Consider the following 45,323-nt stretch of genomic DNA (forward strand, 5'->3'; position numbering starts at 1 on the left):
CCTACCGCATCGCCTCAGACGAGGTCGCGGCCAGCGACCGCGCTCTCGACCGCGCGGTCCGAAAGTTCTCCGAGCACATCGACAACGGGCGCCGCTCCGAGGACTTCAAGGCTCAGTACGCCGCTATCGGCGACGCCGCGCAAAAGGACGCCTCTGAGAAGCTCACAGCCCTCCGCGCGGCGCTCACAACCCGCGATGAAGTCAACCGGTGGATGGGCCGCCAGGTCAAGGACCCAACGGCGAACGGCGTGAGCTACACCCTCCGCGAGATCGCGAGCTACGTGGAGGCAACCCCAACGGGCAGGAGCCACTTCAAGGAGAAGGCGCTCGGCCTTCTCGCCGAGGAGATTCTCCTCCCGCGCGACCGAACGGAGCGCCTCCGCATCATCAATGCTCTCGACGCTCGCGATGACCTCACTGATGCTGAGAAGGTCACGGAGTACCGTGCCCGCGCTCATCGAGGCCTCCAGTGACTTCCGCCGACATCGATGTACTCGTGGAGCGACTCGACGCGGACGCGAACGCCGCCGCCCGCGACCCACTCTCAGAGCAAGAGCGCTCCGAGTATGACCGCCTCGTCCGGCGCGGTGTCATGCCTCACGCGGCGCTCGCGGTCCTCAGGGGCCGCGCGACCGACCGGGCCATCCGGGACGCCGAGCCCGTGGCGGATGCCGTCGTCCGCTCCATCCTCCGGATGCCCCCGCGCGCCAACCTTCCCGAGGCCGACGCCATCGTCAAGGCAACCCGGTAAAAGCCGCTGAGCTCCTGCCCTTTCTCGGGAGCCCAGAGGTCGCGGCGAGATGGGAACTACGCGCGGCGACCATCCAGCGCTGGCAAGCCACCAGCGGAACGGTCCGTCTCCTCCTCCGCAGTGTCCGGCGTTAAGTCAAGGAGGCGGGCCCCACCTCATTTCTCCGAAGGAAGCTCATCATGACCGTTGTCTCCCCCGCCCTCGACCTCCGCGCCGCCTACGAGCACGCCGAAGCGTCGCGCATCGCCGTCGCCGCCGAGCTCGTGACCGTGCGCACTATGCTCCGGCGTGAGCGCGCGCGCCGCGCCCATCCCATCCTGACCGCTGGCCTTCTCGACCTCGTCATCGGCGAGAGCGACGATGACTACGCGACCCGCGCCGCCTCCCTCGCGGATGCGATCCTCAGCGCCCAGGCCTAGGCGGAGTGCTCCACAAGATCGGATGCGACGCACGCCAACGACGCGCCCCTCGTCCTCTGTCTGCGTACCGCCGAGCGAGCTCGGCCTCGTACGCCCGCGCGAACGCAACGGACCGAGCCTCCTGACGCAAGTTGCGCGCCATACTGAGCGCCCCATAGGAAAGAACCGCCATGACCAACAGATAGAACAGCCCCCAGCCAATGCCGTCTGTTATCTCGGGGTCGATTCCGAACCACTCACCCCAAAACGGATCACCTACCTCTTGCACTGAGGCGAGCAGCGACCGGAGCGCCACCATGGCAGCGATGAAGACACCGACCGCCGCCAGATGTGAGCCAGTGATCGCCGAAGATCGGGCGTGCAACTCGGCCAATGCGGCGACCTGCTCATCCTGCGGGGCGTTCGCGAACCGAGCGATTCGGTCAACGGTGACACGTCCGCCCTCGTACACGTGCGGCGTCTGAGGGGCGCGACTCTTGAACAACACGCTTACTGGCGCTTCTGCGTCGCTCGCTCCGCCGCCTCGCGCTTGCTTTCGGGAATGAGAGCGTAAAGCTCCTCCCACTCCCGAGGCCGCGTGACAAGCTCGTGCACCACCTCGTTGATGGCCGCGAACAGCGCACGGACTACACCCGTCTCCTCCTCGACGAGATAGAGCGTCACCAGTTCATCGTCGTCCCCATGCAGAGCATCATTGCCGACTATTCGGAGCGCGGTGAGCATTTTCCATAGCTCAGGGCTGACTTTGGAATGAAGAGCTCCGAGGCGCTCCTGGAGGTTTTTCCTCCCCGGCGCCCCGTCGAGCTCCTTGAGAAGCGCCTCCATCGACGCCCGCGCGAGAGCGGCGGCAGCGCGTCGCGACGTCGGGAGCACGGCCGCCGCCTCGTCGTAAAGCTCTCGTGCCTTCTCCGGCATCTCCGGGTGCGGTGGCTTGATTCCTGCCGTGATTCTTGGGTACACCCGCTCATCCTCCCGCCAGACCGTTAGCCGCTTGCACGACGCGCAGATCGATCCCCACCACTGGGCTGAGTCGCTGAAAATCTCCCACGCGTGCGGCGTGTGCTGGCTCGGAGCCTGAATGCCCCACGAGGTCAGATCGTAAACGTCGGCGTCGTCAGTGAGCGCCAACGGTACGAGGTTGCCGTTCTCGTCATCCGTGCCGATCTTGAGCGTTGCCTTGGTCTGGTGCGCCATGACACCGCAGTACGCACAGATGAATGAGTCCTGGAAGCGCTCTAAATTCTCCACACCCCGAGCCTATCTGGGGGTTACTGCGCCCCTGGCAGGCTTTCCCCGCCTGTGAGGCGAGACCGTCGGCGCGGGCGATCCTCACTCCTTCAAAAGCTCGTTGGCCCTTCGCCGCACCCACTCAACGTCGATGTCGTAGGCGGGGTCATCCGAGTCCGTCTCGGGCACGAGCTCGACGTCATCGGCGGTGTCTTGCCCTGCCTCACGCAGCTGTTGCGCGACCCCCTGAGCCATCTGCTCGTGCATGTCGCGCGCCGCATCGTCGCCAGCATCGCCGAGGAAGGCGTCTAAGTCGTCTGAGAGTCCCATGCGCTGAACATAGTGCGCGTCGTCGAACGTCAGCAATAAACGAGGACGCAAGCCCTCTCAGCGGGCACTCTCTAGTCGTCGCCGATGTCCACCAAGAGGCGTGCGTGCTGAGCCCCACGCGCGATCTGGTAGACCTCGCCCGCAAGCTGGCGCACCTGATCGGCGAGCGCGGCAACTGCTCCGGCGAGTTCCTCTTGGCCCATGCTCGGGGCGTTCGCCGCGAGCGTTCCAGCTTCATCGATGACCTCGATGATCGTGCTCAAGGTCACGGTCCCGCGTATGTTCTCGAGTTCTGCGCTGGTCACTCCCGATGCTTGAGTCGGGTCAACGATCATCAGTGGTTGTTCGCTCATGCGGATGAGTATGTCAGACCCCCTGGGGGGGGGTGACTCCCCCTACCCCCACCGACGAAAGCCCGGAGCGGCATAGCGTCTGCCATCGTATGCGCATAGCTCGCTGTTTTCCTCTGCCTGCTCACATGGTGCGAAAGGCCCCCATGTTTCAGAAGAAGAATCGAGCACGCCGCGTTATACAGGCTGCGATTCAGCACGACCGCCGCCAGCGCCCGGGCGAGTCGGCCTCTCCGTCCCTTCCGAAGTCCGCGCGCCGAATGCCGGGAGCTCTGCGGGTGCCCGGCAAGCGCAAGACGGTCTGGCACCCCTGACTCGTGGCGACGCTCACGGGCGTCTAGCCAGCCTTCCTCATTGCCGCGCCGTGGCCGGTGCGCCAGTGAGCTCCGTCGGCGTTCTCCTTTCCACCCACGAGAGTGCACTCAGGGAGTAAGAACCGCGGTGGGGTGAGCATCCGGCGATCCTTGGGGGGTCCGCGCGATGAGCGCTCAGCGGACTGTGTACCCGCGTGAGCGCCGGGCGCACGCCAACCCTGCCGCTCCGCTTCAGTGTCCTTGGACGAGCGGCAGACACCGCCCTCGTCGCCTCTGCCGGCGCGGGCGGCCCGATCACCTATGCGACGCTCACCTCCGACGAGCGAGGCGCGACCACAGCCCTCGACCCTCGACGACCTGAGCCGGCGTATCCCCGGCGAGCTCCGGCTCCATCGCGTACACCGCGAGCCACGCGCCTGCGATGCTCGCTCGGCGAGTGCGCCACCAGGCCCACATGAGAGTCAGGATCGTCGCGCACGCCAAGATCACAAGACTGCCCGGCACCAGTTCCGCCGTATCCGCCAGGAGGCGCGTGGCTTGGGTCGCGAGCTCCAGGGCATCCGCAGACTGGTTCCCCGCGCCCATCTCTCGAAATGATTCCGAGAGCGCTATAGCATCCTCGCGCCCGGCGGCTACTGACTGCGCCGCGAGCGAGAGGTACGAGGTATACGCCGCAACCACGCCGACGAGAGACGCCACGACGAGCGCCGCCACGGTAGCCGCGAACGTCCCTGAGAAGGCCACGCGCCGCCGCGTGAGTTCGGCGATGGCGCTGAGTTGTTCCGACTCGGGAGCCCGGCGATACCTCATCACACGATTTGAAACATCAATGACGTCGGCGTGGACATGCGGGACTGTGCGGGCCATGTTGCTCAACGTAGCGACGGTATCGGCGGGCGCGCATTCGACGCTCCGCGTCCGCCGTTGCCGCAGACCCTGGGGGGCTCTCCCCCTACCCCCACCGACGACGTCCCGGAGAGGCATAGCGTCTCCCTGTCCGCGCGAGTTCCAGGGTTGCCCGCCTGGAGCTTCCTGAGAGTCCGAGCTGTCACGCCTCCACAGCCGGCGGGAACATCTTTCTGAGTTCGCGAGCACGGCGCGGCGATGGCTCCCAGTTGGGCGGCGTGAGCAAGTTCGCATACGCCGTAAGCATGTCTCCGTTGACGTCGGAGTTAGGCGGCACAAGTTCGTGCCGTGCTCTGTCGCCCGGCGACCCCAGTGTCCCGTACGCAGGGCCTCTGCGAGATCCGTAGTCCCAGGGCCAAGTCACGTTGGCCCACTCTGCCAAGAGCTCCACTCGCGGAAGATCCCACGGTTGCCACATCGATCCCGGGTCCACGATCCGCATTCCGTCCTTACTCGCTTCTCGCGGCAGACCCGCCTCCATGATCCCGTGCAGTGGCGAGCGCCATCCGGCGTACAACTCGACCGCGCACCAAAAGGCCACGTCGCTCTCAGCGGGCTCGAAAAGGTTCAGTGCTTGGGCCGTCAGATCGTCGTACTGCTTCTTCACCTCACGCAGTGGGCGATCGGAGTTTGCGATCCATGCCTCGTCGAAGAGGCGCTCGCCCATCGCGCTGAACATCACGGCGTGGGCCCTGTTCACGAGCGAGATGATTTCGCGGCGGCGGGCTCGTCTCTGTCGTACGACGGCGACGAAGGCGAGCACAACGCCGCTGACGGCCCATACCGCGAGTCCAGAAAAAAGCCCGGCAACAAATCCTGCATCATCCACCCCCCGATCCTAGGAGTCTCCTTGACCTTCGTTGCGAACCACGCCTATCTTTACCAGCGACCCGTCGCGGTCCCTCTCGGTGAGGTTTTTGTCAGCCCGACGACCACTGTTCTCGTCGCTCGCGACACGCACGGACGTGAGGTCGGCTACCTCATCGAGGACGGCGTAGGCGCTCAGCACACTCGCGGGATCGACCGATGATCGCCGCCGACCACGCGCTCCGCGACATGGCTACCGCCCACGCGCTCCGCGACATGGCTACCGCCCACGCCGCCAGCGTCCTCCGCCTCGTCGACCTCCTCCGAGCGAGCGAGCTCGTCTGCTCAGTGGGCGAAGTCCCCCGGCGCACGTATGACGACCCCGCTCGGCGTTAGCGACCCTACGGGCGCGCTTGCAACTGCCCCCCGCGCCTAGCTGTGCGAGCTCAGGTCCTCCCCTCGCTGCTGTCATCGACGCCGCCACAGCTTCTCTCGACCGAGCCGCGACGGCCCGCTCCGAGGCTCTCGACTACCACCAGGCCCCGGTCGCCAGTCTCCGGCGAGAAGTTGCCGCGTGACGGACTCGCGCTAAACCCTAGGATGACCGCATGGGTCTACTCAACTCGATTCGCGAGGTACTGGGCATCGCGTCCGTGAGTCCAGGTGAGGCCCCCGCACAGCGTCGCCCCGTCGTGACCTACCGCTCGGAGCTTGTCGCTGCTCCGCCAGAGGGATACGAGAGCGTCTACCTCCCCACGGAACGGCAAGCGGAGCTACTCGTTCCCCGCGCCGATGGCCTACCTCCGCTACACCTCGTGCGCCATGTTGGAGCACTATGGCTAGCCGAGGACACGACAGGCAAGCTCATCAACGTCGACAACCGTTATCTACGTCGACTCGGTATCTTCGGGGTCAAGGTTCGCGGCACGCACTACTACACCGGCAGGGCGAAACTCGGGCCCGCCGCACTCGTGCGCGAGCCTGATAACCCCCACGACCCCAACGCCGTGGCGATTCACGTCGGCGGAGAGATGCTTGGTCACTACAACAAGGGCACGGCCCGGAGCCTGGCGAAACGCCTTGACGCGGGCGAGCCCTTGCAAGCTGTGGTCATTTCGACCGACCCCGCGAAGGTCATCTCAGCACCTTCCGACATACTCCGACACCTCTACCGCACCGTCTGAGCCCCATGGCCCCCACCTGGATTCGTCCGAGGTGGGGGCCTCTTGCTGTTTTGGAACGGCCCAAGAGCTCCCGACGTCTGAGCGTCGAGATAGCATCTGGCCATGCCTAACCAGGACCCCAAGACCGTCCACGTCTGGATGCCCGATGGCCGCTCGCTCTGCGATCGACGTGCGGAGTCCGGGCCCCGCTCGACCTTCCCGACGGTGGACGAACATGAAGCGAATGAGAGGGCGACGGCGAACGCCCCGGCGTGCGGCGCTTGTCTGCTCCTAGTCTCATACCTGCGGACTCAGGCGACGGCCATACTAGAAGAGCAACCATCGGTCTGGCCCTCGTCCGTCGGGGCTGCATGGGCCTCGCTGGATGGCACGAGATGGGCTCAACGCTTCGACCCCGTCGAGCACAGCAAGACTCCAGGGCTTGACGATTACAGCCGCTTCGACGCGCTGCGCCTCGCCATCGACCCGGAGAAGGTACGACGCACCCTCGCGGCTAACGAAACGGTGCGAGCTCAACACGCCGCACACGTTCGCGCTCACTGGGAAGGCTGAACGTTGGGCATCCCGGGCCGAGGGACGGTCTCCCGCGCCGGATACCGCGAGTACATCAACTCGCGGGCCTGGGCCGAGGTGCGCGCACGCTACTGGGCATCCGCTCTCCCCAAGGAGTGCTACGTCTGCGATGCTCCTCGCAGACCGGGGATGCATCTGCACCACCGCACATACAAGAACCTGGGCGCGGAGCGCCTCATGGACCTTGTCCCTGTCTGCCCGCCCTGCCATGATCTCGTCCATCATGCTCATCGAACCAACCCCGCCGCCGCCCGAAACGGCTTATGGGGAGCGACCAAGTACATTCGCGCACAGATCCAACAGCGGAAACTCCGAGACCGCTGATCCGCGGCGGACTGCATAATTTCTTGCGCCGTTAGTCAGACCAAATACGGCCCCGACCGGCGGCGCTCAAGACGCGTCGAACCTGCGCCCTTGAGCACTCATTGTGCCCACCCTCCGCCAGGTTGTCGCCACTTCGCCCGGCCATCTACTTACTGTTGGCTGTGGCTTCAGCACTCAGGCCAGTGATCGCCCAAGTGGTGATGCTCAACACGCGGCAGACGCTGCGGTGGAGTTCCCAGTGCGTGGCAGCGCTGAGCTATGCGCACCGCACCGCACCGCACCGCACCGAATCAACCACGAGGTATCTTCAGTCGTTTCGCCGCGCGCCTTGGCTGAATATGGCCTGTTGAGCCACATATCGCAGCAGCGCGGTGTCACCCGCAAGCTTCGTGGCTTCTTCGCTAGTCGGGAGCAGAAGCTCCTCACCCTGCGGGCCGCCGTCCTGCTTCGTGTGCACGATGCGGCACCGAATGACATAGATGCGCTCAGCAACCTGCTCACGAATATCTTCATTGTCCGCGCGCAACGGTACGGTCCCTTTCACTCCACCGCCCTTCGATACGAGGCTCTTGTCGCCAGACGCTTCGATACGCGTGATGGCCTCTCGCAGGCCCTCACGTGTGGTCGCGGCTCTCAACGTCGCCTTGAGCTGTTCGCGCTCCCCCACACCGGCGCGGACAGCAGGAGCGGCGAGCTGGATCAAGCGCGAGAGGTCGTTGTCGCTCGACGGGTTGAATCGGGGGTTCATCAGCTCGGTTCGCAAGGCAGCGGAGGTTTCAGCATGAGCAAAGGCAGGGAAGAAAAACTCGATCGACTGGTAGTAAGCAAGAAACTCAAGCAGCGGAAGCCCGTACGCGGAGCGGCCGTATTGGTATAGGGCGAGCGCTTCAGACGCGTACTCGCTACGCGGAAACTCAGGCTTCTTTGTCGACCTGCTCTGAGCGGCGCGCCCGCGGCTCGCTCGCTTTCTGCGGAGTGTCATCGACACCCCATACAGGACATCAATGTCGAAGAAGAAGGACCCGGAAAGTCGTTCCAGCAGTTGGATCGTCGTGTCGTGCCGATCAACTGTGTATCCCTCGATGCGGAGGACCTTCGATCTGCTGTTCATTCGACCGATCAGCAAGCGCCCCAACTCCGAGGCCGAGGTCAACAGCAGCCGATGACCATCCCGCGCGACTTCGAGCGTGGCATCTTTGACGAAGCTCCGACGGTCATCGGGCTCCTCATCGTATACGAGCGTGGCGCCAGGGATTCGCGTGAGTTGCGGGCTACGGGACAGACCGCCGGGAGCGCTTTGAATGACGAGTGCCTCAATAGACTGCGACGCCTCATCTGCCCACGCGAGGTAGTCCCCAATGAAAAACACCTTGTCGAGGGCATGTCGACTCAAGACGGGTGCATCGTCCTCGTAGAACAACAGCCGCCGTTTTGACGGCCCGTTGCGGAACTCGATCTCGATCCAGCGATCGATACCGTCCTCAGAGTCTTCACCTTCCGAAACCACCGTGGCAGCAAGACCGCATTCCTCGGCATGCGATCGCAATTCTTCCAGCGCATCGACGGTCGGCCCTTTCGGAGGTTTTCCCATGGTCGAAGACTAGCGAAGCGACAACACTTTGACGGGACAGTCATCCGCTGCACCGCCCGCGTGCCGATCCGGCCCAGGACCAGCTGGGGAGCCACGGGCCCCTCTGACTAGCAGTTGCTCGCAAAGTCGCCCTAGCGGTTTCGACATCTTCAGCCACCAGAAGCGCGACCGAGTAGCGCTGCCCCACATACATAATGCGCTTCTGCGATATTCAAGCCGGACGTATCGAGCCACCGGCGTGGCCATGGGTCGAAGAGCGGGCACGAGGAGTTGCGAGGTCAGCCGGGAGAATATTGGGATAGGTCTAGACAGATGTACTCAGCCACCGAAAACCGCTCCTTCTGTTGGCGTCGAAGATCGACACTCCAGCCTACCGGCCTCAGCAGCCCGCACCTTCGAAGCGACCTGAGAGAGCAGGCGGTCAGGGAACAGGTGGTCTCACAGAGCGGAGCGAGCCGTCACCAGTCGATCGCCCTGGTCTCCCCGACGAGGCAACGCCCCTCCGCCAACTGGGGCAGTACGACAGTCACCGGCTGTCCCGTCGACGGACCGACCTGCCCGACCAGGCACTCGTCGTCTCCCCACCGCACAGAGAATTGAATGCTCTCGGCGGGGTTGCCGACCGTTGACACGTCCTGCGTCACCTGCATCGCGGAACGGTCGAATCCCGCCGCGACCAGGGCGTCGATGTACGCGCGCCCAGCGACTTTCTGATCCGACGACCACACCTTCGCCGTGACCGCTGCGAACAGCGGAAGGTTGTCGTCCGCAGTTCCGTCCGGAACGTAGGTAGGTGCCGACGCTGTCGCAGAGGGAGACGGCGACGGAGCGCTCTCCGTCGGATCCGGCGAGGGCGGCTCGGTGGGACCGCAGGCAGAGAGCAGGAGAACGAGCGATGCGCCGGCGGCCGCGGCCACAGCCGCGCGCGTCACGGAGGAGACCGAACGTCGAAGCACGCGTCGAGTCTACGGGCGCGCCCCCGATCCGTCGCGACCGCCGCCGCCGCCATGGCCTTGCGGCCGGTCTTCAGGACACCGAAGTCGGCAGACCGTGCGCGTCTGCGAACGGTTCGGAGGACGAGTCGGAGGGGTCGATATGTGCCCACGGAGTCTCGATCTCAGGGACGTCGTCAGAGTGCCCCGAGTCGAGTGCGGAAGGGTCCGGATCGGCTGCGGAAGGGGAGGACCGTTCCGTCCGCCGCGGCGGCTCCGCGCCGGCCGCACGAGGAGTGCGTCGATACGCCGTGGTGCCCCATCGCAGGTCGTGGCCGATCGCATCCGCGTCGATGTCGACGCTGGTCCCCTGCTTGCCGTTGTTCTCCCACGCCCGGATCCTCATCCGTCCTGTCACGATCACGCTGTCCCCCGAGCGCAGCGAGACCTTCGCATGCTCGGCGAGCTGGCGGAATGCCGCCACCGAATACCAGTTCGTGGACACGTCGATCCAGGTCTGGCTGGCGTCGTCGAATCGGCGATGCGTGCTCGCGAGACGGAAGTTGGTCACCGGCACCCCGCTCGCCGTGCGTCCCTGAGTGGGATCGGTGGCGACGTTGCCGACGATGGTCACTAGATCGTGCATGTTCTCTCCTCGAGTGCCCGGAGCATCCGTCCGGATTGCTCAAGAGTGCGCGCTCGACGGGTGCGAGAAGGAACGCGAACACGGAGACTCTGCAGAACTCCGACGGGAGCCTCGATGTGCAGGAGAACTCAGGGTGCTGCCGTCACGAACAGTCCGGAGCGAATGTCGGTGGTAGGTCATACGTTCGAATCACGAAAGGAGATTCGATGTCCGACACCCTGATCACGTCCTCGCCTGAGGTCCCTTATGCAACGCCTCGGCTGTCGACGGCGAAAGAGCATCTCGTCCGAGCCTCGTCCCACCTCTGGCGCGTGCAGGACGCACGAGGCCGGGTCCTCGGCCACCTGCGACTCATCCCCGACCCGCTCGGTATCCGCTATCGCGCTGAGCGGCTGCATCTCGCCACGGCGGCTTTCCGCCTCGTCGGCGACTTCTGGAGAGCGGATGACGCTATCGCCGCGCTTCGCGCTGGGTGACCGTATCCCGCCCTGAGGCCTCGTGCCCCCGGCAGGATTCGAACCTGCGACCAAGAGATTAGAAGGCTCCTGCTCTATCCCCTGAGCTACGGAGGCGCACAGATCTACCGTACCGCGCCGGTTCGGATGTCGGAGCCGTCGATAGGATGACGACATGGTATCTGCCTCAGAGAACGACCGCCTCGTCTGGATCGACTGTGAGATGACCGGTCTCGATCTCTCTGTCGACGAGCTCGTCGAGATCGCAGTCGTCATCACGGACTTCGAGCTTCGACCGATCGATCCCGGGTTCCAGGTGGTGATCCGCGCGAGCGACGAGGCCCTCGCGCACATGAACGACTTCGTGACGAAGATGCATGAGACCTCGGGGCTGATCACCGAGATCCCCGAAGGCGTCTCGCTCGCCGACGCAGAGGCACAGACGCTCGAGTACATCCGACGTTTCGTACCGCTCGAGCGCAAAGCACCGCTTGCCGGCAACACGATCGGCACCGATCGGATGTTCCTCGCCAAGTACATGCCCCAGGTCGATCAGTGGCTCCACTACCGCAACGTCGATGTCTCGAGCATCAAAGAGCTGTCACGCCGGTGGTACCCGCGAGTGTTCTTCCAGGCGCCGGCGAAGGACGGCGGCCACCGCGCTCTGGCCGACATCCTGGAGTCGATCCGCGAGCTCCGGTACTACCGCGAGGCGGTCTTCGTCGACGAACCAGGGCCCTCCAGCGACGACGCCCGCGACATCGCTGCCCGCACCGTGTCAGAGTTCACTCCGAACATGTAATAGACTCGTCTGGTTGCCGATCACGTCGGCACATGGTGGGTATAGCTCAGCTGGTAGAGCGCTGGCTTGTGGTGCCGGATGTCGCGGGTTCGAGTCCCGTTACTCACCCCAATCAGAAGGTCCGAGTCGAAAGACTCGGACCTTCTGTGTTTTCCCTGTTCGGAATACCCCCAGGGGGTACTATGTTGACGATCTGTGACACCACAGAAGGAGCGTCATCATGACCATCCCCGATAACGCACATCGTCACGAGCAGGCCGAGCACGCGCATGAGCCCCACGCCGCGTCATCAGCCCACTCGGCGCATGCAGGCCACACCGAGCATGCAGACCACGCCGGGCATGCGGGCCACACAGGTCAGTTCCGGCGCCTGTTCTGGATCATGCTCGTCGTCGCGGTCCCGGTCGTCCTAACCTCGCCGATGTTCGCCATGATCCTGGGCTACGAGGTGGCGGGGTGGGCGCGATGGATCTCTCCCGCACTCGGATCGGTCATGTTCATCTGGGGAGGAGCCCCATTCCTCTCCGGAGCCGTGAGCGAACTGCGCAGCCGCAAGCCCGGGATGATGCTGCTGATCGCCCTCGCCATCAGCGTCGCCTTCCTCGCATCGTGGGGAGCGAGCCTCGGGCTGCTCCATCACGAGCTGGAGTTCTGGTGGGAGCTGGCACTGCTGATCGTCATCATGCTCCTCGGACACTGGATCGAGATGCGGTCCCTGGCGCAGACCACGTCCGCGCTCGATTCGCTCGCCGCACTGCTCCCCGACGAAGCGGAGCGGGTCGAGCACGGCGAGACCGTCCTCGTCTCCCCCGCCGATCTCCACGTCGGGGATGTGGTCGTCGTCCGCCCTGGCGGACGACTGCCCGCCGACGGACGGATCGTCACAGGTACGGCGAACCTCGACGAGTCGATGATCACCGGTGAGTCCAGGACCGTTCGGCGCTCCGTGGGCGATGTGGTCGTCGCGGGCACGGTGGCGACGGATTCGGGTCTGCGGGTCGCGGTCACCGCCGTCGGATCCGACACGGCTCTCGCGGGTATCCGCAAGCTCGTCGCCGATGCCCAGGCATCCTCCTCCCGGGCGCAGCGGATCGCCGATCGCGCCGCCGCGTGGCTCTTCTGGTTCGCCCTCGGTGCAGCCGTCGTCACGGCGATCGTGTGGTCTCTCGTGGGCATGCCCGATGAAGCGGTCGTGCGTACGATCACCGTGCTCGTGATCGCCTGCCCGCATGCCCTCGGGCTGGCCATTCCCCTCGTCGTCTCGATCGCGACCGAGCGGGCAGCGCGAGCCGGTGTGCTGGTGAAGGATCGCCTGTCGCTCGAGACGATGCGCACCGTCGACACCGTGCTCTTCGACAAGACCGGAACGCTGACGAAGGGCGCCCCGACGGTGACCGCGATCGAGGCGGAGGAGGGCATCGATCCGGACGCGCTGCTGGCCCTCGCTGCCGCGGCCGAGACGGATTCCGAGCATCCGCTCGCGAAGGCGATCGTGGCGCACGCCGCGTCGCGCGAACTCACGGTCCCGACGGCGACCGACTTCAGCTCCTCCCCCGCCATCGGCGTCAGCGCCACCGTGGAGGGTCGTCGGGTGAGTGTGGGGGGTCCGCGCCTGCTTGCGGGTATCTCGGGATCCGAGCTGCCCATCGCGGATGCATGGCGCGCCGAAGGCGCGATCATCCTGCATGTCGTCGTCGACGACCGCGTCGTCGGGGCGCTCCGCCTGGCCGACGAGGTGCGCCCCGAGTCCTCAGACGCGGTGAGAGCGCTCCATTCCCGCGGGATCGAGGTCGTGATGGTCACCGGCGATGCTGCGGCCGTCGCCGAATCGGTCGCCGCACAGCTCGGGATCGACAGAGTGTTCGCCGGCGTCCGTCCCGAAGACAAGGCCTCGCGCGTCCAGTCGCTGCAGGCGGAAGGGCGCACGGTCGCGATGGTCGGTGACGGAGTGAACGACGCGCCCGCACTCGCGCAGGCCGATGTCGGGCTTGCGATCGGAGCCGGAACCGATGTGGCGATCGCCTCGGCCGGGGTGATACTCGCGAGTGACGACCCACGCACGGTCCTGTCGGTCATCGAGCTCTCACGATCGAGCTATCGCAAGATGACGCAGAATCTCTGGTGGGCTGCCGGATACAACCTGCTCTCCGTCCCCCTGGCCGCGGGGATCCTCGCGCCGGTGGGCTTCGTCCTCCCGATGTCGGTGGGTGCGATTCTCATGTCGCTGTCGACGATCGTCGTCGCACTCAACGCGCAGCTCCTGCGCCGAATCGATCTGCGTCCGGAGTCGCTCGTCTGAGTGCGGCGTCAGACGGCGAGCGGACAGCCATAGGATTGCGTGGTGCCGCTCGCCGTCTGGTTCCCCCTCCTCGCCGCCTGCGTGGTCATCAGCTTCACCCCCGGTGCCGGAGCGATCAACACCATGTCGAACGCCCTCAGTCAGGGATGGCGACGCTCGATCTGGGGCATCATCGGCCAGCAGCTCGCCCTGATCGTGCACGTCGCCATCGTGGCGGCCGGGCTCGGACTGATCGTCTCCCGCTCAGAGCTGCTGTTCAACGCGATCCGCTACGCCGGCGCTGCGTACCTCGTCTTCCTCGGCATCCGACTCATCCTGTCGAAACCGGTCACGACCGGCAGCGACGACGAGACGACGATCGACCTCCACGAGGGCCACTGGTCGATGATCCGGCGCGGCTTCTGGGTGAATCTCCTCAACCCGAAGGCCATCGTCTTCTTCCTCGCGTTCATCCCCCAGTTCATCCGCCTCGACCAGCCGCAGCTCCCCCAATACCTGACGCTCATCGCGACGGTGATCGTGGTCGACATCGTCGTGATGTGGGGCTTCTTCGCCGCGGCGGCACGCCCGTTCCGCAGCCTCACCCGATCGGCGAGGGGACAGCGGACGCTGAACAGCGTGTTCGGCGTCCTGTTCATCGCCGTCGCCGGCCTGCTCGTCTTCCTCCACTGACGCGGGCACCGCGTCGCGGCAATAGGCTGGTAGCGATGGAGATGGATTCAGCAGCATTCGAGGAGCTCGTGATCGACGAGCTCGACCGGCTGCCCGACGAGATGGTCGACGGGCTCGACAACGTGGTCTTCGTCGTCGAGGATCGCCCCGAAGACGGCAGTCTCGATCTTCTGGGTCTGTACGACGGCCTCGCCCTCACAGAACGAACCCAGTACGGGACCGGCGAGCTGCCGGATCGCATCGTCGTCTACCGCGAGCCGCATCTCGCCGCCTGCGAGAGCGACGATGAGCTGCGCGACGAGGTGCACACCACCCTCGTGCATGAGATCGCCCACTTCTACGGCATCGACGACCGACAGTTGCACGAACTGGGGTGGGCATGACTCCCCTCGCCTCTCCCGACATCGATCTCGACGAGGCCACCGATCTGACCGCGGCCCCGCTCGAGCCGTGGGAGGTGGTCGTATGGAACGACCCGGTGAACCTGATGAGCTATGTCGTCCGCGTCTTCCGCACGTACTTCGGCTATTCGCTGGAACGGGCCACGCAGCTGATGCGTGCCGTGCACCACGAGGGACACGCGATCGTCGCCACCGGCCCGCGCGAGACCATGGAGGTCCATGCGCAGGCCATGCACGACTACGGCCTCTGGGCGACGGTGCGCAGGAGCGGTCGATGACGGAGACGTCGTGCAGCTGAACCTGGCCCGGGCCGAGGGTGCTCAGCTCGCCCAGCTCGTCGATGACTTCCGTGAGCTGGTCGGGGCGGATCGCGACCTCAGCGATCCTGCGATCGGACGTCTGGTACCTGACGCCTATCCGCAGGACGACGATGCCGCGAAGGCCTTCCAGGATGCGACGCGGGACGATCTGCTCGATCGGCGTGCGCACGACGCCGATGTCGTACGGGCCGCCCTCGCTCCGTTGCGCGGCGACCTCACCTCGATGTCCCAGGATGAGGCTTTCGCAGAGCACGAGATCACCATCCCCCTGCCGGACATCGACGCATGGCTGCGGACCCTCACTGCGCTCCGATTGATCATCGCGTCGCGCCTGGGGATCGAGGACGACGACGACCGTGACGAGGACGACGCGAGATACGGCGTCTACGACTGGCTCGGATATCGCCTCGAACTGCTCATCGACGCCGCTGATCAGGCGTTCTGACCCTCAGGGGACGTCGATCACCCTGGTCGCCAGAGCCTGCGGCTGGTCGCGCAGCAGGTGATCGCTCTCCTGTCGAGCCCAGCGATCCCAGTGCGGGCGGTAGGTGTCTCCGTCGCGCTTCAGCGCGCGTGCCTTGCGTCCGTCCTCGGCGGATTCGAGCCAGATCCGCACGTCCGCGATCTTCGCCGTCGCCGGCGTCAGCACTCCGCTGCCCTCCAGGATCACACCCAGGGCAGGATCCACCGCATGGACCTCGGCCTCTGCGCCCCGCTCCCAATCCCAGCGCCGCCAGTACCCGAGCAGGCCCCGTCCATGCGGACGGAGGATGCCGTCCAGAGCCCGTTCGACGCCGTCGTGCAGGCCGTCCCATCCGGGGTAGATCGAGTCGAGCGCGATCGACTGCACACGGCCGGCGATCGGCCAGCGCTCGACGAGCATCCGGGCGAGCGACGTCTTGCCGGCTCCGCTGCGCCCGTCGATCAGCACGACGGGGTTGGCTGCAGCGAGGGCGTGGACGTCGTCGACGATCAGCGTCGCGGCGCGTTCGAGCGCTGCCGCGACGGGATCCTCACTTCTTGAGGGCACGGATGATGCGGGAGAGTGCTCGCCCGGCCACCCAGACGAACGGAACCGCGACCACGAGCAGCGTGACGATGTTCGGCTCGAACCGCAGCCCCTCCTCGCGACGCACGTACACGCCGACGGGCACGGACACACCTCCGCCGCCCCCGCCTTCCGCTCCCTCGCCGCTTCCGCCGCCGAAGCCCGAGTAGGTGAAGGCGACCGGCGTGATGCTCACGCCGTCGACGTCCTGCGGCTCTCCGTAGGCGCTCTTCACGCCGAACGACGCGGCCTGCTTTCCGAGTTCCAATGCAATGTTGGCCATGGCTCCACGGTAGTCCAGGAAACGTGCGTGGGACGGGTCAATCCAGTCCGTGCGCTTTCGGATGCCGTGCAGCGCCCCGCCCCTCGCCCCGGCCGATGTGCCTGGCTCGGCTGATCGTCGCTGTGCCGAACCGCGCGACGGCGTCGTCCACCGCGCCCTCCACCCGTCGCCAGTCCTCGTCGTCGTCCCACAGCCCGAAGCCCCCGCCACCCGCGGGGCGCAACTTCTCGGCGCGGACTCCGACGAGTCGCACCGGGTCGCGCCGGTCGATCTGGTCGAACAGCGCCTGGGCGGCCTCGCCGATCCGCTGCCCCACGGCTGTCGGCTCGGGGAGCGTCTGGGAGCGGCTGAGTGTGCGGAAGTCGTCGAAACGGATCTTGATGGCCACGGTCGCGGTCTCCCACTCCGCTCTGCGCAGCCGCGCAGCGACGCGGTCGGCGAGACGCAGAAGCTCCGCGCGGAGGAAGGTGCGGTCGGTCACGTCGGTGTCGAAGGTCTCCTCGTGACCGATGCTCTTCTCGACCCGCTCCGTCTCGACCGCCCGGGGATCCTCGCCCCGGGCGAGCTCCGTGAGCCGCGCACTGAGCGCCGGCCCGACGGCGCGATCGAGCATCTCGCGCGACGAGGTGCGGATGTCGCGGATGGTCCGGATGCCGCGTCCCTCCAACGCCTCGGCCGCCTTCGGACCGACACCCCACATCGCGCGCACCGGTCGCGGGTCGAGGAACGCCTGAGTGTCGGATGCCGGGATGACGAGCATCCCGTCCGGCTTCGAGATGGTCGACGCCATCTTCGCCACGTGCTTGGTCGCGGCCACTCCGACGCTGCAGGTGATCCCGACCTCGTCCTGCACCCGCTCGCGCACGAGCTGCGCGATCCGGGCAGGACTCCCCCACAGTCGCCGCACCCCACGGACGTCGAGGAACGCCTCATCGACCGACAGCGGCTCGACGAGAGGCGTGAACGACTCGAAGATCGCCATCACCTGTCGGGAGACCTCGTGGTAGCGATGGAAGTGCGGAGGGACGATCCGCGCCGACGGGCACAGGCGCATCGCCTGCGAGACCGGCATCGCGGCACGCACCCCGTAGCGCCGCGCCTCGTACGAGGCGCTCGAGACCACGGACCGGCCGTCGGGCGATCCGATGATCAGCGGGAGTCCACGCAGGCTCGGGTCGTCGAGCACCTCGACGGCCGCGTAGAACGCATCCATGTCGACATGCAGGATGCTGGTGCCGGTGTCGTCGGCATCGGCGGACGAGACGATGCGCCCTCTGCCGTCACCGTGTCCCATGAGTCCATTGTCCCCCCGGCCTCAGACATGAGGCCAGGGGGACGCTGTCACTGCGCAGCGCGCTCCAGCACGAGCTCCCGGACGCGAGCGGCGTCCGCCTGACCCTTCATGGCCTTCATCACGGCGCCGATCACGGCACCGGCGGCCTGGACCTTGCCGTCCTTGATCTTCGCGAGCACGTCGGGCTGTGCGGCGAGAGCGTCGTCGATGGCGGCGATCAGCGCGCCGTCGTCCGAGACGACGGCCAGCCCGCGGCTGTCCACGACCTCCTGAGGCGTGCCCTCTCCAGCGATGACACCCTCGAGCACCTGTCGGGCGAGCTTGTCGGTCAGCGTGCCGGCGTCGACGAGCTTCTGCACCGCGGCGACGTTCTCGGGCGACACCAGCTCGGTGGCATCCTTCTCCTGCGCGTTCGCCAGGCGGGTGATCTCACCTGTCCACCACTTGCGCGCGGTCGCGGGCGTGGCTCCGGCGACGATGGTCGCCTCGACGACGTCGAGGAGGCCTCCGTTGCGCACGTCCTGGAACTCGAGGTCGGTGAATCCCCACTCCGTCATCAGCCGACGACGGCGAGCGACGGGCTGCTCCGGAAGCTGCGCCCGCAGCTCCTCGATCAGCTCGGCCGCTGGCTCCACGGGGAGCAGGTCGGGCTCGGGGAAGTAGCGGTAGTCATCGGCATCCGACTTCGGACGCCCCGGCGAGGTCGTGCCGGTGTCCTCGTGCCAGTGCCGGGTCTCCTGCGTGATGGTGCCGCCGTCGGCGAGGATCTGCGCCTGACGCTGGATCTCGTACCGCACCGCGCGCTCGACGGAGCGCATCGAGTTGACGTTCTTCGTCTCGGTGCGCGTGCCGAGCTTCTCCTGGCCGCGAGGGCGGAGGGAGACGTTCGCATCGCAGCGCAGGTTTCCGCGCTCGAGACGTGCCTCCGAGATTCCGAGGCTGCGCACGATGTCACGGATGGTCGCGACATACGCCTTGGCGACCTCGGGCGCCCGGTGCTCGGTGCCGAAGATCGTCTTCGTGACGATCTCGACGAGCGGGACGCCCGCACGGTTGTAGTCGACGAGCGAGTACTCCGCGCCCTGGATGCGCCCGGTGGCACCACCCATGTGAGTCAGCTTGCCCGCGTCCTCCTCCATGTGCGCCCGCTCGATCGGGATCTGCACGATGGTGCCGTCTTCCAGCTCGACCTCGACCGATCCCTCGAAGGCGATCGGCTCGTCGTACTGGGAGATCTGATAGTTCTTGCCGAGGTCCGGGTAGAAGTAGTTCTTCCGCGCGAAGCGACTCGACGGGGCGATCGAGCAGCCGAGCGCGAGGCCGAGGCTGATCGACGAGCGGATCGCGGTCTCGTTGACCACCGGCAGGGAACCCGGCAGTCCGAGGTCGACGGGTGCGATCAGGGTGTTCGGCTCCGCGGCGTGGTAAAGCTCGTGCGCCGGGTTCGGCGCGTCGGAGAACATCTTCGTGTGTGTGTTGAGCTCGACGTGCACCTCGAACCCGAGTACGGGCTCGAACAGCTCCAGCGCCTTGTCGAAGTCCATGAGCTTGGCGGTGGCCATCAGCGGGTCCCTCCCACGAGCTGGGGTGCACGCGTGAGGAGCGGCGCTCCCCACGAATCGACCAGCAGCGTCTCGACGGCCGCCCCGACCTTGTAGAGCCGCGCGTCCTCCCGTGCCGGAGCGATGAACTGGATGCCGACAGGCAGCCCGTCCTCCGCGGCCAGACCGCTAGGGATCGAGATGCCGGGCACGCCGGCGAGGTTCACCGGGATGGTCGTGATGTCGTTGAGGTACATCTGCAGCGGGTCGTCGATCTTCTCGCCGATCTTGAATGCGGTCGTCGGTGCCGAGGGCGTCGCGATGACGTCGACGTCGGCGAAGGCGTTCGCGAAGTCCTGCTGGATGAGGGTGCGCACCTTCTGCGCGCTGCCGTAGTACGCGTCGTAGTATCCGGCAGACAAGGCGTACGTGCCGAGGATGATGCGGCGCTTCACCTCATCGCCGAAGCCGGCATCCCGCGTCGCGGACATGACGTCCTCGACGGTGGGGTTGCCGTCCGGGGTGACGCGGAGGCCGAAGCGCACCGAGTCGAACTTCGCCAGGTTGCTGGAGGCCTCGGCGGGGAGGATCAGGTAGTACGCCGCCACGCCGTACTCGAAATGCGGGGCGCCGATCTCGACGATCTCCGCACCCTGCGCCTCCATGAGCGCGAGCGCACTGCGGAACGACTCCGCGACGCCCTGCTGGAAGCCGCTGTCCGGGAGCTCGCGGATCACTCCGACCTTGAGCCCCTTGAGCACCTCTCCGCGGGAGCCCTCGCGGGCGGCGTCGGCGAACGAGGGCCACTGGTCGCGCAGCGACGTGGAGTCCTTCGGATCGTGGCCGCCGATCGCGTCGTGCAGCAGTCCGGCGTCGAGCACGGTGCGCGTGACCGGACCCACCTGGTCGAGGCTCGAAGCCAGTGCGATCGCGCCGTACCGGCTGACGCCGCCGTAGGTCGGCTTCACACCCACAGTGCCCGTGACATGCGCGGGCTGGCGGATCGAGCCTCCCGTGTCGGAGCCGAGGGCCAGAGGCGCTTCGAAGGCGGCGACCGCTGCGGCGGAACCTCCGCCGGACCCGCCGGGGATGCGGTCGAGGTCCCACGGGTTGCGGGTGGGGCCGTACGCCGAGTGCTCGGTGGAGGAGCCCATCGCGAACTCGTCCATGTTGGTCTTGCCGAGCGGGATGAGCCCCGCAGCACGGGATCGCGCGACCACCGTGGCGTCGTACGGCGAGCGGTACCCCTCGAGGATCCGTGACCCGCTCGTGGTGGGCTGGTCGGTGGTGACCAGGACGTCCTTGATGGCGAGCGGTACCCCGGCGATCGGGCCGAGCTGCTCCCCCGCCGCGCGCTGTGCGTCGACAGCTGCCGCAGCATCGAGCGCGCCTTCGTTCACGTGCAGGAACGCGTGCACGTCGCCGTCGACGGCGGCGATGCGGTCGAGGTGGGCGCGAGTGGCCTCGACGCTCGAGATCTCGCGGCTCGCGAGCTTGTCGGCGAGCTCCGCCGCGGTCATGCGAATGATGTCGCTCACTGCTCTTCTCCCAGGATCGCGGTGACGCGGAACCGGCCGTCCGCCTGGTCCGGCGCGTTCTGGAGCACCTGCTCGTGGGTGAGCGTCTCTCCCACGACATCGGGACGGTAGACGTTGCTCAGCGGGATCGGATGACTCGTCGCGGCGACGTCGGGACTTGCGACCTCAGACACCTTCGCGATGTTGTCGACGATGGCGTCGAGCTGGCCCGTGAGCCTCGTCACCTCGTCGTCGTTGAGCTGGATGCGCGCGAGCACGCCGAGATGGCGCACAAGATCAGGGGTGATTTCAGACACGCCCCCAGTCTAGTTGCCGTGCCCGTTCCGTCCCGCAGCCTGAACCACCCCGCCCTATGCTGGGCGGGTGAGCTCGTACACGCCTCCTCGCCCGTGGGTCTCCAGCTACGCCGACGGCGTGCCGCAGGACCTCGCTCCCGTCTCCGGATCACTGATCGACATCGTCGCCGCCTCCGCGCGCGACTATCCGGATGCCCCCGCCCTGCAGTTCTTCGGTCGCGAGACGACCTACGCGCAGCTGCAGGAGGCCATCGACCGTGCCGCCGCGGGTCTGCGCGCACAGGGCGTCCGACCGGGCGATCCCGTGGCGATCGTGCTGCCGAACTGCCCGCAGCACATCGTCGCCTTCTACGCCGTGCTCCGACTCGGGGCGGTCGTCGTCGAGCACAACCCGCTGTACACGCCGCGAGAGCTCCGCAAACAGTTCGAGGACCACGGCGCGAAGCACGCGATCGTCTGGAACAAGGTCGTCGCCACCGTGCAGGAGTTCCCCGCCGACCTCGCCGTGACGACACTCGTCTCGGTCGATGTCACCCGCGCGATGCCCTTCCTGACCAGGGTGGCCCTGCGTCTGCCGGTGGCCAAGGCGCGCGAGTCGCGGGCTGCGCTCACGGAACGCGTCCGGGGCACCATCACCTGGGACTCCCTCGTGCAGAGCGCTCCGCTCCCGGCGACCCACCCGAGCCCCGGCACCGATGACCTCGCGATCATCCAGTACACCTCCGGCACCACCGGCGCGCCCAAGGGGGCGGCACTCACGCATCGCAATCTGCTCGCCAACGCCGCTCAGTCCCAGGCGTGGGTGCCCTCGATCCAGCGCGGCAAGGGCTGCGTGGTCTACGCCGTGCTGCCGATGTTCCATGCGTACGGCCTCACGCTCTGCCTCACCTTCGCGATGTCGATGGGTGCGCGGCTCGTGCTGTTCCCGAAGTTCGATCCGGACCTCGTCCTGGACGTGATGAAGAAGCACCCCGCGACGTTCCTGCCCCTCGTGCCGCCGATCGCCGATCGGCTCCTCGCAGCGGCGAACGCGAAGGGCGTGTCGCTCGACGGGATCGAGGTGGCGATCTCCGGGGCGATGGCTCTGCCGCACGAGCTGGTCGTGCCGTTCGAGGCGGCGACCCACGGCTTCCTCGTCGAGGGGTACGGACTGAGCGAATGCTCTCCCGTGCTGATGGCCAATCCGGTCGCCGACAATCGGGTCCCCGGCACGGTCGGCCTCCCCCTGCCAGGGACCGAATGCCGTGTGGTCGACCCGGAGAACCCGACCGTCGATGTCGACGAGGGCTCTGCCGGCGAGCTGCTGGTGCGCGGACCACAGGTCTTCGGCGGCTACTACGGGAAACCGGAGGAGACGGAGGCCGTGTTCGTGGACGGGTGGTTCCGCACCGGAGACATCGTGACCGTCGACGAGGCCGGTTTCATCCGGATCGTGGATCGCATCAAGGAGCTCATCATCACGGGCGGTTTCAACGTCGCACCGACAGAGGTCGAGAGCGCGCTGCGTCAGCATCCTCAGGTCTCGGATGCCGCCGTGGTCGGCCTGCCGAGCGATCACTCCGGCGAGGAGGTCGTGGCCGCCATCGTGGTGGACGGCGACGCCGACGTCGACGTGGAGGCGATCCGTGAGTACGCGCGCAGCATCCTGACCCCCTATAAGGTCCCGCGGCGCATCTTCGTCGTCGACGAGCTGCCCACGTCGCTGATCGGGAAGGTGCTGAGGAGGCAGGTGAAGGACAGACTGCTGGCTCTGACCACCGACGCCTGAGGGCGCCCTCACAGGCGGGGCAACCCGCGACGCGCTACCCTTGGTCAGTGACTCCTGAAGACGCTGTGCCCACCGACGCCCCCGAGACCCCCGGATTCGAGGAGCTCGGTATCACCGGCCCCGTCCTCAAGGCCATCAAGGACCTCGGCTACGAGACCCCCTCCCCCATCCAAGCCGCCACCATCCCGACCCTCCTGTCGGGGCGGGACGTCGTCGGCATGGCTCAGACCGGCACGGGAAAGACCGCGGCCTTCGCGCTCCCCGTCCTCGAGCGCCTCGACGTCTCGCAGAAGACGCCGCAGGCACTCGTGCTCGCGCCGACCCGCGAGCTCGCCCTGCAGGTCTGCGAGGCGTTCGAGTCGTACGCGTCGAAGATGAAGGGCGTGCACGTCCTCCCCGTCTACGGCGGACAGGGCTACGGCGTGCAGCTGTCGGCACTGCGTCGCGGTGTCCACGTGATCGTGGGAACCCCCGGTCGCATCATGGACCACCTCGCCAAGGGCACGCTCGACCTGTCGCAGCTGCAGTACCTGGTCCTCGACGAGGCGGACGAGATGCTGAAGATGGGCTTCGCCGAAGACGTCGAGCAGATCCTCGCCCAGACGCCGGAGGAGAAGCAGGTCGCCCTGTTCTCCGCCACGATGCCTCCGCAGATCCGCCGCCTCGCACAGAGGTACCTGCGTGAGCCCGAAGAGATCAGCATCAAGTCGAAGACCGCCACCGGCACGAACATCACGCAGCGCTACCTCGTGGTCTCGTACGCGCAGAAGGTCGATGCCCTCACCCGCATCCTCGAGGTCGAGAACTTCGACGGGATGATCGTGTTCGTCCGCACGAAGAACGAGACCGAGACGCTGGCGGAGAAGCTGCGGGCTCGCGGATACTCGGCCGCGGCGATCAACGGCGACGTGCCCCAGGTGCAGCGCGAACGCAGCGTGAACCAGCTCAAGGCGAGCAAGCTCGACATCCTCGTCGCGACCGATGTCGCCGCCCGTGGCCTCGACGTCGAGCGCATCAGCCACGTCATCAACTTCGACATCCCCACCGACACCGAGTCGTACGTGCACCGCATCGGTCGCACGGGCCGTGCCGGACGTACCGGAGATGCGATCAGCTTCATCACGCCGCGCGAGCGCTACCTGCTCAAGTCGATCGAGAAGGCGACGCGACAGGCGCCCACGCAGATGCAGCTGCCGAGCCTGGACGACGTGAACACCACACGTCTCGCCCGTTTCGATGACGCCATCACGAGCGCGCTGGGCGATGCCTCGCGCATCGAGAAGTTCCGCGACATCATCGACCACTACGTGCGCAACCACGATGTGCCCGAGGCGGATGTCGCTGCGGCGCTCGCCGTCGTCGCCCAGGGCGACACTCCCCTGCTGCTCGACCCGGCGGACGACCCGTTGTCGAAGGCGGTCGAGTACGACAACCGCCCGCCGCGCGAGGGCAACACCCGCGACCGCCGCGAGACCCGCGAGCCGCGTGAGCGCCGCGGTCGGGGCGACTACAAGCCGTACCGCATCGAGGTGGGACGCCGTCATCGCGTCGAGCCCCGTCAGATCGTGGGTGCACTCGCGAACGAGGGCGGCCTCGGGCGCGACGACTTCGGCGCGATCAACATCCGCCCGGACTTCACGGTCGTCGAGCTGCCCGCGAACCTCGACTCGTCCGTGCTGGACAAGCTCAAGGACACCCGCATCTCGGGCCGTCTGATCGAGATCAAGCCGGACCGTGGGCCGGCAGGCCGACGCAGCGGCGGGCCTCGCGACTCCGGTTCGCGGGATGACCGATACGAGCGTCCGCGTCAGGACCGTGACGACCGTTCCGCCCGCAGCGACGAGCGGTCCGAGAAGCCCTTCCGCAAGCCCCGCCACAAGGCCTGAGCCGACGTGCGGATCGAGCGCGCCGGATCAGCGGATGTCCGCGATCTGGCACGCTTGAGGTGGGTCGATCGCTCAGCCGACCCGGTGACGGATCGTGCTCTGGCCGCCTTCGAGGGTGACCTCTCCGCGTGGTGGGACTCGCATCGGGAGACGCACTTCGCGTTCGTCGCCCGCTCTGATGACGCGACGGTCGTCGGGGCTGCGTGGGTCGCTTTGGTGCACCGAACGCCGAGTCCGGGTACGGGCCCTCGGCTTTCGGCGGACATCCAGAGCGTCTTCGTCATGCCCGAGTATCGCGATGCCGGCCTCGGCTCGGCGCTCATCGAGGCGGCGCGGAGACATGCAGTGGACTCCGGCGCGACGAGGATCACCGTGCATTCGAGCGAGCAGGCCGTACCTGTCTACACGCGCCTGGGATTCAGAGGATCCGCGAAGCTCATGCAGTACATGGCAGAGGGGTAGAGCCGCGGAGGGTCTGCGCGGTCACGCCCTGGCGAGTGCGGCAGCGACGTCGACGAGCGCTTCCGGCTTGGCGACGAGCCTCCGCTGATCAGGATTATCGATCAGGTGCTGTAGCAGCCGGTGGGCGCCCTCTACCGTCGGAGCCCAATAGCCGCCGACGTGATGACGGCTCAACGGGGATGTGCGCCGTTCGCCGTCGATGACGACCGAGATCGAGCCGTCATCAGGGTCGGCGTCGATGTCCGACACCGTCACGAACGTCAGCGCACCGAGCAGGATCGTGCTGACCAGTCCGGGAAGCCGGAACCGCGTCGTCGGAACGTCGAGGAGGATCCGCTCCACCTGCGCCCACGCCACGATCCCGGTGTTCTCCGCGCCCTGCCTGAACAGCACGGCGTCCGGCGTCAGCCGGAGATGGTGTCGACCGGGGTCGCCGACGGCGAGGGCCCCCGGGACGGCGATCAACGGTCCGTAGCGCTTCATCCCAGAGCGTCCGGTCCTTCGGTCACGAGGATGTGGAACTGGGCGGCATCGAGGATCCGGATGCCGAGCTCCTCCGCCTTGGCGAGCTTGGAACCCGCGCCAGGCCCTGCCGCGACGAAGTCGGTCTTCTTGGAGACGCTGGACGCGGCCTTGCCACCCGCCTGGATGATCGCCTCCTGCGCGCCGTCGCGGGTGTACCCCTCGAGCGAGCCCGTCGCGACCACGGTGAGCCCGTCCAGCACGCCCCCTTCGACGACAGCGGCCCCTGGCCCCGGATGCCCGGGCGTCGCCCACTGCACACCCGCGGCTTCCCACCGACGCACGATCTCCTGATGCCAATCGACCTCGAACCACGCGAGGAGAGAATCGGCGATGATGCCGCCCACCCCTTCGACCGCGGCCAGCTCGTCGCGCGACGCGCGGCGGATCGCATCGAGGGATCCGAACCACTGGGCGAGGGCGCGAGCGGCGACCGGGCCGACATGGCGGATGTTGAGGGAGACGAGCAGCCGCCAGAGGTCCTTGGTCTTCGCCTTCTCGAGTTCGGCGAGCAGCGTGAGCGCCTGAGATGACGGCTGGGGTCCTTCGAGGCCCGACTTCTTCTCGGCAGCCGTGGGGTTGCGGCGGAAGGGCGCGCGCGTCTTGACGACGCCGTCGTCGTCTTCCTTCGGCAGACCGGTCTCGGCGTCGCGCACGACCACCTCGATCGGCACGATCTCCTCGAGGGTCAGAGCGAACAGCCCCGCTTCGGTCTCGAGCGGCGGATCGGCCGGCGTGGTCGGCTGGGTCAGCGCTGCGGCCGTCACCTCGCCCAGCGCCTCGATGTCGAGAGCACCGCGCGAGCCGATGTGCTCGACCCGACCGCGCACCTGTGCAGGGCACGAGCGCGCATTGGGGCAGCGGAGGTCGATGTCGCCCTCCTTCATCGGTCGCAACGGTGTGCCGCACTCGGGGCACACCTCGGGCATCACGAACTCGCGCTCGGTGCCGTCGCGCTTCTCGACGACCGGTCCGAGGACCTCAGGGATGACGTCGCCGGCCTTGCGCAGGACCACGGTGTCGCCGATCAGCACGCCCTTCGCCTTCACGACGTCCTTGTTGTGCAGGGTGGCCTGGCGCACCACGGATCCCGCGACCTGAGCAGGTGCCATCACCGCGAAGGGCGTGGCCCGCCCCGTCCGGCCGACGGACACGACGATGTCGAGGAGCTTCGTCTGCACCTCTTCCGGCGGGTACTTGTACGCGATCGCCCAGCGCGGGGCGCGGCTCGTCGCTCCGAGCTCGTCGTGCAGCGAGAGCTCGTCGACCTTCACGACGATTCCGTCGAGCTCGTGCTCGATGTCGTGCCGGTGCTCGCCGTAGTACTCGACGAAGGCCGCGACCTCATCGATGCTCGTGCAGACCTTCGTATGCGGGCTCGTCGGGAGGCCCCACTCGGCCAGCTTCTCGTACACCTGGCTCTGCGCCGCGACCGGCGGGTTCTCCCAGGCGCCGATGCCGTGCACGTAGAGCGCGAGCGACTCGATGCGCAGCATCCCCGCTTCGAGCTCGAGCCCGTTCTTCTTCTCGATCTGCTGTCGCAGGCCCCCACTCGCGGCGTTGCGCGGGTTGGCGAACGAGGGGAACCGTCGAGCCGCGGCGGATCGCGCCTTCTCCTCCTCGAAGGGCTTCTTGACGCCGCCCCTCTTCTCCCACCGGTCGAGCGCGTCGGCGTACGCCCGCTCGCGGAACTCGGCCTGCGCGGCATTGAGGCGTTCGAAGGCGGCGACCGGGATGAACACCTCGCCACGGACCTCGACGATCGGCGGGTGGCCCGTGCCGTCGAGCTGGAGCGGGATCTCAGGCAGCCGCAGCGCATTCTCGGTGACGATCTCGCCGACCCGGCCGTCACCCCGTGTCGCCGCGGACGTCAGCCTGCCGTTCTCATAGCGCAGGTTGATCGCGAGGCCGTCGATCTTCAGCTCGGTGAGCCAGTCCACGTCGCGCCCCGCAGAGGCTCGAGTCTTCGCCGCCCACTCCGTGAGTTCTTCGAGGGAGAAGACGTTGTCGAGGCTCAGCATCCGCTCGGCGTGCTCGATCGTCGCGAGGCCCGTCGCCTCAGCTGCTCCCACCATCTGCGTGGGTGAATCCTGGCCCTGCAGCTCGGGATGCAGGCGCTCCAGCTCTTCGAGGCGGTGCATCCACCCGTCGTAGGTGGAGTCGTCGACGAGAGAGGTGTCGCGTCCGTAGTAGGCGTCCTTCGCCTCGAGGATGCGGGTCGTCAGTTCTTCTGCCTCGACACGGGCGTCTTCCAGCGAGATGTTCTCCGGCACCCCGCCAGTCTACGAGCGGGCGCCGACATCGCGTGGGAGCGCCCTACGCGTCGACGGGCACGGCGGACACCGTGCGGTCGATCGTGAATTGACCGAGGACTCGTGTCCCCACGTAGAGCACGGCCGTCTGTCCGGGCGCGACACCGTCGAGCGGCCGCTCCGGCACCACCCTCACGCCGTCGGGCTCCACGTACGCCGTCGCACGTTCAGGCTCGGAGTGCGCGCGGATCTGCACCTCGCACTCGAACTCGGCGTCGACCGGCGCGGCACCGGCCCAGCTGAACCGTGCGCCAGAGATCTCGCGTGTCGCCAGTGCCTCCTTCGGGCCGACGACGACCGTGTTGGTCACCGGTCGGACCTCGAGGACGAAACGGGGCTTGCCGTCTGCCGCCGGCACCCCGAGCTTGAGGCCACGGCGCTGCCCGACGGTGAACGCATGAGCTCCCTCGTGCGATCCGACGACGGCTCCCTCACGATCGACGATCTCGCCGGTGGCGGTGCCGACCTTCTCGGCGAGCCAGCCGCGCGTGTCGCCGTCGGGGATGAAGCAGATGTCGTGGCTGTCCGGCTTCTGTGCGACCGTCAGCCCGCGCTCTGCGGCCTCCGCCCGCACCACGGCCTTCGACGGCGTGGTGCCGAGCGGGAAGTACGTGTGAGCGAGCTGCTCGGCGGTGAGGACTCCGAGGACGTACGACTGGTCCTTCGCATTGTCGGCGGCGCGGTGCAGCTCGAGCCCCGCATCGGTCGGCACGAGGGTCGCGTAGTGCCCCGTGCAGACGGCGTCGAAGCCCAGCTCGATCGCACGCTCGAGGAGCGCCGCGAACTTGATCTTCTCGTTGCAGCGCATGCACGGATTCGGGGTACGACCTGCCTGGTACTCCGAGACGAAGTCGGCGATCACGTCCTCGCGGAACCGCTCCGAGAAATCCCACACATAGAAGGGGATGCCGAGGAGGTCGGCCGCGCGACGCGCGTCGAGCGCATCCTCGATCGTGCAGCAGCCGCGGCTTCCCGTGCGCAGCGTCCCGCCGGCGCGGGACAGGGCGAGGTGCACGCCGACGACGTCGTGTCCGGCCTCGACCGCGCGAGCGGCGGCGACGGCGGAGTCCACTCCACCGCTCATGGCCGCAAGGATTCTCATGGCTCCAGTCTACGAGCGCGCGGCTGAGCCGGAGCCGGATGCCCGGGCGTACGCCTCGGCGATCGCGTCGAGGACCGCATCGACGTCGGCATCGGTGGATGTACGACCGAGCGAGAAGCGCAGCACGCTGCGCGCATCCTGCTCGCTGCGTCCCATCGCCATCACGACGTGCGACGGCTCGGCGACCCCCGCTTGACACGCCGAGCCGGTGGACGCGGCGATCCCCGCCATGTCGAGGAGGAACAGCAGGCTCTCCCCCACGGCGTCGGGAAACAGAAGATGCGCGTTGCCGGGGAGCCTGTTCGCGCGGTCGCCGAGCAGCTCGGCCGTCGGCACCCGCGACAGGATGCCGTCGACGAGACGCTCTCGCATCGTGACGAGCCGCGACGACTCCGTGGCACGCTCCGCCTCCGCCAGCTCGAGAGCCGTGGCGAATGCGGCGGCACCCGCGACGTCCTGGGTGCCGGCACGCAGACCGCGCTGCTGTGCCCCTCCCCGCAGGAGTCCGGTGAGGCGCGCTGTGCGGGCGGTCACGAGAGCCCCGATTCCGACCGGTGCGCCGATCTTGTGGCCGGCGACGCTGAGCGCCACGAGACCCGAACCCGCAGCGGCCTCGCCACGCAGAGCGCGGAACGACAGCGGCAGGTGTCCGAGCGCCGACACCGCATCGAGGTGAAGTGGTACTCGGGCTGCTGCGGCTGACGCGGCCAGAGACGCCGCGTCGTTGACGGTTCCCGCTTCGTTGTTGGCGACGAGCGCGGTGGCCAGCGCCGCGCCGGGCAGGCTCGCCGCGAAGGCGTCGGTGTCGATCGCCGCGGTACGCGAGACAGGCACTGCTCGAAGGACTGCCCCTGCCTCGATGAGCGCGGCGACGGTGTCCATGGTCGCGTGGTGCTCGGCATCCGGCATCACGATCGCGTCGGTTCCCTGCGGGCGCGCGCTCCACAGGCCCTGGAGCGCCAGGTTGATCGACTCCGTGCCTCCGGACGTGAAGACGACCTCGATCGGATCGCATCCGAGGACCGCCGCTGCGCGCTCGCGCGACTCCTCGAGCAGGCGTCGGGCGTCCTGACCCGCGCCGTGCGTCGACGAGGCGTTCCCGACGATCTCGCTCGCCATCAGCCACGCCTCACGCGCCTCCGGACGCAGCGGCGTCGTGGCTGCGTGATCGAGATAGTGCTGCATCCTTCCACTCTCCCCCATTTCGCGCGTGTCGGGCGCACATGGAACTGAGTGCGACGTGTCCTGAGACCAGGGCGCAGCCCCCTATTGTGTACTCATGCCCGCGATCCGAGACATCACCGTGCCCGGCGGTACTGCACTCGACAACCTCGGCGTCCGCCTGCACGACGGCGTCGGAACACTCCGCGTGTGGTCGCAGAACGCCTCGTCGATCGAGCTGGTCGTCTTCGATGCCACCGACCTCGACTGGGTCATCGACCAAGCCGACCTCGAGCGCCTTCCCGGCGGCGTCTGGGAGGTCACGACACCTCTCCTGCAGCCCGGCACCCGCTACGCGATCCGCGTCGGCGGCCCTCACGGCCCCGGCAACACGTTCAACCCGCAGACCCTGCTCCTCGACCCGTACGCGCGCGGCCTCGCGCAGGGCGACGGCTACGAGGAATGGCGATCCGTCGTGATCGTCGACGGCTTCGACTGGGGCGATTCGGCCAAGCCGCGCATCCCTCTCGACCGGACCGTGATCTACGAGGGGCACCTCAAGGGCCTCACCAAACGCCAGCCCGATGTGCCTCCCGCGCTGCACGGCACCTACGCGGGCCTCGCGCATCCCGCCATGATCGAGTACTTCCACTCGCTCGGCATCACCTCCATCGAGCTCCTGCCCGTGCACGCCTTCGTCCCGGAGCCCCGCCTCCTCGAGCGTGGTCTCACGAACTACTGGGGCTACAACACGCTCAACTTCTTCACGCCGCACACCGCGTACGCCACGGAGGAGGCCCGTAAGGGCGGACCTGAGGCCGTGCTCGCGGAGTTCAAGGGCATGGTCCGACTCCTGCACGAGGCTGGACTGGAAGTCATCCTCGACGTCGTCTACAACCACACGTCGGAGGAAGGGCTCGGCGGTCCGCGATCGAGCCTGCGCGGCATCGACAACGCGAGCTACTACCGCCAGGACGCATCGGGGGCGTACATCGACACCACCGGCTGCGGCAACACTCTGGACACCTCGACGGATGCCGGTGCCCGGCTCGTGCTCGACTCGCTGCGCTACTGGGCGCAGGAGATGCAGATCGACGGCTTCCGCTTCGATCTCGCGACCGCCATCGCCCGCGACGGCTCCCACACCTATACGCCGGAGCATCCGCTGCTGACGTCGATCTCGAACGATCCGATCCTGAGCGAGACCAAGCTGATCGCCGAGCCGTGGGACGTCGGACTCGGCGGCTGGCAGACCGGCAACTTCCCGCACGGCTGGCATGAGTGGAACGACCGCTACCGCGATCGCGTCCGCAACTTCTGGCTGAGCGACATCGACTACGCCCGTCGTGCCTCCGCCCCGGTCGGTATCGGCGGGTTCGCGACCCGTCTGGCCGGCTCGTCGAACACCTTCGCGGACGAGCGGGGACCGCTCGCGAGCATCAACTTCGTCACGGCGCACGACGGATTCACGCTGCACGACCTCGTCTCCTACGACGTCAAGCACAACGAGGCCAACGGCGAGCAGAACCGCGACGGCGCCGACATGAACCGCGCCTTCAACCACGGCGTGGAGGGCCCGACCGACGATCCCGCGATCCTCGCCGCCCGACGCAAAGCGATGCGCAACCTGCTCGGCACTCTGCTGCTCTCGGCGGGCATCCCGATGATGACGGCAGGGGACGAGGTCGGTCGCACCCAGCGCGGCAACAACAACGCCTACGCGCAGGATTCGGCGATGACCTGGCTCGGCTGGGAGAACGAGCCGTGGCAGGACGATCTCCGCGCCCACGTCACCCGGCTGATCCGCCTGCGTTCCGAGAACCCCGCGCTGCGGCCGAGCCGGTACGCCAGACTCGGCGAGCACATCCCCAACGCCTCCGTCATGGACTGGTTCGACCAGAACGGCGAGACGATGGACAGCGAGCAGTGGGCGGACCCCGGCAACCGCACACTGCAGTACGTCGCGGCCTCCACTCCTGACCGGGAGGCTGCCAACCGCATCCTGCTCATCGTGCACGGCACGGAGTCGCCGATCGACGTGCGGCTGCCGGATGAGATCGAGGATGCGACCCGGTTCGTGTCTCTCTGGTCGAGTGCCGATGAACGTCCAGGCGACGGCGGAGAGGTGTTCGCGCCCGGTGACATCCTGCCGATCCCCGGCACCTCGATGCGCCTCTTCCGGGTGGAGTGAGAGGCGGCGCGCCGCAGCCGCCGCGCGCTACCCGCCATGCCCCGCTCACGGTACATTCGGGGGGTGGCCGCACGCACGAGCAGTACCCGTCCGAAGGCTCTCCGGAGCCCCGCCCAGATCCCGCTGCGCCCCCTCGGTGCCGTGTCGGACGGTGACGACCTGCGGGCCACGCGCATACCGCTGCTGAACGCCACGCCGCAGGCCCCGGGAGGCTTCCCCCCGAAGGCGTTCGTCGGCGAGGTCGTGCCGTTCAGCGTCGTCGCGTTCCGCGAGGGCCACGACCTCATCGGAGTGCAGCTTCGGCTGACATCGCCGGACGGCGAGGACTCGCTGCACCGCCTGACACCTCTCCTGGACGGCACGGATCGCTGGCGCACCGAGCTCGCGATCGACCTGCAGGGCGAGTGGTCTTTCCGCTTCGAGGCCTTCTCCGACGATTTCGCTACCTGGGCGCATGCCGCCGAGGTGAAGGTGGCGGCCGGCGTGGATGTGCCGATCATGGCGGCTCTGGGCGCGGAGCTGCTCGTGCGCGCAGCCGCGGAGAAGGACCGACCGCTCCCCCAGCGCCGCCGGCTCGCTGCCGCCGCAGAATCGCTGCGCGACGGCGACGCCGCGACGACGACCGCCCTGTCGACGGACCCGGAGCTCGCCACGATCTTCGCCGAGCGCCCGCTGACCTCGCTCCGCTCCGTGTCTGTCGCCCACCCGCTGCGGGTGGAGCGCACGGCCGCAGGCGTCGGCGCCTGGTACGAGTTCTTCCCCCGCTCCGAGGGCGCGAGACGGCTCAAGGACGGCACGATCAGGAGCGGCACCTTCCGCACGGCGGCGAAGCGCCTGCCGGCGGTCGCCGCCATGGGGTTCGACGTCATCTACCTCGTGCCGATCCACCCGATCGGCACGACGAACCGCAAGGGCCGCAACAACACCCTCACGGCCGAGCCCGCCGACCCCGGGTCTCCCTACGCGATCGGTGCCGCCGAGGGCGGCCATGACGCGATCCACCCGGAGCTCGGGAAAGCAGCCGACTTCCGCGCCTTCATCCGGGCGGCCCGCAGCGAAGGCCTCGAGGTCGCGCTGGACCTCGCCCTGCAGGCGTCGCCGGACCACCCCTGGGTCGCCGAACATCCTGAGTGGTTCACGACGCTGCCCGACGGGACCATCGCATACGCCGAGAACCCGCCGAAGAAGTACCAGGACATCTATCCGCTGAACTTCGACAACGACCCGGAGGGCATCTACCAGGAGATGCTGCGCATCGTGCAGCACTGGGTGCGCGAAGGCGTGAAGATCTTCCGCGTCGACAACCCGCACACCAAGCCGCTGCAGTTCTGGGAGTGGCTCATCGCCACCGTGAACGCGGCAGACCCCGACGTCATCTTCCTCGCCGAGGCGTTCACCCGCCCCGCCGTCATGCGGGCGCTGGCAGCGGTCGGGTTCCAGCAGAGCTACAGCTACTTCACCTGGCGGAACACCAAGTCCGAGCTCGAGGAGTTCCTCACGAGCGTGTCGCACGAGACCAGCGACTACATGCGGCCCAACCTCTTCGTGAACACGCACGACATCCTCACGGAGTACCTGCAGTTCGGCGGCCGCGCCGCCTATCGGATCCGGGCGTGCATCGGAGCGACCGCCGCTCCCGTGTACGGCGTCTACGCCGGGTACGAGCTGTTCGAGAACGTCGCCCGTCCGGGTTCCGAGGAGAACATCGACAACGAGAAGTACGAGTACAAGCTCCGCGACTGGGAGGGTGCCGAGGCGTCCGGCGATTCGCTGGCTCCGCTGCTGCGGCGGCTCAACGCCATCCGGGGCGCGCATCCTGCCCTCAGGCAGCTGCGCAACCTGTCGGTGCACTGGAGCGACGACGACGCGGTCCTGGTGTACTCCAAGCATCTGGATGCCGCGTTCACCGGAAGCGGGTCCGCGGACACGATCCTCGTGGTGGCGAACGTCGATCCCCACTCGGTGCGTGAGACGACCGTGCACCTCGACACGACCGTGTTCGGCATCCCGCTCGGCGAGGAGTTCGAGGTGGAGGACCTCCTCACCGGCGCCGTCTGGACCTGGTCCGACCACAACTACGTGCGCCTCGACGCCTTCGCCGAACCGGTGCACATCCTGAACGTGAGGAAGCGATCATGAGCTACGTGGAAGATGCGACGACCTCATCCGATTGGGCCGACGTCGCCGCGGGTGCGCATCACGATCCCCATTCGGTGTTGGGGGCGCACTCGCACGCCGACGCCACCGACCGCACGGTCACCGTCATCAGAGCGAGGCGCCCCCTCGCGGCGTCCGTGGCCGCGGTCTTCGGCGACGGCACGAGACTCGAGCTGCATCACGTCGCACACGGCATCTGGGAAGCGCAGCACGACGGCCCGGCGGTTCCCTACCGTCTCGCCACCGCCTACGGCGAGGACGACGAGACCGTCGTCGGCGATCCGTACCGTCACGAGCCGACCCTCGGGCCCCTCGACCTGCACCTGATCGCGGAGGGCCGTCACGAGCGCCTGTGGCACGTGCTGGGCGCGCACCCGCGCTTCCTGCAGGGCGACGCCGGCGTCGCTTTCGCGGTCTGGGCGCCGAACGCCACGGCTGTCCGTGTGGCCGGCGACCACAACGGGTGGAACGGCGAGGCGCACGCGATGCGGTCGATGGGCGTGAGCGGGATCTGGGAGCTCTTCATCCCGGATCTCCCCCTCGGCACCAACTACAAGTACCAGATCCGTACGCGCGAGGGCTCGTGGATCTTCAAGGCGGATCCCATGGCGCAAGCAGCGCAGCTGCCGCCGGAGACCGCATCCGTGGTGACGCGTTCCTCCTACGCCTGGTCGGACGGAGCCTGGATGACCCGGCGTGCGGCGACCCACGCGGTCGCCCAGCCGCTGTCGGTGTACGAGGTGCATCTGGGGTCGTGGCGCGGCGGCCTCGGCTACCGCGACGCGGCGGAGCCGCTCATCGCCCACGTGACCGAGTCCGGCTTCACGCACGTCGAGTTCATGCCGCTCGCCGAGCATCCGTTCGGAGGCTCCTGGGGGTATCAGGTCAGCGGCTACTACGCCGCCACGAGCCGCTTCGGCAGCCCCGATGACCTCCGCTACCTGATCGACCGCCTGCACCAGGCGGGCATCGGCGTCATCATGGACTGGGTGCCCGGGCACTTCCCCAAGGACGCGTTCGCGTTGGCCCGGTTCGACGGACAGCCCCTCTACGAGCATCCCGACCCCCGCCGCGGCGAGCACCAGGACTGGGGCACGCTGATCTTCGACTACGGCCGCCCCGAGGTCCGCGGCTTCCTCGTCGCGAACGCCCTGTTCTGGCTGAGCGAGTTCCACGTCGACGGACTGCGTGTGGATGCGGTCGCCTCGATGCTGTACCTCGACTACTCGCGTCGCGAGGGCGAATGGGAGCCGAACATCCACGGCGGGAGGGAGAACCTCGAGGCGATCCGCTTCCTGCAGGAGGTCAACGCGACGGCCTATCGTCTGCATCCGGGTGTCCTGATGATCGCCGAGGAGTCCACCAGCTTCCCGGGCGTCACAGCCCCCACCGATCATGCAGGGCTCGGCTTCGGGTTCAAGTGGAACATGGGCTGGATGAACGACTCGCTCCAGTACATCGAACGCGACCCGATGTATCGCGCGCACCACGAGGGTGAGATGACCTTCTCGTTCGTCTACGCCTTCGGCGAGAACTACCTGCTCCCCATCAGCCACGACGAGGTCGTTCACGGCAAGGGCAGCCTCGTGGCGAAGATGCCCGGCGACCACTGGCACAAGCTCGCGAACGTGCGCGCGTACCTCGGGTACATGTGGGGGCATCCCGGTAAGAAGCTGCTCTTCATGGGGCAGGAGTTCGGTCAGCTCGCCGAATGGTCAGAGTCCCGAGAGCTGGATTGGTGGCTGCTCGATCAGCCCTCGCACGCCCAGCTGCAGAGCTTCGTGGGCGAACTGAACCGCACCTACCGTGCCCAGGCTCCGCTCTGGGAGCGCGACAGCGACGGATCGTCCTTCTCTCGGCTGGGCGCTCCCAGCTGGGATCCGAACGTCATCGCCTTCGAGCGCCGCGATGCGCACGGCGGTCGCCTGGTCGTCATCAGCAACTTCGCCGGCGTGGAACGCAGCGGCTATCGGCTGGCGCTTCCGGGTGTCGGCACCTGGCAGGAGATCCTCAACACGGATGCCGCGGAGTACGGCGGACGCGGTTCGGGCAATCTGGGGGTGGTCGTCGCTCACGCCGAGGACGGCGGCACGGCAACCGCGACCCTGACTCTCCCTGCGCTGTCGACCATCTGGCTGCGCTTCGAGGGCGAGCCGCACGTCCCGACGATCACCCGCGGGTGAGCGCCGGGACGCCGATCAGAAGAGCAGCGAAGAGAGTCGGTTGCGCGCGGAGACGACCCTCGGGTCTGCGGCGCCGATGAGCCCGAACAGCTCGACGAGGCGCTCTCGCACGGGAGTGCGGTCCGCGGTGGGCAGCTGAGCGAACAGGTCGAGAAGTCGGCCGAAGGCGTCGTCGACATGGCCTCCCGCAAGGTCCAGGTCGGCCACGTCGAACTGCGCCTGGACGTCGAGCGGGCCCGCTGCTGCGGCCGCCCGAGCCGTCTGCAGGTCGAGCTTCTGCACGCGGTCGAGCAGACGCACCTGACCGAGGCCGGCGATCGCGTCCTCGTCGCGCGGGTTCTCCGCGAGAGCCTTCTCGTACGCCGTGATCGCCGCGGCATAGTCGCCGACCTCGATCGCGGCGAACGCCTCCGCGTGCAGGGGCGGCAGCGGCGGCTCCTCGGGTGCATCGGGTGCACCGGCCTCCGCGGGCACGCCGACGTCGAGCGATCCGGTGACGCCGTTCTGCGCCGCGAGCTGGAGCAGCTGCGCGAAGACCTCGCGGACCTGCTGCTCCGGCACGGCGCCGGTGAACATCGGTACGGGCTGCCCGGCGATCAGTGCGACCACCATGGGGATCGACTGCGCCCGGAAGCCCTGTGCGAGCTGCGGGTTCGCATCGACGTCGACCTTGGCGAGAAGCACCTTGCCGCCGAGCTCCCGTGTCACCTTCTCGATGATCGGGCTCAGCTGCTTGCAGGGTCCGCACCACTCGGCCCAGAGGTCCACGACCACCGGCACGGTCCGGGAGATCTCCAGGATCTGGCCGAACGACTCGTCCGTCGCGTCGACGACGACATCGACGATGCCGCCGGCCGGAGAGCCCGGCGACGCTCCGGATGCGTTCGGCGCTCCTCCGGCGGACGCGGCCGGGCGGTTGCGCAGGCTGGACAGGTCGACGGCGCCGCGCAGAGCGGCGGGAGAGATATCGGTCACTTGATCACCTCGACGGAGAGAAGGTCCTGACGCACGGCCAGGAGGCGGATCTGCTCGGTGGACCCCTGAGCGGGGACGGAGAAGAACAGCTGGAACTCGTACTTGGTCGTCACGCCCTTGGCCGACTCGGTCACACCGGTGAGCGCCTTCGCCTGGGCGTTGTCGCCGAACCGGATGACGGCGTCCTTGGTCGTCGGCGTCACCGTCTCGGTGTCGACGAGCGAGAGGGCGACGATCGCGCCGCTGTCGAGCGTCGTCAGGGAGACCGGCGGCTCGTCGGCAGGGACGATGTCGAACGCGGTCTTCGAGGTCTTCGCGGCCCCGTTGTCGGCCAGGTTCTTCACCACGGCCTGCCGGCTGTCGCGGATCGACTGTGCGAGGTTCAGGCTCAGGTCATCGAACATGCCGTAAGACGGGCTCTTCTCCCCCGCATCGACGACGTCGGAGAACATCCCGGCGAGGTCGCCGGGCGCGATGCTGAGGAAGGCGGAGTCCTCCGGCACGAGAGAGGTGCCGAGCCAGGCTGCGGCCACCTCGGGGAAGACCGCGTCTGCGGACATCTCCGCGATGTTCGTGACCTTGTAGTTGGACCAGGGGTCCTGCTGGGTCATCGTCAGCACGACCGGCGGAACCGTCTCGTCGCCCGCGCTCTTGGACAGGAGGAGGACGGTGCGCGGCCACCGGTCGGATGCCTCTGGCAGCACGACCTCGACATCGTCGGTCGGGATCGCAGCCGGCACGGCGGTGTCGGGAAGCGCGGTCCGCAGCGCGTACTCGGTCTTGCGGGCCGTGAGGGCGGGGCCGTCCAGGCGAGTACCTGCGAGGTCGATGTCCATCGCCTCATCCGCATCGGCGATCGTCGCCGACACCTTCTGCAGGATGCGCTTCGCCTGTGCCTCGGTCACTGCCGGGGGCTTCTGGTTCTCCGGTGCGATCACCGTCGCGCTGGGCGAGGGCGACGGGCTCGAGGCGGTGAACTGCGGCCAGGAGTCGGCAGAGCATCCGCTGGCCAGGAGCGCCGTCAGCGCGAGCGCGGGGAAGGCGAGCATCCGACGTCGACGAGCCGGTCGCTGCGTGCGCATCTCAGACCTCCTGTCGTCGTTGTCTCCATCGACGGGGCGGGCAGGGTCCGCGGGCCCAGCGGGTTCGACGGGCTGTGTGCCGTCACCCTCGGCGGTTCCGGTCTCGGTCACATCGTCTGCGGGCGGGGTGTCATCCGTCCGGCCCGATTCGATCGCCGACCGCTCCGACGGCGGCAGCTGAGCGACATCGATCGGCTCGGTCGCCGGCATCGGTCCCGGACCCTTGCGACGCGGGCCACGGCCTCGGCGCTGGTGACGGATGCCGAGGACGTAGAGCACCAGGCCGACCAGCAGCACCGCCGCGCCCGCCGCCATGAGGGGACCAGCGAGCGGGGTCGAGTTGTCGAGCGGCCACGACACGACGATGTCATCCGGCGCATCCGCCGTGCCGTCGTGGGCGATGATCAGGCTCATGCCCTCGGGCAGCTGCATGTCGGCGATCAGGGCATCGGTGTCGGTGTACGAGAAGAGCCAGAGGTCGGAGCCCACCGGACTGCGGCCCGGTTCAGCCGCCGCGTCACCCGCGGCAGGAGTCGCCGCCGGTGCCGGAGTGGCGGCAGGATCCTCGCCGCCTTCCTCAGCGTCGCCATCAGCGCTCGGCTCGACCAGCTCGGCGTCGAGCTTTCCGCCGTCGCCCACAGACACATGGTTGTACGACGCGTCCGAGAGCCACGCCTCCAGATCGGCGGTGCGACCGTAGGCGGCGAAGATGTCGCCTTCCCCGCGCACCATCAGCGTCTGCTCGCCGGGATGCTCGCGGAGGACGTCGCCGTCCAGCAGCACGTAGGGGGCCGGTTCGTCCACAGACACCGAAACCTTCTGGGTGGAAGGGCCCATGAAGACGGTTCGCTGGGCTATGCCCGCAGCGATCAGTCCCGCAGCCAGCACGAAGGCCACGACGGCCCATACGAAACGCACGAATAGTCTCCTCACACGATCCGGACGCTCGCCAGGATCGGAACACTCGACATTTCAGACTATCGAAATCAGCTGTGTGTTGCCCACGAGGGGCCACTCCCCCGCCTGCGGCACGTCGTCGCCTCGGCATCGACGACGCTCGATACCCTGGCATCACGAGCTTTTCCGAGGAGCACCATGAAGATCCACAACCCCTTCCGCACCGCCCTGGTGGCGACGCTCGGCGTGGGTCTGGGCATCCTGCTGATCGGGAGCCTGCAGAACCTCTCGACCGTGCTGCTGTACGTCGGAACGGCACTCTTCCTGAGCCTCGGACTCGACCCCCTCGTCTCGTTCCTGGAGCGCAAGCGCCTGCCCCGGTGGCTCGCCGTGCTCATCACGATCGTGGCGGTGCTCGGGATCTTCGCCGGGATCATCCTGATCGTCATCCCGGTGCTCGTCGACCAGATCTCCCAGTTGATCGCGCAGATCACGGCCATCGTCCAGCGTGGCACGCTCCTGCCTGACCTCCGTCAGTGGATGGTCGACACCTTCCCCAACCTCAAGGTCGACGAGGTCTTCGCCTACGTCACCGACTGGCTCGAGACCAACCTCGCGCAGATCGGCGGCTCGATCGGCCAGGGCGTGCTCGCCGCCGGTGGCGCGGTCGTGAGCGGCCTCTTCGGCGCGTTCATCATCCTCATCCTCACGATCTACCTCACGGCATCCACACCCTCCCTCAAGCGCGCCGTCTACCAGCTCGCCCCCGCGTCGAAGCGCGAGAGGTTCATCGACCTCGCCGAGCAGATCACCGACTCGGTCGGCTACTACGTCATGGGCCAGGTCTCGCAGGGCGTGATCAACGGCGTTCTGAGCATGATCTTCCTCACGATCATCGACGCCCCCTTCCCCGCCGTGCTGGCCGTCGTGGCCTTCTTCTTCTCGCTGATCCCGTTGGTCGGCACGCTGACCGGCTCGACGATCATCGTGCTCGTCTGCCTGATCCCCGGCCTCGGTTCGCCCGCGACCGCCATCGCCGCCGCGATCTACTACCTCGTGTACATGCAGATCGAGGCGTACATCATCTCGCCGAGGATCATGAGCAGGGCCGTCTCCGTGCCCGGTGCGGTCGTGGTCGTCGCCGCTCTCGCCGGCGGCAGCCTGCTCGGACTCCTAGGCGCACTCATCGCGATCCCCGTCGCCGCGAGCATCCTGATCCTCTACCGCCAGGTGCTGATCCCGAGGATGAACGAGCTCTAAGCCGTCGGCCACTCCGTCGGGAGCGGAAGTGCTGCGGGGTTCACGGCGGCGACGATCTCGGTCAGCACGCGACGGGTCTGACTCTCCCCGACCCAGAGGTGCTTACCGGCCTCGACCGCGATGAGCGTCGCATGCGGGATGGCAGAGAACCGCTCCCGCGCCTCCGGCGGACGCAGATAGTCGTCGAGTTCGGGAACCAGCACCACGACCTCGACATCCGGCGACTCGGCCCAAGCGGACACCTCGGCCTCGGTCGCGCGATGCAGCGGAGGCGACAGGAGGATGATCCCCTCGACGTCGTGCTCTCTCCCGTACTTGAGTGCCAGCTCCGTGCCGAACGACCATCCGAGCAGCCACGGTCGCGGCAGAGCGCGGTCACGGACGACGTCCATCGCGGCAGCGACGTCGAACTGCTCGGCTGCTCCCCCGTCGAACGCTCCGTCGCTCGTACCGCGCGCCGAGGTCGTCCCCCGGGTGTTGAACCGCAGCACGGCGAGATCGGCCAGCGCAGGCAGGCGCGCAGCCGCCTTGCGGATGATGTGCGAGTCCATGAAGCCGCCGGCGGTCGGCAGCGGATGCAGCGTCACGAGTGTCGCGACCGGCGCCTTCCCCTCCGGCAGTGCCAGCTCACCGACGAGGGACAGGTCGTCCGCCGTCCGCAGGACGATGTCCTCCCGTCGAGCCGGGAGCTCGATCGGGCCACGGATCTCGATGCTCACGCAATCCTCCAACAGTGGGTGTGCCAGTGCCGACGCGCGGCGAGGTCCGCCGCGTCGCCGAGAACGCCGTCGGCTCGCCAGACGACGAGATGTGCCGTACCGGTGGTCACCACGCGACCGCAGCCCGGACAGGTGTACTCCTTCTGCGCTTGGACCGCGGAGACGGGCTGCACCGTCCACTCCGCGCCGCGACGCACCTCGGTGCGCTTCCAGGACGCGAGCAGACGATCGAGGGAATCCTCGGCCTCAGGGCGCGTCGGACGGCGCTTGCGGGAGCGAGCCATGAAGGCGGCTCACCACCAGTGGTTGTTCGTCCAGAAGGCGTGGGCTCCTGCCCAGCTGCCGTAACGGCCTGTCGCATACCCGGTGGCCCACCGGAGGTTGTCGACCGGGTCGTACCCGTTTCCGGGGACCTTGCTGCACGGCAGCGCCTGGACGAGACCGCAGGCACCCGACGACGCGTTGGTGGCGTTCGGGTTCCAGCCGCTCTCGCGCGAGACGATGTAGTCGACGTAGCCCCAGTCGGACTCGGCGATCCCCGCCGCCGCCATCCACTCCGCCGGCGCACCGCCGCCGGTGTAGAAGAGCGGACCGCTGGGTGCGGACTGGTCCGAGGACTCGGTCGAGGCCTGGACCGGCTTCGGCTTCGGCTTGGGCTTCGGTTTCACGTAGACCGAGAAGGTGCCTCGCTCGACAGGAGTGATCGCTGCGCCCTCGACCGTCACTGTCAGGTTCTGCGTCTCGGTGAGCGCCGCGGAGTACACCGACTCGGGCGTCTCGTCCTCGGGCTGCTGAGCGAGCGCCACTCCGGTCGGAGCGACCATGGCGGCGGCGAAGCCCACGACTGCCAGTGCCCCGAAGAAGGCCACCACACCGCGGCGGCGGGTGCCCTTGCGCGCCGAAAGAGACGTCGATGCGGGCACCGGCGTGACGTCGTTTCGCTGAGGGGTGATGTCGTTTCGGGAGTTCACGATAGGAGGCAGTCTACCCGGTGAGCCGTCGGACGGCCACGGAAACGCTCAGCGAACGGCCAGGATGACATCGACGGTGGCATCCAGGAGAGCATCGACCTGCTCCTCCCGATACCCACCGCGCTGCATGCGGAACGCCGCCGAGCGCAGCTGCTCCGCCGTGAGCGGCTCGCCGTCACGGAGGTAGCGGGCGATGCGCGTGCTGACGTGATCGACCTCGTCGATGCGGTAGCCGAAGGTGAGGAAGCCGGTGCGCGCGAAGCGCTGACGACGAGGACGGGCGAGGTGATCGAGGATCACCTGCGCGTCATCCCTGGCCTGCTCGACCCATGCGCCGGCACCGTTCGAGCGGACCGCTCGCTCACGCGCGCGCGCCGCGAGGGCGTCTTCGACCCGCCCCAGGGCCGCATCGACCTCGGATACGACATACCCGCCCTTGACGAGCGGGAACGATGCGACGCGCACATCGGCCGCGGTGAGGTCGTCGGCATCGCTCTCGAACGCCGTCCGCGCTGCGGCGAGGAACGTGTCGACTGCCGCACGGTGATAGCCCTGGGTGCGGCCCGTGGTCACCGAGAAGGCGGGAGGCGCCTCGCTCGTGTCTTCCGAGATGCGCACGTCTTCTGAAGTCATCACAGCACCGCCCAGGACGAGAAGAGGAAGTAGAGGCACAGTGCAGGGACGGTCGACGGGAGGATGCTGTCGAGCCGGTCGAGGAGGCCACCGTGCCCGGGGAGCCAGGAGCTCATGTCCTTGATGCCGAGATCTCGTTTCAGCATGGACTCGCCGAGGTCGCCCAGGGTCGCCGAGAGCAGGATCGAGATGCCGAAGATCACGCCGATCCACCACGGCAGATGAAGGAGGAAGATCGCGAGGAGGACACCGGCGGCGATGGAGCCGACCACGGCGCCGCCGAATCCCTCCCAGGTCTTCTTCGGGCTGATCTTCGGTGCCATCGGGTGGCGTCCGAAGGAGAGCCCGGCCGCGTAGGCACCGGTGTCGGCGACGACGGCGATCGCGATGAAGCTGAGCACCCACCACTGGCCGTCTTCCTGCTTGAGCAGGAGAAGAGCGACCGCCGCGAGGAACGGCACGTAGATCTGCACGAATCCGCCGATGACGGCATCAGCGAGCACGTCACCGTAGGTACGACCGTCCGCAGCGACCATCTGGGCGACGAGTCGCCAGACGATCACGAAGGCGACCGCCAGGAACAGGACGACCCAGACGAGCCACAGATCGAGGAAGAACGCCGACAGCACCAGCAGAGTCGCCGAGATGAACTGCGGCACGACGTCGATCCGACGTCCCGAGGCGCGCAGTGCGAGGGACAGCTCGTAGACGCCGAGCAGGGCAGCCGCGAGGGCGAACGGGACGAACAGCACCTTGATGAAGATCAGGGACGCCAGCAACGCGGCACCGAAGGCGAGGCCGATCAGGATCGCGAGGATCAGGTCGCGACCCGTCCGCTCCTTGATGCGCTCATTGGCCTGGTCGAGCTGCCCGCGCGCATTGGACACATGGGTGCCCAGTTCATCGCGCGCCGCTCTCCATTGCTCACGGATCGCATTGTGCTCGGCCGTGTCGACACTGGGCACCGAGATGACCGGCTCCTCCGCCGGCAACGGAGGGCGCGGAGGGATGCTCGACGAGTCGAACGCGGGGAAGGCATCATCGATCAGCGGGATGCCGCCGGTCGTGGTCGACGAGTCGCGCGCCTCACGGCGCGTCTGCGGCTTGTCGGTGTCGTCACCGGTGGGTTCGTCGGACATACCGCCTACACCTCGAGGAGTTCGGCCTCTTTGCGCTTGAGAGCGTCGTCGATCAGATCGACGTGCTGGCGCGTGAGGGCGTCGAGTTCCTTCTCTCCCCTGGCGATCTCGTCTTCTCCGAGTTCGCTCTTGAGGCCGTCGAGCTCGTCCTTCGCCTTCCGGCGGATGCCGCGCACGTGCACCTTGGCGTCCTCGCCCTTGGACTTGACGAGCTTGACGTACTCTTTGCGGCGCTCTGCCGTGAGCTCGGGCATCGTGACGCGGACGAGGTTTCCGTCGTTCGTCGGGTTCGCACCGAGGTTGGGCATGTCCCTGATCGCCTGCTCGATCGCCTTCAGCGCCGACTTGTCGTAGGGAGTGATGATGAGCGTACGCGCCTCCTGGTTGGCCAGGGAGGCGAGCTGAGCGAGCGGAGTCGGCGTTCCGTAGTAGTCGACGAGGACCTTCTGGAACAGCTGGGGGTTGGCACGACCGGTGCGCACCGTGGAGAAGTCCTCCTTGGCGGCCTCGACCGCTCGTGCCATACGGGAGGTGGTTTCAGCGAGGACATCCGCGATCACGGTGACTCCTATCGTCGGGGTGTTCTGAAATTCTATCGGG

At 67.6% G+C, this 45,323-nt stretch carries 44 protein-coding genes and 2 tRNA genes (1 of these 46 running past the window's edge); 19 read left to right on the forward strand and 27 right to left on the reverse strand.

Translation table 11 applies throughout. From position 1 onward, the window contains the following. The 3 genes from ACESK8_RS03310 to ACESK8_RS03320 form a co-directional block, all read left to right on the forward strand. Positions 1-473: the 3' portion of a hypothetical protein gene (locus ACESK8_RS03310; RefSeq protein WP_372967242.1), read on the forward strand. 316 nt of this gene lie to the left of the window's left edge; the window shows 473 of its 789 coding nt (coding positions 317-789); the start codon falls outside the window, past its left edge; the stop codon is at positions 471-473. Further along, positions 470-751, forward strand: a complete 282-nt coding sequence (locus ACESK8_RS03315; RefSeq protein WP_372967243.1) for a hypothetical protein — start codon at positions 470-472, stop codon at positions 749-751. The genes ACESK8_RS03310 and ACESK8_RS03315 overlap by 4 nt, the downstream gene beginning before the upstream one ends. A 179-nt stretch (positions 752-930) precedes the next feature. After that, positions 931-1,170 carry a hypothetical protein gene (locus ACESK8_RS03320; RefSeq protein ID WP_372967244.1) on the forward strand — a complete coding sequence of 80 codons (240 nt, stop codon included), beginning with the start codon at positions 931-933 and terminating at the stop codon, positions 1,168-1,170. 489 nt (positions 1,171-1,659) lie between these two features. Here the strand turns inward: ACESK8_RS03320 and ACESK8_RS03325 are convergent, their stop codons facing one another. From ACESK8_RS03325 to ACESK8_RS03345, 5 genes are all read right to left on the reverse strand, one after another. Then, complete coding sequence (locus tag ACESK8_RS03325; RefSeq protein ID WP_372967245.1) at positions 1,660-2,418, reverse strand: DUF4145 domain-containing protein; 759 nt, start codon at positions 2,416-2,418, stop codon at positions 1,660-1,662. Positions 2,419-2,499: 81 nt separating this feature from the next. Next, on the reverse strand, positions 2,500-2,727 hold the full coding sequence (locus tag ACESK8_RS03330; RefSeq protein WP_372967246.1) for a hypothetical protein: 228 nt from the start codon (positions 2,725-2,727) through the stop codon (positions 2,500-2,502). Between the two features lie 71 nt (positions 2,728-2,798). Beyond that, on the reverse strand, positions 2,799-3,080 hold the full coding sequence (locus ACESK8_RS03335) for a hypothetical protein (protein ID WP_372967247.1): 282 nt from the start codon (positions 3,078-3,080) through the stop codon (positions 2,799-2,801). A 620-nt stretch (positions 3,081-3,700) separates the two neighbouring features. After that, positions 3,701-4,258, reverse strand: coding sequence for a hypothetical protein (locus ACESK8_RS03340; RefSeq protein WP_372967248.1), 558 nt, complete (start codon positions 4,256-4,258; stop codon positions 3,701-3,703). Positions 4,259-4,439: 181 nt separating this feature from the next. After that, positions 4,440-5,126, reverse strand: a complete 687-nt coding sequence (locus tag ACESK8_RS03345; RefSeq protein ID WP_372967249.1) for a hypothetical protein — start codon at positions 5,124-5,126, stop codon at positions 4,440-4,442. Positions 5,127-5,712: 586 nt separating this feature from the next. Between ACESK8_RS03345 and ACESK8_RS03350 the strand changes: the two genes are divergently transcribed. Continuing rightward, a complete protein-coding gene (locus tag ACESK8_RS03350; protein WP_372967250.1) occupies positions 5,713-6,288 on the forward strand; it encodes an HIRAN domain-containing protein in 576 nt (191 codons plus the stop codon). 1,204 nt (positions 6,289-7,492) lie between these two features. On the opposite strand, the gene ACESK8_RS03355 is transcribed toward ACESK8_RS03350, so the two are convergent. The 3 genes from ACESK8_RS03355 to ACESK8_RS03365 all read right to left on the reverse strand — a co-directional run bounded on the left by ACESK8_RS03355 (position 7,493) and on the right by ACESK8_RS03365 (position 10,354). Further along, a complete protein-coding gene (locus ACESK8_RS03355; protein ID WP_372967251.1) occupies positions 7,493-8,776 on the reverse strand; it encodes a hypothetical protein in 1,284 nt (427 codons plus the stop codon). Between the two features lie 458 nt (positions 8,777-9,234). Further along, positions 9,235-9,732: a hypothetical protein gene (locus tag ACESK8_RS03360; protein ID WP_372967252.1), complete on the reverse strand. Its 498-nt coding sequence runs from the start codon at positions 9,730-9,732 to the stop codon at positions 9,235-9,237. 70 nt (positions 9,733-9,802) lie between these two features. Further along, on the reverse strand, positions 9,803-10,354 hold the full coding sequence (locus tag ACESK8_RS03365) for a single-stranded DNA-binding protein (protein WP_372967253.1): 552 nt from the start codon (positions 10,352-10,354) through the stop codon (positions 9,803-9,805). A 206-nt stretch (positions 10,355-10,560) separates the two neighbouring features. Between ACESK8_RS03365 and ACESK8_RS03370 the strand changes: the two genes are divergently transcribed. Further along, the gene (locus tag ACESK8_RS03370; RefSeq protein WP_372967254.1) at positions 10,561-10,830 is read left to right on the forward strand and encodes a hypothetical protein; all 270 of its coding nucleotides are present in this window, start codon (positions 10,561-10,563) and stop codon (positions 10,828-10,830) included. A 23-nt stretch (positions 10,831-10,853) separates the two neighbouring features. Here ACESK8_RS03370 and ACESK8_RS03375 read toward each other — a convergent pair. Next, a tRNA-Arg gene (locus ACESK8_RS03375) sits at positions 10,854-10,926 on the reverse strand. 58 nt (positions 10,927-10,984) lie between these two features. On the opposite strand from ACESK8_RS03375, the gene orn reads away from it, so the two are divergent. From orn to ACESK8_RS03410, 7 genes are all read left to right on the forward strand, one after another. Continuing rightward, a complete protein-coding gene (gene orn / locus ACESK8_RS03380; protein WP_060925904.1) occupies positions 10,985-11,611 on the forward strand; it encodes an oligoribonuclease in 627 nt (208 codons plus the stop codon). 35 nt (positions 11,612-11,646) lie between these two features. Beyond that, positions 11,647-11,722 (forward strand) — tRNA-His (locus ACESK8_RS03385). A 109-nt stretch (positions 11,723-11,831) separates the two neighbouring features. Continuing rightward, positions 11,832-13,910 carry a heavy metal translocating P-type ATPase gene (locus tag ACESK8_RS03390; RefSeq protein WP_372967255.1) on the forward strand — a complete coding sequence of 693 codons (2,079 nt, stop codon included), beginning with the start codon at positions 11,832-11,834 and terminating at the stop codon, positions 13,908-13,910. 42 nt (positions 13,911-13,952) lie between these two features. Next, positions 13,953-14,582, forward strand: a complete 630-nt coding sequence (locus ACESK8_RS03395) for a LysE family transporter (RefSeq protein ID WP_372967256.1) — start codon at positions 13,953-13,955, stop codon at positions 14,580-14,582. Between the two features lie 35 nt (positions 14,583-14,617). Continuing rightward, positions 14,618-14,965: a metallopeptidase family protein gene (locus tag ACESK8_RS03400; protein ID WP_060925902.1), complete on the forward strand. Its 348-nt coding sequence runs from the start codon at positions 14,618-14,620 to the stop codon at positions 14,963-14,965. Beyond that, a complete protein-coding gene (clpS, locus tag ACESK8_RS03405) occupies positions 14,962-15,261 on the forward strand; it encodes an ATP-dependent Clp protease adapter ClpS (protein WP_372967257.1) in 300 nt (99 codons plus the stop codon). Before ACESK8_RS03400 ends, clpS begins: the two co-directional genes overlap by 4 nt. A gap of 10 nt (positions 15,262-15,271) precedes the next feature. Then, positions 15,272-15,748, forward strand: coding sequence for a DUF2017 family protein (locus ACESK8_RS03410; RefSeq protein ID WP_372967258.1), 477 nt, complete (start codon positions 15,272-15,274; stop codon positions 15,746-15,748). A 3-nt stretch (positions 15,749-15,751) separates the two neighbouring features. On the opposite strand, the gene ACESK8_RS03415 is transcribed toward ACESK8_RS03410, so the two are convergent. The 6 genes from ACESK8_RS03415 to gatC are packed head-to-tail and all read right to left on the reverse strand — an operon-like array spanning position 15,752 to position 21,303. Beyond that, entirely contained in the window at positions 15,752-16,333 is a 582-nt protein-coding gene (locus ACESK8_RS03415) for a hypothetical protein (RefSeq protein WP_372967259.1), read from the reverse strand. Further along, positions 16,317-16,634, reverse strand: a complete 318-nt coding sequence (locus tag ACESK8_RS03420; RefSeq protein ID WP_372967260.1) for a hypothetical protein — start codon at positions 16,632-16,634, stop codon at positions 16,317-16,319. The genes ACESK8_RS03415 and ACESK8_RS03420 overlap by 17 nt, the downstream gene beginning before the upstream one ends. Before the next feature lie 37 nt (positions 16,635-16,671). Continuing rightward, positions 16,672-17,928, reverse strand: coding sequence for a DNA polymerase IV (gene dinB, locus ACESK8_RS03425; RefSeq protein ID WP_372967261.1), 1,257 nt, complete (start codon positions 17,926-17,928; stop codon positions 16,672-16,674). Between the two features lie 47 nt (positions 17,929-17,975). After that, complete coding sequence (gatB, locus tag ACESK8_RS03430; protein WP_060925898.1) at positions 17,976-19,490, reverse strand: Asp-tRNA(Asn)/Glu-tRNA(Gln) amidotransferase subunit GatB; 1,515 nt, start codon at positions 19,488-19,490, stop codon at positions 17,976-17,978. Further along, positions 19,490-21,007: an Asp-tRNA(Asn)/Glu-tRNA(Gln) amidotransferase subunit GatA gene (gene gatA, locus ACESK8_RS03435; protein ID WP_372967262.1), complete on the reverse strand. Its 1,518-nt coding sequence runs from the start codon at positions 21,005-21,007 to the stop codon at positions 19,490-19,492. The genes gatB and gatA overlap by 1 nt, the downstream gene beginning before the upstream one ends. Continuing rightward, positions 21,004-21,303, reverse strand: coding sequence for an Asp-tRNA(Asn)/Glu-tRNA(Gln) amidotransferase subunit GatC (gene gatC / locus ACESK8_RS03440; RefSeq protein WP_042536743.1), 300 nt, complete (start codon positions 21,301-21,303; stop codon positions 21,004-21,006). Before gatC ends, gatA begins: the two co-directional genes overlap by 4 nt. Positions 21,304-21,370: 67 nt before the next feature. Here gatC and ACESK8_RS03445 point away from each other — a divergent pair, with 67 nt between their 5' ends. The 3 genes from ACESK8_RS03445 to ACESK8_RS03455 all read left to right on the forward strand — a co-directional run bounded on the left by ACESK8_RS03445 (position 21,371) and on the right by ACESK8_RS03455 (position 25,419). Next, a complete protein-coding gene (locus ACESK8_RS03445; RefSeq protein WP_372967263.1) occupies positions 21,371-23,071 on the forward strand; it encodes a long-chain-fatty-acid--CoA ligase in 1,701 nt (566 codons plus the stop codon). 47 nt (positions 23,072-23,118) lie between these two features. Continuing rightward, the gene (locus ACESK8_RS03450; RefSeq protein WP_372967264.1) at positions 23,119-24,957 is read left to right on the forward strand and encodes a DEAD/DEAH box helicase; all 1,839 of its coding nucleotides are present in this window, start codon (positions 23,119-23,121) and stop codon (positions 24,955-24,957) included. Between the two features lie 84 nt (positions 24,958-25,041). Continuing rightward, entirely contained in the window at positions 25,042-25,419 is a 378-nt protein-coding gene (locus ACESK8_RS03455) for a GNAT family N-acetyltransferase (protein ID WP_372967265.1), read from the forward strand. A 21-nt stretch (positions 25,420-25,440) separates the two neighbouring features. On the opposite strand, the gene ACESK8_RS03460 is transcribed toward ACESK8_RS03455, so the two are convergent. From ACESK8_RS03460 to ACESK8_RS03475, 4 genes are read right to left on the reverse strand one after another with little or no spacing between them, the layout of a single operon-like run. Beyond that, complete coding sequence (locus ACESK8_RS03460; protein ID WP_372967266.1) at positions 25,441-25,902, reverse strand: hypothetical protein; 462 nt, start codon at positions 25,900-25,902, stop codon at positions 25,441-25,443. Further along, positions 25,899-28,214 carry an NAD-dependent DNA ligase LigA gene (ligA, locus tag ACESK8_RS03465; RefSeq protein ID WP_372967267.1) on the reverse strand — a complete coding sequence of 772 codons (2,316 nt, stop codon included), beginning with the start codon at positions 28,212-28,214 and terminating at the stop codon, positions 25,899-25,901. The genes ACESK8_RS03460 and ligA overlap by 4 nt, the downstream gene beginning before the upstream one ends. A 43-nt stretch (positions 28,215-28,257) precedes the next feature. Then, positions 28,258-29,355, reverse strand: a complete 1,098-nt coding sequence (gene mnmA, locus ACESK8_RS03470) for a tRNA 2-thiouridine(34) synthase MnmA (protein WP_372967268.1) — start codon at positions 29,353-29,355, stop codon at positions 28,258-28,260. A 9-nt stretch (positions 29,356-29,364) separates the two neighbouring features. Next, on the reverse strand, positions 29,365-30,540 hold the full coding sequence (locus ACESK8_RS03475) for a cysteine desulfurase family protein (protein WP_372967269.1): 1,176 nt from the start codon (positions 30,538-30,540) through the stop codon (positions 29,365-29,367). A 94-nt stretch (positions 30,541-30,634) separates the two neighbouring features. Here ACESK8_RS03475 and glgX point away from each other — a divergent pair, with 94 nt between their 5' ends. Genes glgX through glgB form a run of 3 tightly spaced genes read left to right on the forward strand, consistent with a single transcriptional unit; the run spans position 30,635 to position 37,047 of the window. Beyond that, on the forward strand, positions 30,635-32,707 hold the full coding sequence (gene glgX / locus ACESK8_RS03480) for a glycogen debranching protein GlgX (protein ID WP_372967270.1): 2,073 nt from the start codon (positions 30,635-30,637) through the stop codon (positions 32,705-32,707). Between the two features lie 36 nt (positions 32,708-32,743). Continuing rightward, entirely contained in the window at positions 32,744-34,846 is a 2,103-nt protein-coding gene (locus tag ACESK8_RS03485) for an alpha-1,4-glucan--maltose-1-phosphate maltosyltransferase (protein WP_372967271.1), read from the forward strand. Further along, positions 34,843-37,047, forward strand: a complete 2,205-nt coding sequence (glgB, locus tag ACESK8_RS03490; RefSeq protein WP_372967272.1) for a 1,4-alpha-glucan branching protein GlgB — start codon at positions 34,843-34,845, stop codon at positions 37,045-37,047. Before ACESK8_RS03485 ends, glgB begins: the two co-directional genes overlap by 4 nt. A 15-nt stretch (positions 37,048-37,062) precedes the next feature. Here glgB and ACESK8_RS03495 read toward each other — a convergent pair whose 3' ends face one another. Together ACESK8_RS03495 and ACESK8_RS03500 are read right to left on the reverse strand one after the other, a co-directional pair. Next, on the reverse strand, positions 37,063-38,022 hold the full coding sequence (locus ACESK8_RS03495; RefSeq protein ID WP_372967273.1) for a tetratricopeptide repeat protein: 960 nt from the start codon (positions 38,020-38,022) through the stop codon (positions 37,063-37,065). Next, on the reverse strand, positions 38,019-40,022 hold the full coding sequence (locus ACESK8_RS03500; RefSeq protein WP_372967274.1) for a glycosyl transferase: 2,004 nt from the start codon (positions 40,020-40,022) through the stop codon (positions 38,019-38,021). The genes ACESK8_RS03495 and ACESK8_RS03500 overlap by 4 nt, the downstream gene beginning before the upstream one ends. A gap of 177 nt (positions 40,023-40,199) precedes the next feature. Here ACESK8_RS03500 and ACESK8_RS03505 point away from each other — a divergent pair, with 177 nt between their 5' ends. Continuing rightward, entirely contained in the window at positions 40,200-41,261 is a 1,062-nt protein-coding gene (locus ACESK8_RS03505; RefSeq protein WP_372967275.1) for an AI-2E family transporter, read from the forward strand. Here ACESK8_RS03505 and ACESK8_RS03510 read toward each other — a convergent pair. From ACESK8_RS03510 to frr, 6 genes are read right to left on the reverse strand one after another with little or no spacing between them, the layout of a single operon-like run. Next, positions 41,258-41,974 (reverse strand): alpha/beta hydrolase, encoded by a 717-nt coding sequence (locus ACESK8_RS03510; RefSeq protein ID WP_372967289.1) that lies wholly within the window; start codon positions 41,972-41,974, stop codon positions 41,258-41,260. The two genes, ACESK8_RS03505 and ACESK8_RS03510, sit on opposite strands and share 4 nt — an antisense overlap. Positions 41,975-41,976: 2 nt before the next feature. Then, a complete protein-coding gene (locus tag ACESK8_RS03515; RefSeq protein ID WP_372967276.1) occupies positions 41,977-42,264 on the reverse strand; it encodes a hypothetical protein in 288 nt (95 codons plus the stop codon). 9 nt (positions 42,265-42,273) lie between these two features. Further along, on the reverse strand, positions 42,274-42,951 hold the full coding sequence (locus ACESK8_RS03520) for a transglycosylase SLT domain-containing protein (protein WP_372967277.1): 678 nt from the start codon (positions 42,949-42,951) through the stop codon (positions 42,274-42,276). 48 nt (positions 42,952-42,999) lie between these two features. Next, complete coding sequence (locus ACESK8_RS03525) at positions 43,000-43,584, reverse strand: DivIVA domain-containing protein (RefSeq protein ID WP_372967278.1); 585 nt, start codon at positions 43,582-43,584, stop codon at positions 43,000-43,002. Next, positions 43,584-44,723: a phosphatidate cytidylyltransferase gene (locus ACESK8_RS03530; protein WP_372967279.1), complete on the reverse strand. Its 1,140-nt coding sequence runs from the start codon at positions 44,721-44,723 to the stop codon at positions 43,584-43,586. The genes ACESK8_RS03525 and ACESK8_RS03530 overlap by 1 nt, the downstream gene beginning before the upstream one ends. Positions 44,724-44,728: 5 nt before the next feature. Beyond that, complete coding sequence (frr, locus tag ACESK8_RS03535) at positions 44,729-45,283, reverse strand: ribosome recycling factor (RefSeq protein ID WP_372967290.1); 555 nt, start codon at positions 45,281-45,283, stop codon at positions 44,729-44,731. Between the last annotated feature and the right edge of the window lie 40 nt (positions 45,284-45,323).

The sequence above is a fragment of the Microbacterium sp. genome (assembly GCF_041641055.1).
Classification (GTDB): domain Bacteria; phylum Actinomycetota; class Actinomycetes; order Actinomycetales; family Microbacteriaceae; genus Microbacterium.

What these genes read in the sequence shown, in the direction of transcription:
- ACESK8_RS03530 (WP_372967279.1), bottom strand. Translation starts at nt 44,723, where the DNA reads ATGTCCGACGAACCCACCGGTGACGACACCGACAAGCCGCAGACGCGC.
- ACESK8_RS03335 (WP_372967247.1), bottom strand. Translation starts at nt 3,080, where the DNA reads ATGAGCGAACAACCACTGATGATCGTTGACCCGACTCAAGCATCGGGA.
- orn (WP_060925904.1), top strand. Translation starts at nt 10,985, where the DNA reads ATGGTATCTGCCTCAGAGAACGACCGCCTCGTCTGGATCGACTGTGAG.
- ACESK8_RS03400 (WP_060925902.1), top strand. Translation starts at nt 14,618, where the DNA reads ATGGAGATGGATTCAGCAGCATTCGAGGAGCTCGTGATCGACGAGCTC.
- ACESK8_RS03525 (WP_372967278.1), bottom strand. Translation starts at nt 43,584, where the DNA reads ATGACTTCAGAAGACGTGCGCATCTCGGAAGACACGAGCGAGGCGCCT.
- ACESK8_RS03485 (WP_372967271.1), top strand. Translation starts at nt 32,744, where the DNA reads ATGCCCCGCTCACGGTACATTCGGGGGGTGGCCGCACGCACGAGCAGT.
- gatB (WP_060925898.1), bottom strand. Translation starts at nt 19,490, where the DNA reads ATGGCCACCGCCAAGCTCATGGACTTCGACAAGGCGCTGGAGCTGTTC.
- ACESK8_RS03515 (WP_372967276.1), bottom strand. Translation starts at nt 42,264, where the DNA reads ATGGCTCGCTCCCGCAAGCGCCGTCCGACGCGCCCTGAGGCCGAGGAT.
- ACESK8_RS03460 (WP_372967266.1), bottom strand. Translation starts at nt 25,902, where the DNA reads ATGAAGCGCTACGGACCGTTGATCGCCGTCCCGGGGGCCCTCGCCGTC.
- ACESK8_RS03320 (WP_372967244.1), top strand. Translation starts at nt 931, where the DNA reads ATGACCGTTGTCTCCCCCGCCCTCGACCTCCGCGCCGCCTACGAGCAC.
- mnmA (WP_372967268.1), bottom strand. Translation starts at nt 29,355, where the DNA reads ATGAGAATCCTTGCGGCCATGAGCGGTGGAGTGGACTCCGCCGTCGCC.
- ACESK8_RS03365 (WP_372967253.1), bottom strand. Translation starts at nt 10,354, where the DNA reads ATGCACGATCTAGTGACCATCGTCGGCAACGTCGCCACCGATCCCACT.
- ACESK8_RS03475 (WP_372967269.1), bottom strand. Translation starts at nt 30,540, where the DNA reads ATGCAGCACTATCTCGATCACGCAGCCACGACGCCGCTGCGTCCGGAG.
- ACESK8_RS03355 (WP_372967251.1), bottom strand. Translation starts at nt 8,776, where the DNA reads ATGGGAAAACCTCCGAAAGGGCCGACCGTCGATGCGCTGGAAGAATTG.
- ACESK8_RS03505 (WP_372967275.1), top strand. Translation starts at nt 40,200, where the DNA reads ATGAAGATCCACAACCCCTTCCGCACCGCCCTGGTGGCGACGCTCGGC.
- clpS (WP_372967257.1), top strand. Translation starts at nt 14,962, where the DNA reads ATGACTCCCCTCGCCTCTCCCGACATCGATCTCGACGAGGCCACCGAT.
- ACESK8_RS03350 (WP_372967250.1), top strand. Translation starts at nt 5,713, where the DNA reads ATGGGTCTACTCAACTCGATTCGCGAGGTACTGGGCATCGCGTCCGTG.
- ACESK8_RS03330 (WP_372967246.1), bottom strand. Translation starts at nt 2,727, where the DNA reads ATGGGACTCTCAGACGACTTAGACGCCTTCCTCGGCGATGCTGGCGAC.
- glgX (WP_372967270.1), top strand. Translation starts at nt 30,635, where the DNA reads ATGCCCGCGATCCGAGACATCACCGTGCCCGGCGGTACTGCACTCGAC.
- ACESK8_RS03340 (WP_372967248.1), bottom strand. Translation starts at nt 4,258, where the DNA reads ATGGCCCGCACAGTCCCGCATGTCCACGCCGACGTCATTGATGTTTCA.
- ACESK8_RS03420 (WP_372967260.1), bottom strand. Translation starts at nt 16,634, where the DNA reads ATGGCCAACATTGCATTGGAACTCGGAAAGCAGGCCGCGTCGTTCGGC.
- ACESK8_RS03370 (WP_372967254.1), top strand. Translation starts at nt 10,561, where the DNA reads ATGTCCGACACCCTGATCACGTCCTCGCCTGAGGTCCCTTATGCAACG.
- glgB (WP_372967272.1), top strand. Translation starts at nt 34,843, where the DNA reads ATGAGCTACGTGGAAGATGCGACGACCTCATCCGATTGGGCCGACGTC.
- dinB (WP_372967261.1), bottom strand. Translation starts at nt 17,928, where the DNA reads ATGGGACACGGTGACGGCAGAGGGCGCATCGTCTCGTCCGCCGATGCC.
- ACESK8_RS03390 (WP_372967255.1), top strand. Translation starts at nt 11,832, where the DNA reads ATGACCATCCCCGATAACGCACATCGTCACGAGCAGGCCGAGCACGCG.